The organism is Corallococcus sp. AB038B (assembly GCF_003668955.1).
GTDB classification, from domain to species: Bacteria; Myxococcota; Myxococcia; order Myxococcales; family Myxococcaceae; genus Corallococcus; species Corallococcus exiguus.
The window spans coordinates 1,092,262-1,149,235 of sequence record NZ_RAWO01000001.1 but is presented as its reverse complement, the minus strand read 5'-3'; the positions used below and the strand labels follow the sequence as shown (position 1 = coordinate 1,149,235).

The following is a 56,974-nucleotide window of genomic DNA, read 5'->3' as shown; positions in this document are numbered from 1 at the left end:
GGATTCACCCACGCGGCGCACCTCGCCGTCCTGGAGCGTGCGCAGGAGCTTGGACTGGAAGGTGGGGCTCGTCTCCGTCACCTCGTCGATGAAGAGCGTGCCGTTGTCCGCCTCCTCGAAGAGGCCGCGGCGCGTCTTCACCGCGCCCGTGAAGGCGCCCTTGGCGTGGCCGAAGAGCTCGCTCTCCAGCAGCGTCTCGCTGATGGCCGCGCAGTTGACGGGCACGAAGGGCTGGCCGCTGCGGCGGCTGTGCGCGTGGAGTGCGCGGGCCACCAGCTCCTTGCCCGTGCCGCTCTCCCCCTGGATGAGGACGGTGGCGTCGCTCTGCGCCACGCGCAGCAGGCGCGTGGTGAGTTCGCGCATGGCCTGGCTGCGGCCCACCAGCGCGGACATGCCGTGGCGCTGGTAGAACTCCGTGGCCATGGTGTCCACCGCCGCCTGGAGCCTGGCTCGCTCCAGGGCGCGCTCCACGCGGTAGCGCAGCTCGCCTTCCTTGAAGGGCTTGGTGACGTAGTCGTACGCCCCCATGCGCATGGCCTCCACCGCGCTCTCAATGGAGCCGAAGGCCGTCATCATGATGACCTGGAGGCGCGGGGCCACCTCCACCGCGCGCTTGAGCAGCGTGAGCCCGTCCATGGGCTCCATCTTCAGGTCGGTGAGGAGCAGGTCCACGCGACCCTGCGAGAGCACGCCCAGGGCCTCCTCGCCGGTGGCGGCTTCGTTGACGGTGTAGCCCTCCGCTTTCAGGAGCAGGGCGGTGGTGGCGCGCATGTTGCGCTGGTCGTCCACCACGAGGATGCGGCCTCGGGGAACCAGAGTGGTCGCGTCGGTCATGAGAGGGACTGGGGCTGCGTGAGCGGCAGCCAGAAGGTGAAGGTGGTTCCGCGTCCGGGGGCGCTCTCCACGGCGATTTCGCCGCGGTGCTCCTCCAGGATGCGCTTCACCACCGCCAGCCCCAGGCCGGTGCCCTGGGCCTTGGTGGTGAAGAAGGGTTCGAAGACGCGGTGGAGCAGCTCCGCCGGGATGCCCGGCCCCTGGTCCATCACGTCGATGCGCAGCTGCTCGCGGCCTCCGTGCGTGTCCCGGCGCCCGCGCACCCGCACGTCGCCGCCCTGGGGCATGGACTGGATGGCGTTGACGGCCACGTTGAACAGGGCCTGGCGAATCTGCCGCCGGTCCATGGGCACCGCGGAGAGGCCGGGCTCCACCTCCACGGAGATGAACACCGGACGCTCCGTGGGGGCCTGCGCCCGCGCCGCCTCGAACGCGTCCTGGAGCACGCGCAAGAGGTCCTCCGGCTGGAGCACCGGATTGCGCGGGCGGGTGAAGTCCAGCAGGTCCGCCACCATGCGGTTGAGGCGGTCGCTCTCCTCCGCGACGATGTCCAACAGCATGGCCGTGTCCCCCCCGGGGTTCATGATGCGCCGGAGCGTGGCCACCGCGTTGAAGATGACGCCCAGCGGATTGCGCACCTCGTGGGCGACGATGGCGGACAGCTCGCCCAGCGCGGCGAAGCGCTCGCGCTTCACCATCTCCGCGCGGGTGGCGGCCAGCTCCGCGTAGCTGGCCCACAGCGATTCGTAGAGGCGCGCGTTGGCGATGGACAGCGCCAGCTGGCCGCACGTCGCCTCCGCCAGCTCAATCAGCTCCGGGCCGAAGGGGCGCGGGCCGCGCACGTCGTCCACCAGCACCACGCCGATGAGCTCCTCGCGCGAGGTCAGCGGCAGGCCCAGGAGCGCCTTCTCCCCCAGCCGGTCGACGAGCACCGCGCTCACGGAGGTGCTCGCGGACGTCAGGTCCTCCACGGCGATGGGCTTGCGCTCCTGCGCCACGCGCGCGGCCAGGTCGTCGCTGTCGAGCGGCACCGCCACCGTGCGGAACATGTCGCGGTGGGTCGCCGACGCCGCCGCGCCGCGCAGCACCTTGGCCTGCTCGTCGTAGAGCAGGATGAAGCAGTTGGACACGTCCAGCAGGTGCACCAGGAAGTCGGACGCGACGTCCAGGATGCTCGCCGTCTCCAGCACGCCGGACGTGGTGCGCGCCAGGTCCAGCAGAAGGCGCGTCTCCGTGAGCTGGCGCGCGGACTCGGCGCGGAGGCGGCGCTGCTCCAGGAGCGTCACCAGCAGCTCCGCGAGCGTGGACAACAGCCGCGCGTCTCGCTCGTCGAAGGGACGCTCCTTCGCGCGCAGCGCCTGCACCACGCCCACGCTCTCCCCGCCGCGGGTGAGCCGCGCCGCCGTCCCGCTGCCCAAGCGGCCCTGGGACAGCGTCTCCAGCGCGCGCCCCTGCGCCTCGGAGGACAACACGCCCCCGTCCTCCCGCAGCGACGCGGCCAGCAGGACGCCGGTGGCGCGCACGGCATCCGCGTCACTCCCCTCCTCCAGCCCCACGTGGGCGGAGAGCCGGGGGACCTCCCCCGGTTCGGGGACGACGTGCAGCGCCACCGCGCGGGCCTGGAGCAGCTCCGCCACTCGCGCGAGGAACGTCTCCGGCGGCGGGGGCACGGGCTGCGCCACGAAGCGCGCCATCTCCGCCACCGACTCCACCTCCCAGCGGCTGCGCGCGCCGTCCGCCTGGAGGTGGGCGTCCGCGAGCGCCGCGCCCACCACCTTCGCGAACAGCGTCAGCACCGAGCCGTGCCGGGGCGCCACCCACGGGCCCGCCACCCAGAGCACCTCCGACTGCGGCCCGCCCACCGGCAGGTACGCGTGCGTGGGCTGCGCATGGTCCGCGCCTCCGAACACCGGCCGCCCGTCCGACAGCGCCTCCAGCGCCAGGTGCGAATCCGCCGGGATGGACACGCCGTCGCGCACCATCCACCGCGTGCCGTCCCAGCGCAGGAGCCGCGCCCGGAAGCCCGCGGCCTCCAAGCCCGCCAGCGCCACGCGCCGCACGCCCTCCTCCGAGCGCGCGGACACCAGCCCCGCGGACGTGTCCACCAATCGCTCCGCCACCACCAGCTCCCGGGGGCGCTCCGCCACCACCATGCAGCTGAGCAGCAGGGCGAAACGCCCGTTGTCCAGCCGCAGGGGGTTGGCCTGCACGTAGACCTCGCCCGTCACCCCGTGGACGCTGAATATCTTGTAGAGCTGGGGACGCCCGTCCAGCGGCGCGCCCGTGGCCACCCGGTGGAAGCGGTCTCCCATCCGGCTGCGCTCCTCCGGCTGGACGAAGTCCAGGAAGGAACGCCCCTCCACCTGCTCCACGGGCAGTCCCAACAGCCGCGCGTACGCGGCATTGGCTACCCAGACGTGCCCCTCGCCCTCCACCACCAGCACGGGCTGGGTGAAGGCATCCACCAGGGCACGCAGTTCCGGCTCGCTGTAGGACTTGTCACTCATCCGCGACGCAGCACCCGTTTGTCCCCCACCCTCAGCGTCACCTTCTCCCGGTCGAAGTATTCCGACAGGGGGATGGTGAACTTGCGGCTCTGGCCCACCAGTTCCTTGAAGCCCTGCGTGGAAATCTCCTTCTGGTCCTTCAGGTACGTCACCAGCCGTCCGCGCAGGTCCTCCAGCGCGCCCGTGTCGAAGCACAGCTCCTCGCTCACCCGCACGCCGGTGCCTGACGCCACCAGCACCTTCAACAACTCCTGCAGCTTCGCGGGCGGAAGCCCCAGCTTCTGCGACAGCTCCGTGACGGTGGGCGGCGCGAGCCCCGCCGCGGACAGCTCCGCGGACAGGCGCGTGCGCGCGGCCTCGTCGCCCAGCGTGAGCGTACGACCCCGGCCCTTGAGGCGCACCAGGTCCTTCTCCGCCTCCACGCCGCTGGAGTCCACCAGCGCCTGCACCACGCGTTGGAACAAGCGCGCGTCCAGTTGGGCGGAGAGCCGCTGACGGAGCTCCTCGCGGGACAGACCCTCGCGCATGGGCTCGCGTTCATGGAACGCGGCGAGCAGCGCGAGCGAGCGCTGGCGCAGTCCCTCGAACACGTCCTGCGCCACGTAGAGCCGCCGGTCGCGGTCCACCAGCAGCACCTGCCCCTTCGCGCCCAGCAGCTCCAGCGTGCGCGTGAGCACCTTGGGCGAAAGCCCCGAGCGGCCGAACAGCTCCGTCTGCGTGAGCCCCGCGTAGCCCGCCTGCCGGAGGAGCCACCCCACCTGCCCGGCCGCGTCCGCCTCCAGGAGCGGCCGCACCACCGAGGACGCACCCTTGCGCCGGCGCGGCGGCGTGATGGAGAGCACGCGTCCCCCGGCCACCGTGGCGCCCCGTCCCGGCAGCGCGCGCGAGCCGCGCAGGATGAAGCGCTGGCCCACGAGCGCGCCCACCGGCGACTCCAGCCGCAGCTGCGCGAGCCCCGTCTCCCCGGGCGAAAGCGACTCCAGGTCCAGCAGCGCCACCGTGGCCTCCACCTGCGCGGTGCCCAGGTGCAGCAGCAGCTTGCGGCGCTTGGGCAACGGGACCTCCGCGGCGGGCAGCAGCGTCAGCTCCACGTCCAGCATGGACGTCTCCGGCAGCTCGCCCGCGCGCGTGAGCACCATGCCCCGGTGCACGTCCTCCGTCTGCACGTCCGCCACGTTCACCGCCGCGCGCTGCCCTGCCTCCACGCGCGCCACCGATTGGCCGTGCACCTGCACGCCGCGGACGCGGAAGGGGCCCGGACGCGCACCGGCCACCGAGGGGAGCAGCGCCACCGCGTCATCCACCGCCAGCGCGCCGGACAACAGCGTGCCCGTCACCACCGTGCCGAAGCCCTTGATGGTGAAGGCCCGGTCCACCGGGAGGAAGACGGGGCCTTCCGAGGGACGCCGTGGCAGTGAAGCGCCCGCGCTCGCGAGCGCCGCCTTCAGCTCCGGCAGGCCCTGCCCCGTGCGCGAGGACACCGGCACCACGGGCGCGGTCTCCAGGAAGGTGCCGACGGTGAGCGCGGCGAGGTCCGCCTCCACCAGCGCGCGCCAGTCGTCGCCCAGGCCCTCCAGCAGGTCCGCCTTGGTGAGCGCGACGACGCCCGCCTTCACGCCGAGCAGGCGGCAGATGTCCAGGTGCTCGCGCGTCTGGGGCATGACGCCTTCGTCCGCCGCGACCACCAGCACGGCCAGGTCCACGCCGCCCGCGCCCGCGGCCATGGCCTTCACGAAGCGCTCGTGGCCGGGCACGTCCACCACGCCCGCCACCTGCCCGTCCGGCAGCGGCAGGTGGGCGAAGCCCAGCTCCAGGGTGATGCCCCGCCGCTTCTCCTCCGGGAGCCGGTCGGTGTCGGTGCCCGTCAGCGCCTTCACGAGGGACGTCTTGCCGTGGTCGATGTGCCCCGCCGTCCCGATGATCATCGCCGCGTCAACGCCCTTCGGCTGGACTCAGGCCCCGGCCTTGTCCGGGTCGTCGTCCAGGTGCGCGTCGCCCATCACCGGCTGGTAGTCCCACGGGAAGACGAAGAGCGAGTCCGTGGACAGCCCCACATGGTCCGGCGTGAAGCCCTCCGGCCGCGCGATGAGACACGCGGTGCGGATCTCCTTCGCGCCCATCTTCTTCGCGAGCGCCGTAGCCAACCCCAGGGTGTCCCCGCTGGACGCGATGTCGTCCACGATGAGCACGCGGCGGCCCTTGAGTTCCGGAGGCATCTCCTCGCTCACCTGCGGCTGACCGCGCTCCTGGGTGCGCTCGGCCTTGTCGCGGCTGCGGCGGCTGATGCGCACGGGGAAGAACTCGCAGCCGAGCGCGCCCGCGAGCGCCCCGCCCACGAACACGCCGCCGTGGGCCACACCCACCACCGCCTGGGGCTCCCACGCTTGCCGGATGGTGCGCGCCAACTGCTGCACCTTCCGGTCGAACTCCGCCCACGACAGCTCCACCACGCCCGTGGACTTGTGCCGGGACTGGTCGCGGCCGGTGGGTTGGCGAGGGGCCTCCACCTGGGGCGCCAGGATCATGTCATTGGGAATGGAGACGAGCTTCTCCGCCCCGTCCTTCTGGGCGGCGGAGGGCACGGCAGACTTCGAGGAAGGGTTGCGCTGGTCCTGGGACTTCGGCGGCGCTGCCCGCTTGATGGCCACGGCGAAAGCTCCGGGTGAGGTGCGGCCCTGTCATATCCCGAGCACCGCGACCCCGCCACAACCGCCGCGCGTGCCTCCCCTGGGGATGTGAGCCGCTGAAAAGTCCCCGGAACGAAGGATGTCTGTCTTCATGACAGACGCCTTGTCCACGGGGACAGGTTCAGGCGCTGCCCTCGGTGAGCATCTGCTGGATCTCCGCGCCGGGGATGACATAGCGCGTCGTGCAGAACTGGCAGGTGGCCTCCGCCTGGCCTTCCTTCTCCAGCAGGTCCGTCAGCTCCTCGCGGCCCATGGCGAGCAGCGCGAGCTTCACGCGGTCCCGGCTGCACGAACAAGTGAAGCGCAGCGGGTAGCGCGACATGACCTCCAGGTCCGCCTCCGGGACGAGCGACCGCAGGAGCGTCTCCGCCCCGTCCTGCGCGTGCGCCTGCACGGCCGTCTGGAACTGCGCCTTGAGCCGGGTGCCCAGCGCCTTGAAGGCGTCCTTGTCCCCGTCGGGCAGGGGCTGCACGAGCAGGCCCACCACCGTGGCGAGCGGATCCTCCTGGCCATCCACCAGGCCGGGCAGCTGCGCCACCAGCAGGTGCGAGGGCACCTGATCCGACTGGTGGAAGTAGCGTTCCAGGTCCGCCACCAGGTCGAAGTGCTCCAGCTCCACGGACGAGCGGTAGTACTCGCCGCCGCCCTGGTCGCGCAGCACGGACAGGAAGCCCTGGTTCCCCAGCACCGGGCGCCAGTGATAGCGCCCCTCCGAGCCGGAGTACTCCACCAGGGTGTTCTTCACGTAGCCGCGCACGACGCCGTTCGCGTCGCCGTCCACGAAGAGGCCGCGCAGGGGGCCGTCGCACTCCAGTTGCACGTTGATCCGGGAGTCCGTGCCCTTGCGGAGCGACCCCATGAGGGCGGCGACGGTGAGGCCCTGGGACAGGAGCGCGGCGGAGGCCGGCATGCTCTGGTGCGTGGCGCGGGCCTGGCGGGACAGGTCTCCGGTGGTGGCCAGAACCAGGCGCAGGTCTGACGCCTTCAACAATCCACTGACAAGCTCATCAGGCATAGGGCTGGTTAGCGTGCCCCACCCGTTCGCGCCCGCCAACGGAAGAGGGACGGAGACGGGCCGCCTGCCCGGCGGCCAGCAGTCAGGGCGGGGGGCTGGCATCGCCAGGGCTTATGAGTCGGTGTTCCCCGGCTGGCACGGGCGGATGCGGAAGAAATCCAGCCGGCGTGACGGAACGGCTATAAACCGGCGGAAGGCCGTATCACCCAGGCCCTGACTTGGGCTCGCGGGGGTCTTCACCCCACCCATCCGCGCGCCCCGCTGGAGACTCGATGAGCACCCAAGCCACCGCCGAAGCCCTCACCGACCGGAACCCCCTCTTGAAGTCGCGGCTGGGGTCGTTCCTCGCCGTGGTGCCCCTGAGCTTCTGGGTCATCAACCATCTGTGGGACAACCTGTCCGCCTTCTACGGCGCGACGGCCTGGGAAAAGTCGGTGACGGAGTACGCGAACCCGTTCGCCCAGGCGTTCACGTTCATCATCGTCATACTGCCCCTGCTCATCCACTCCGCGTGGGGCGTGGTGCGCATGTTCAGCTTCAAGCCGAACCTGGGCGCTTACACCAACTACGGCAACCTCAAGTTCATCGTGCAGCGCGTGGCGGGCCTGGGCGTGCTCGCGTTCCTCGGCGCCCACATCTGGCTGGCCTTCCTGCACCCGCGCCTGGTGGAGGGCCACGCGGAGCCCTTCATGGATATCGCGCGGGAGATGCACTACCACGGCCCCACGCTGATGGTTTACCTGCTGGGCACGCTGGGCACCGCGTACCACCTGGCCAACGGCCTCCAGACCTTCGCCATGGGCTGGGGCATCTTCGCGAGCGACCGCTCCATGCGCCGCTTCGAGCCCTTCTCCATCCTCATCTTCCTCATCCTGCTGGCCATGTCCTGGGGCGCCATCTACGCCCTCTACACGGCGGGCGCGGCGTACGGCCCTGGCGGCCTGGACGTCGGCTGAAGCAGGCCTGATGAATCGCCGGGGCCTTGAAGCCCCGGCGCCCGAAAACACGACCGGCCGCCCCTGACATCCAGGAGCGGCCGGTTCGCTTTTCAGGGGGAAGGCCCCAGGGCGCTAGAACGGGATGTCGTCGTCCGTGCCGCCGTGGTTGCCACCGCCCATGCCGCCACCGTCATCCATGGGAGGCGGCGGCTGCTGGCCGTAGTCGTCACGCCCCTGCCCGTAGCCGCCATTGCCCTGCGGCTGCTGCCGGCGCCCACCGCCGCTGCCGCCGCTGCCGCCGCTGTAGCCCTCACCGGCGTCACGGCCGCCGAGGAAGGTGACGGAGGTGGCGACGACCTCGGTGGTGTAGTTCTTCTTGTTTTCCTTATCCATCCACTCGCGCGTCTGCAGACGGCCTTCGACGAAGCACTGCCGTCCCTTCTTGAGGTACTCGCCGCACAGCTCCGCGAGCTTTCCCCAGACGACGATGCGGTGCCACTCGGTGCGCTCCTGCTTCTGGCCGTTCTTGTCGTTCCAGCTCTCGCTCGTCGCGATGCGGAAGTTCGCCACGGCCTGACCGCCCGGGGTGAAGCGCACTTCGGGGTCCGCCCCGAGGTTGCCGATGAGAATGACCTTGTTCACGCCTCCAGCCATGTTTCCTCCCGATACCTGACCCCTCTAGGGCCAGGTGCAACCTGCGGGGCCACACGCCCCGACAGGTCCTTCAGCCCATAGCATCCACCACTGACATTCCCCGGGCCACTAAACGACCAGGGGTGCCGGGGACGCACGTCCGCCTGCTCCCCTGGCGCAAGGCCTCAAGGATTCCGGGACGTTAGGTGCTGGAGGAGGAAGGGCCGCCCGGACGGCTGCTGTCCGGGCGGAACGGCTCGGCGGAGAAGCCCTACCCGCCCGGGCGGAGGACCCCGGAGGCAGGGACTACGTTGGGCGTGGCGGAAGCCGGGGCGACCACCTGGACGGGCTGGGCGCGCTGGGAGGTCCGGGCCTCGGCCGTCTTGGTGGTGAGGGTGGAGTCCAGCCCCTTGGCGAAGGCGACGAGCTGGGCATCCGTCCCGCCAGAGCCCAGCTTGCGCAGGGACTTCCAGAACGGGTGGGTGGTGTCCCCGGTCTTCACCAGCCCCTGGGCCAGGAGCGGCACGGTCGCGTCGCGCTCCACGGTGCTGGCGGTGCGCAGGGCAACAATGAGCTCCTCGGGGGCCGTGCGGGCCACCTCGCCCAGGCCGTCCGCGAGTTCGTCCTGCGCCTCGACATCACGGGCGGTGCCGGCCGCGCGGCACAGCTCCAGCACACGGGCCAGGGCCTCCGTGTTTCCGCCGGAGGCCAGCTCCACCATGCTGCTCACGCCGGGCACGCCCACGGACAGGGCGTGGGCCACCTGGCGCAGGCGGCCGTAGACGTCGTCCGTGGCGGAGTAGCTGTCCAGCAGCGTGCGGGTGCCCAGGTAGTCGTGCGGGTTGGACTGGTAGAGGCTCTCCGCCAGCACGGCGCGCACGGCGGGGTCGCGCTCGCTGCGCCACGCGGTGCGCAGGAAGCCGATGTTGCGTTGATCGCGCTGCTTGCCCAGCTCCAGGTAGGTCTTCACGCGGTTGGCGATGTCCGGCAGGCCGCCCTGCGGCTTCTGTCCCTCATTGAGGTTGGCCAGCGCGTTGCCCGGCCCCAGCGTGGAGCCGGTGGCGGCCACGGCGGCGCCCAGCGCGTCCATGCCCGCGACGACGGGACCGGCGCGGCCCGCGTAGTCGTTGACCATGATGGAGAAGGAGAACTTCTCACCGCCCGCGGACTGCACGTAGCCGCTGAGCGCGGAGACGCCCTCCAGGGTGCCCGTCTTGGCGCGCAGCCGGCCCACGGCGTCCGTGCCGTCGAAGCGGTACTTGAGCGTGCCGTCCTTGCCGGCGATGCCCAGCGAGGACAGGTACTCCGGGGCCAGCGGGAAGCGCTCGTACATGTGGCGCAGCAGGCGGTCCACCTGCGCGGTGGAGAAGCGGTTGGCGTCGTTGAGACCGCTGCCGTTCTTCATCACGTAGGTGCCGCGCGGGATGCCCACGTCGCGGTCCAGGAACTCCTCCACCACGTCGATGCCCTTGGCGAACGAGCCCGGCGAGCCGCGCAGCTCCGCGCCCATCGTCTTGAGGAGCGTCTCCGCGACGAAGTTGCTGGAGAGCTTGTTGAGGCGCTTGAGGACGATGTCGAATGTGTCCGACTGGGCCACGTACACGACCTTCGCGCGGGACGGGGCCAGGCCCTGCTTCACCTTGCCCTTCACCTTCACGCCGCGCGACACGAGCAACTGCTTGAGCGTCCCGCCGAAGTACAGGGGCGGGCTGTCGATCTTCTTCCAGACGCTGACGGCGCCGCGCTCGTCGGGGACCTGGCCCTTGACGACGATCTTCTGCTTGTCTCCGTACGAATCGGACTTCACGGACACGCGCCGCGCGCGGCCGGGGCCGCTGGTGACGGTGTTCTCCACGAGGAAGAAGTCGCTGGGCGGCTCCATGTCCACCACGGCCTTGCCGCCGGGAGCGGCGCGCACGTAGACGGCGACCGCGTTCCAGTTGAGGCTCACCGCGCCGGTGGGCGCCATGTACGCGCGGTCGGAGTCCTCCTGGTCGTAGCCCGGCGGGGTGCGCTCGGGGTCGAACCAGGAATCGTCCACGACGATGTCCTGCACCTCCTTGAGGCCCGCGTGGAGCAGCTCGGAGGTCATGCCGTAGAGGCGCTCGGTGGTGATGGTGGGGTCGCCCTTGCCGCGCACGTAGAGCGTCTTGACCTTGCCGTCGGCGGGCATCTCCGCCTCGACGAGGAACTCCGTCTCGTAGCGGAACTCCGGCCCCAGGGCGACGAGCGCCGCGGAGGACGTGACGAGCTTCACGTTGGAGGCGGGGTTGAGCAGTTCGTCCGCGTTGTGGCTGAACACCACGGTGCCGTCGTCCAGGCTCTGCATGTGGACGCCGACGCGGCTGCTCTTGAGCGCGGTGCGCTGCATGACCTGCACGAGCGCGTTCTTCAGCGCCTCGCGTTCAGCCTTTTTGTCGGCGGACGGCGACGCGGCCAGGGTGGCGGAAGGAAGCCACAGGGCAATGACGGTCGCTGCCCAGAAGGGTCTGGTTCGAAAAACCTGCACGCACGCTCCAGGGAAGTCGCGATCCATTATGAAGAAGGGACGAAAGGGGCGGCAAGGGTGGGGGACGGATCCACGGTCGCTGTTACCCTGCCCGCCTGCCTGCTTCCTGGAAACAAGAAGAAGGCTGTCGCAGCATGGACGTCCCGCCTGACATCCACCTCGTGACAGACGCCATGCCCCCCCTGCCCTCCCGCGCCACCCGGGTGTTCTTCATCGCGCTGGCGCTGGTGCTTGACTCCGGCTGCCGCGACCCGGCGCCTCCGGCGGGCATCACGGTGCTGTTGGAGGCCCCACCGGACAGCCTGGACGATCGCTTCGCCCTCACGGCCCATGGACAGCGGCTGGCGCAGCTCGTCAGTCCGGGGCTCCTCACCTTCGATGACGCGAGCCGGCCCGTGCCCCAGCTGGCGGAGTCCTTCCGGGAGGTCTCTCCCACGGTGGTGGAGTTCGTCCTCCGTCCGAATCTGACCTTCCATGACGGGAGCGCCCTCACCTCCGAGGACGTGCAGGCCACGTTCGATGCACTGAGGGACCCGAAGCTGGGCAGCCCCAAGCGCGAACGGTATGAGCCGGTGGAGCGCGTGGAGGTGGTGGACGCCCGCACGGTGCGCTTCCACTTGAAGCGACCCTATGCGCCGCTGCTCGCGGAGCTGTCCGCAGCCATCCTGCCCTCGGAGCGCGTGGGGCCCGGAGGCATCGAGGCGCAGGGAACGCACCCGGTGGGCGCGGGCCCGTTCCGGTTCGAGTCATGGCCGGACGAGGAGCACCTGACGCTGGTCCCCTTCGAGGGCTGGCATGGAGGGAAGCCCGCCGTATCGAGGCTGACGTTCCGGGTGGTGCGGGACGAGACGACGCGGGTGCTGGAGCTGCTCAAGGGCCGTGCGGACCTGGTGGTGAACAACATGTCCCCGGCGGTGCTGCCCGTACTGCGCAAGTCGCCCCACCTGCGAGTGGTGACGAAGCCAGGCACGGGCTTCACGTACCTGGGCATCAACCTGCGCGAGGGACCGCTCGCGGACGTGCGCGTGCGCCAGGCACTGTGTCACCTCATCGACGTGCGCCCGTTGGTGGAGCACAAGCTGCACGGGCTGGCGGAGCCCGCGTCCAGCATGCTGCCTCGCGAGCACTGGGCCTTCACGGAGACACCGGGATGCGGCTACGCGCCGGAGGAGGCGGCCCGGCTGCTGGACGCTGCGGGGTACCCGGATCCGGACGGGCCCGGGGGACAGCCGCGCCTGTCCTTCACCTTCAAGACGAGCACGGACCGCTTCCGGCGCGCGGTGGCGCTGGTGCTCAAGGAGCAACTGGCGAAGGGCGGCATCGCGGTGGAGGTGCGGGCGCTGGAGTTCGGGACGTTCTTCGAGGACGTGCGCCGGGGACGCTTCGAGCTGTTCACGTTGAAGTGGGCCGCAGTGATGGAGCCGGACCTGCTCCGGGGCGCGTTCCATTCCGCGAACATCCCCGGCCCTGAGAACCACTGGGGCGGGTTCAACCGCGGAGCACTGAAAGACCCGAAGCTGGACCACGTGCTGGACGCGGCGACGCAGGCATCTCGGGAGGAGCGGAAGACGCTGTACGCGGAGGCGCAGCGGGATCTGGACGCGGACATGCCCGTCATCCCGCTGTGGCATGAGGCCAGTGTCGCGGTGGTGTCCTCGCGGCTCGCGGACTTCGAACCCAGCGCGCATGGATTGCTGCTGCCGCTGGCGAAGGCGCGGGAAGTGACGCCCGAGCGTGGGGGCACGCCGTGACCCGGAGGCTCGTGTCCGCGCTCATCGCGATGGTGGGGGCGCTGCTGCTGGTGTCGCTGTTCCTGCACCTCGTGCCTGGGGATCCGGTGGACGTGATGCTGGGGGAGCAGGCGACGCAGGTGGACCGCGCGGCGCTGCGGCAGGCCGTGGGGTTGGACCTGCCGTGGTACGCGCAGCTCTGGACGTTCGCTCGGGACCTGGCCACTGGAGAGCTGCGCACGTCGTTGCCTCCGTTCCAGCGAAAGGTGCTTCCGGCCCTGGGCGCGGCGCTGCCGTACACGCTGCTGCTCACGGTGTCGGCCATGGCCGTGTCGCTGGTGCTGGCGCTGCCCCTGGGCGTGATGGCGGCGGCACGGCGAGGGACGCCCGTGGACGCGGCGGCGATGGGCGTGTCCGTCGCGGGTGTCGCCCTGCCCCGCTTCTGGTTGGGGCCGGTGCTGATCATCCTGTTCGCGCTGAAGCTGGACTGGCTGCCCGTGTCGGGCGCGGAGTCATGGCGGCACCTGGTGCTGCCCGCGTTCACGCTGGGCACCGCGCTGGCCGCGTTCCTGGCGCGGATGACGCGCGCGACGATGCTCGAAGCGCTGCGTGAGGACTACGTCACGGTGGCCCGGGCCAAGGGCCTGTCGCCTCGCGTGGTGCTGTGGAAGCACGCGTTCCGCAACGCGCTGCTGCCACTGGTGACCGTGCTGGGCCTGGAGTTCGGCGCGCTGCTGGGCGGCGCCATCGTGACGGAGAAGGTGTTCGCGTGGCCGGGCATGGGCACGCTGCTGCTCACCGCCATCGAGAAGCGCGACTACAACACCGTGCGCGCCACGGTGCTCCTCTTCACCTTCTGCTACGTCGTGGTCAACACGCTCACCGACCTCGCGTATTCGTGGGTCGACCCGCGCGTGCGGAGACGCTCATGAGCTCGGCCCACCGCTTCCCGCTGCACTCGTGGGGCGCCCGGTTCGGGCTCGCCGTGGCGTGTGTCTGGGTGTTCACCGCGTTGTTCGCGCCGTGGCTCAGCCCCCACGCGCCGGACGCCATCGACCTCACGCGCGAGCTGTCGCCCCCGACGCCCGGTCACCTGCTGGGCACGGGGGAGAACGGCATCGACGTGCTCACGCACGTGCTGTACGGCGCGCGCGTGTCGCTGGAGGTGTCCTTCTTCGCCGTGGTGCTGTCCGCCGCAGTGGGCATCACGCTGGGCGGCATCGCGGGCTATGCGGGCGGGCTCGTGGACGAAGCGCTGATGCGGCTGGTGGACGTGCTGCTCGCGTTCCCTGGCATCTTGCTGGCGTTGTTCATCACGGCCGTGCTGGGCCCCAGCCTCGCCAACGTGGTGTTCGCCCTGTCCTTCACTGGATGGACGGGCTACGCGCGGCTGACGCGCGGCCAGGTGCTCACCCTTCGCGAGCGCGACTACGTGCAGGCTGCTCGGGCGCTGGGCAGTGGGCCGGGCCGCATCCTCGTGCGGCACATTCTTCCCAACGCGGCGGGGCCACTGCTCGTGCTGGCGACGTTCGCGCTTCCGGGCGCCATCGTCGCGGAGGCGTCCTTGAGCTTCCTGGGGCTGGGCGTCCCGCCGGGCACGCCGTCATGGGGCGCGCTGGTGGACCAGGGGACGCAGTACCTGCTGGTGGCGCCGCACGTGGCCCTCTTCCCCGGCATCGCACTGGCGGTCACCGTGCTGGGCTTCAACCTGCTGGGCGATGCGCTGCGCGACGCGATGGATCCGCGTCACGAAGGACGCTGACTTGAAGGCCTCGCGCGTCCCTGGCAGGAAGCAGGGACGCAAGGGAGTCAATCCATGAAGGCCGTGGTGCAGCGGGTCCTGGAAGCGTCGGTGACGGTGGACGGACAGCGCGTGAGCGAGATGGGCCCGGGCCTGCTCGTGCTGCTGGGCGTGGGCAAGGGCGACACCGACGCGGACATGGCGTGGATGGTGGAGAAGCTGGCCATGCTGCGCATCTTCGAGGACGCCGACGGCAAGATGAACCTGTCGCTCGAGGACACCTCCAAGCACCTCATCGTCGTGAGCCAGTTCACGCTTTACGGCGACGCGCGCAAGGGCCGCCGGCCCAGCTTCATCGACGCGATGGAGCCCGTCGCGGCCAAGGCCCTCTACGAGCGCACCTGCGAAGCGCTGCGCCAGCGCGGCCTCACCGTGGGCACCGGCATCTTCGCCGCGGACATGAAGGTCGCGCTCGTCAACGACGGGCCCGTCACCATCCTCCTGGAGAGCCCACCGAAGGCCGCGGCTCCGGCCTGAGCCTCTTGGAAAGGTGATGCATCATGGAATCCTTCGAGTGGCTTGCAAACGTGCTCGCGCGAATCGACGCCTATCCGGTTCGGGGGCATGCGCTCTATGTCCGAGACAATCATCCGCTCGGATTGCGGACACCCACGCTGGTTCTGCAACGGGACGTCTACTCGGACGAACTGCCAGAGCTGGCATGCAAGCACGGCTTGCACAAAACGCTCTCGGTTGCTGACACACGGGGGATTGTCGCGAATGCGAGGCTCCAGAAAGAGGATGCCTCCCCGGCGGAGCTTGTTGAGGCATTCAACTTCTATTGGAAGCACGATGCGTTCATCGACTTGAGTCCTGGTGCCGATAGGACTCCGGGCCGAGGAACAGTTTGACGAGCCTCTGGCGACCGATTCAGCGCACGTCCAGCGTGCGGCGGAAGAACTCCACGCCCTCCGCGTTCGTGCGCGAGTGCGAGGCCGGGCGCGTCCCCGTCACCGGGTCGCGGCACAGCATGGCGATGACGTCGAAGCCCTTCGGGTAGCACTCGGGCAGGAAGGTGAAGTGCCCCGCGTCGTCCAGGACCACCGTCGTCGTGGTCGCGGCCGGTAGCAGCCCCGCCAGGTGCATGCCGTGCCCCTCGTGCGGCATCAGCTCGTCACCCTTCGCGAGCACCAGCTCTACCGGCTTCTGGACGTCGGCGGTGTCACGCGCCTCGAAGGAGGCCGCCATGCCCGGCGCCATCGCGAACGCGGCCTTCACTCGCGGGTCCAGGTACGACGCTCGCGCGTGCTTCATGTCGATGCGGCTGTAGTCCACGTCGCGCAGGCCCTCGCAGCCAATCTCCTCGCGGGTGCCCGGCGTCTTGCAGCGCTTTTCAATCCACTCCAGGTTCAGGTTCAGCCCCACCAGCGCCAGCGCCGTGTAGCCGCCCATCGAGTGCCCCGACGCACCGATGCGCTCCGGATCCACTCGCGGGCCCCACTTCGGATCCTTCAGCAGGTGGTCCAGGATGACCGTGAAGTCCTGCGGACGCTCGTAGGCTCGCGCGAAGCCCTCCGGGCTCGTGTCTCCGAAGGTGTTGCCCGGATGGTTCACCGCCACCACGACGAAGCCGTGCGCCGCCAGGTTCGAACCGAACCAGGACAGGTCCATCAACGAGCCCCCACTCCCGTGCGACAGCAACACCACCGGCCAGCGCTCCCGCGCGTCCGAGAGTGGTGCGTCCTTCGCTCCGTAGAAGGGCTTGAACAGGTCCGACGGTGCACGGTTGTCCATCGGCGTGCCGGAAGCCACCGGGTACCAGACCAGTGGCTTCAGCGTGCGGCGGCGGACCGCGTCCTCGTACGTCAGCGACTGCGTGACGCCCACCGCGTAGGCCGCGTCCGCCCCGTAGAGCGACGCATGGTCAGTGCGCGGCGCCTCCGCCTTCTTCGAGGAGGAACAGCCGCCCGTCAGCACCGCGGCGACGAGGAGCATGGAACCCACGGGCAACTGAAAGCGGCGCATGCCCCGCAGCATGACCGGGAACGACAGGACAAGGAAACCCGGAAATCGCCGTCAGCTCACAGCCGCACGGTGGTCCCGCGCGTCACCAGCGCGGCCAGACCCTGCTTCGTCTGCGCGGCGCTGCGCAGGTGCAGCGTGAGCGCGCCCAGTTCGCGGATCCACGTGGCCGCGTTCGGGCCCAGTCCGGAGAACAGCACGGACAGGGGCGGCGGCTGGGGCAGACGGCCCGTCCAGTAGCCCAGCACCTCGTCGCGCTCCGGCAGCACTGGCAGCTTCAGTCGCTCCTGCTCCCGCGTCAGCAGCCGCTCCAGCTTGCGCGGCAGGTTCACCTGCCAGTGCAACACCGTCTTCGCCGGCCGCCAGGCCCAGTCCGCGAAGGCGAACCGCTCACGGACCGCGTACTCCCCACGGCCCTGCGTGACGAAGACGCGATCCGGCGGGAACTCCGGGAAGGGGTCCCACTGCCCGGCCAGGAGCGACGCCAGCCCCTGCTCGCCCGGAGGACGGCGGCGGAAGTTGTCCCGCACCACGCGCGCCGCCTTCGTGTCCCAGTAGGGATAGGCCGCGTCCTCCACCATCAGCGCCAGGTTCAGCGCCTCGTCCCACTCGTCCGCGTAGCCGCCGGGGGACCCGCCTACCTCCCAGCCGCCGGGCGCCTCGCGCCAGGGCTGGAACACCAGCCGGTCCACCAGGTCCATCCACCCGTCCGAGTCCACCGACCCCACGCCCCCAGGCAAAGCCGACGAGGCCAGCCGCTGGCAGAGCGTGAACGCCTGCGCGTCACCCAGGTGGTTGGAGAGGGCTTCCAGCGCGCCGGAGGCATCCCCCATGGCGCGCGTAAAGAAGGGCAGCACCTGCTCGTGGAAGAAACGGTCGTTGATGGGACGCAGGACGACGTCCATGCGGGGCGTCTCCTGTCAGGCCCTCAGGGCCGCGCGTCTTCCTGGACGATGAGGGCGTGGATGTCCGCGGCCGAGGGCGCTTCCAGGATGGCCGCCCGGAAGCGCGGGTTCTTGAACAGCCGCGAGATGCGCGCCAGCGCCTTCAAGTGCACCCCCGCGCTGTTCTCCGGCGCCACCAGCGCGAAGAACAGGTGCGTGGGCTTGCCGTCGATGGATTCGAAGTCCACCCCGCCGCGCGACACGCAGAAGGCCGCCTGGAGACTGTCCATGCCCGCCAGCTTGCCGTGGGGGATGGCCACGCCTTCGCCAATGCCCGTGCTGCCCAGTTTCTCGCGTTCCTGGAGCACCGCCACCAGCCGGTCCTCGCGCAGATTCGGATGCGCCCGGGCCAACGTGGCACTCAGCTCGCGCAGCACCTCCGGTTTCGTCCGGGCCTGCATGTCCGCGACGACCGCCTGGGGGCTGAGGAAATCGGCGATTCTCAATGGCGCTCCCGCACTGGCGCTCCGGGCCGGCAATGATTCCTCGGCCGGCAATTACTCCTCACACTGGATTCGCGCAAGGGTCGCCTGGGCGGTGGCAGGCGCTTCGCTCACTGCGCGTCAGCCCGGGCCGTTCCCCCCCACCCCGGACCCGGGCCCGGGGATGTCCCGGACCCGGTTCCCCGGCACGGATACAACTGCCTGTCAGGTGCCGGTGGCGGCCACCGGCGCGTCGGGCAGGTGCGGCTCGATGAGCCCGAACCCTCCCTCCTTGCGCCGGTAGACGATGGACAGCGCCTGGGACTGCTGGTTCTGGAACACGTAGAAGTCGTTGTTCATCAGGTTCATCTGCATCACGGCGTCGTCCACGGACAGCGACTGGATGGCCAGATGCGTGGTGCGCACCAGGCGGGCGACGCCCGACTCGGCCACCTGCGCCTGGGCGGCGGGCGAGGCCTGGGCGGCGGGCGCGGAAGCCTCCGCTGCCACCTCCGGCTCGTGGACCTCGAAGACGTCGTGGCGGACCCTCACCAGGTCCTGGCGGTGGTGGACCTTCTCCTTGCCGTGGTGCGACTTGAGCTTGTCGCGGTAGCGGCGCAGCTGCCGTTCGATCTTGTCCATCGCCAGGTCGATGGACGCGTACATGTCATCGCTCTTCTCGCGCCCTCGGAGGACCCAGGCGCCGGAGTGGATGGTGATGTCCGCGTGATGCAGGTGCCGCTCCAACGACAGCACCACGTGGGCTTCACCAGCCCGGTCCAGCAGTCGGTTCACCCGATCGACCTTTTCACGGGCGTACTCCTTCAGGGAATCCGACGCTCCGAACTGACGGAAGGTGATGTTGAGCTGCATGCGTGGCCGCCTCCTAGGGAGAGAGGTAAGCTCCGTGACAGATCAGAAACGGAGCCCACGCCGAAAGCAACCCGGCCCCCCAGGTTGGAAATCCCGTTCACGGATCGCGCTCGCGAAAGCGACCGCAATAGGACACGTCTGGTGTCCGCTGCATGGCACGGTGAGGGGATTCCGACCCGGGCCTCATTTTCCGGTCAGCATTCCCCCACACCGCGTGCGTGGCGATCACGCCAGCAACATGCCTGCGGATCGCCCCGCAGCCCGGCGGAATCAGGGCACCACGGAGAGCACGAAGTCCTGCGAGTGGTAGATGGCGCCCGAGCACGACGCCACGCCCGTGCACTCGCTCACGACGCCCTCCAGGTCCGCGCCCAGCGTCAGGATGTGATTCGCCTGCGGGGTGCCCACGGGGATGGCGACGGTGGACGTGTTGCCGTTCTGCGTGACGGAGAGCACGCCGGGCGCGCGGCCCCCTTCGCGCAGGAGCAGCGCCTCCACCGGCCCGGGCGCCTCCGTGGAGGGCTCCCAGAGGAAGTCGTAGGACTGCCCCACGCGCAGCTTGTCCGGGGTGCCCTCGCCCTGGAACGTGAACTTGCGCTTGGCCTTGGCGTTCTTCACCACCAGGCGCACGGTGCTGGAGGCGTCCTGCAGCTGCACGACGATGTCCTCCACCGGCTCGCGGCCCCAGGCGGCAGGGTCGAAGTTGAAGTAGACGCGGCTGTTCTCACACGCCTCCGAGCGCCCGCCCACGTCCGACGCGCCACCCGGCACCAGCGTCATGGGCTGGCCGTTGAAGGTGGCCGTCACGTCGTCGGCGAAGCGCGAGCACGGGCCGTCCGGCGACACCGTGTAGCTGGCGGTGAAGCGGTGCGCGCCCTGCGCGTCCGGCGTCTCCGCGTCATCCACGTCCGCCAGCGCGAAGATGAGCGAGCGGTCCGACAGCTCCGCCAGCGACATCACCTTCGTCTCGCCGCCGCTACAGCCGGTGAGCGCCACGAGCGCCCCCAGGACGGTGAAGCAGGACACGGTTCGACGCGGGCTCGATGCAGGGAAGGTCATGGCGGCCGGCACCCTATCACTCCCGCGCCAGCAGTCCTTCGAGCCGCGCCTTCACGCCAGGCCACTCGGTGTCGATGAACCCGAAGTACGCGCTGTCCCGCACCACGCCGCCGCGCACCAGCATGTGGTTGCGCAGGATGCCCTCGAAGGAAGCACCCAAGCGCAAGATTGCCGCCCTGGAGCGCGCGTTGCGGCTGTCCGTCTTGAGCTGCACGCGCATCACGCCCAGCGTCTCGAAGGCGTGCGTGAGGAGCAGGTACTTGCACTCGGTGTTCACCCGCGAGCGCCACGCCCGCCGCGCCAGCCACGTGGAGCCGATTTCGAGCGTGCGGAACTCGCGGGAGATGTCCAGGTAGCGCGTGGTGCCCACCACGGCGCCGCTGGCCTGCTCGCGGATGGCGAAGGGCCGCTCCGTGCCCGCGGCGGATGCCTTCAGCGCGACGGTGATGTAGTCCGCGACGTCCGCTTCCGTGCGCAGCACGCGCGAGAAGTGGTCGAAGATTTCCGGTTCGCAGACCGCCGCGAGCGCGGGCACGTGCTCCAGTGACAACGGCTCCAGTCGCACCGCCCTCCCCTCCAGGGTGACGGGCGGGACGACGAGCGGCACGGGGTCACGGCGGGGAACGCCGACATCGGTGGGGAGCACGGGGTCCATGGACCGCTTCATGCCCCAAACCGGCCCTGGAGTGCAGGGCCGGTGATGGCGAGCGGCTCAGAAGTACTTCTTGCGCTTGCTGCTGGGGAGGATGCCCAGCACCTCGCGGTACTTGGCCACCGTGCGGCGGGCGATCTCCGTGCCCTGCGAGCGCAGCAGCTCGACGATCTTCTGGTCCGAGTACGGGTTGCGCGAGTCTTCCTGCGACACCAGCTGCTTGATGTGGTGCTTCACGGCCTCGCTGGCCGTGTCCTCGCCGGACACGCGCGCGATGGACGAGTTGAAGAAGTACTTCAGCTCGAAGATGCCCTGCGGCGTGTGCACGTACTTGCTGGTGGTGACGCGGCTGACGGTGGACTCGTGCATGCCGATGTCCTCCGCCACGTCGCGCAGGATGAGCGGCTTCAGGTGCGCGATGCCCTTGTCCAGGAAGTCCCGCTGGAACTTCACGATGCTCTCGGTGACCTTGTAGATGGTCCGCTGCCGCTGGTGGATGGAGCGGATGAGCCACATCGCGCTGCGCAGCTTGTCCTGGATGAACTCCTTCGTCTGCCCGGGGCTCACCGCGCCGTTCTTGAGCGCGTTCCGGTACATGCCGGAGATGCGCAGCTTGGACAGGCCGTCGTCGTTGAGGACCACGGTGTAGTCCTCGTCCCCCAGCTTGTAGACGAAGACATCGGGGGTGATGTACTGCGCGTCATCCCCGCTGAAGTTGCGGCCCGGCCGCGGGTCCAGCTTCGGGAGCAGCTTCGCCGCCGAGACCACCTCGTCCAGGGTGACCTTGAGGTCCTTGGCGATGGCCGGGAGGTTCTTGCTCTCCAGGTACTTCATGTGGCGCTTGATGATGAGGCCCAGGAGCGCCGCGTTCGGGTCCTTCATCGCCTGCAGCTGGATGAGCAGGCACTCCTGCAGGTCGCGCGCGCCGCAGCCCCGGGGCTCCAGGTTCTGGATGCGGCGCAGGGTGCGCTCGGCCACGTGCATGGGCACGTCCGCCTCGTTGGACAGGCGGATGAGCGGGTCGCCTTCAATCTCGGGGAGCTTGAGGTAACCGTCGTCGTCCAGGTTCCCCAGGATGAGCACCGCCACGCGGCGCTCGGCCTCGTTGAGCCGCAGCGTGCCCAGCTGCTCCTGGAGGTGGTCGACCAGGTCCTCCTTCTTCACCATGTTGGCTTCGAACGACGGCAGGTCGTCCGTGGCCACGTTGCCCTTGTTGGAGGCGGTGGTGGGCTCGTTGAACTGGTAGCTGTTGAGGTAGGACTCCCAGTCAATCTCCGGGGGGCCCTCGCCGTCCGCCTTGAACTCCTGGGCGTTCTCCGGCGTCGCCGACGGCAGATCCACGTCGCGCGCGATTTCCGCGTTGTCCGCTTCGAGCGAGGCCTCGCCAGGCTCCTTCTCGCTCACCTCCCCGGGCATGCCCTCTTCGGGCTGCTCCAGCAGGGGGTTCTGCTCCATCTCCTCGCGGACCTGGTCCAGGAGCTCCATGCGTGAGAGCTGGAGGAGCTTGATGGCCTGCTGCAGCTGGGGCGTCATCACCAGCTGCTGGGCGAGCTTCAGGCTCTGTTTGAGTTCCATCGCCATGTGGGGGCGTCTCCGGAAGGCTTGCGTGCCACCTGATTGGAGATTCCAATCAAGGACCGTGCCAACCTAACAAGGACCCCCGGCCACGTCCAGTGCCCCAGCGCGTGGTTTCTGATTTGCAGCGTCAAAAATCCGCTGGAAATCCGACAGGTTGTCGTAACCCCTGCTCGCTTGGCAGATGTTCAGACGTCGACGCAAAAGCGAGGCCAACTTCACCGCGAGCATCTGGAGACATACGGAGAGGGCGGCTTTTCACGGAGCCTGGAGACGGAACCGGTCTCCCAGGTAGACGGCCCTCGCACGGGCCGAGCCGGCGATCTGCGCGGGGGTTCCCTCTTCGAGAATCTGACCCTGTGCGATGATGTAGGCCCGGTCGCAGATGCCCAGGGTGTCCTGGACGTTGTGGTCGGTGATGAGGATGCCCAGGCCCCGCTCCCTCAGGAGGTGGATCTGCCGCTGGAGGTCACCCACGTTGATGGGGTCCACGCCGGCGAAGGGCTCGTCGAACAGGATGAACCGGGGGGCGGGGATGAGGCTGCGGGCGATTTCGGCGCGCCGCCGCTCGCCGCCGGAGAGCGTCTCCCCCCAGGACTCGGCGACGTGGGAGAGGCCGAACTCCTCCAGGAGGGTGGCCGCGCGCTGCTTGCGATCCTGGGCGGTGAGCCCCTTCTGGAGCTCCAGCACGGCCAGGAAGTTCTCGCGCACCGTGAGCTTGCGGAAGACGGAGGCCTCCTGTGGCAGGTAGCCCACGCCACGGCGCGCACGGCGGTGCATGGGCAGGTGCGTGAGGTCCTCGTCGCCCACGCGCACCCGGCCCGCGTCGGGCGTCACCAGGCCCACCACCATGTTGAAGCTCGTCGTCTTGCCGGCGCCGTTGGGGCCCAGCAGGCCGACAACTTCACCGGGGGCGACGTTGAAGGACACGTCGCGCACCACCTGGCGCTTGCGGAAGGACTTCTGGAGCCCTTCGGCGAAGAGCTTCGCGCCGCTCATGGCGTCGTGCCCGCCGGCTTCGGCGCGGGGGCCTTCTTGCGGGTGCCGGGGACGGCGGTGGTGGACGGGGAGTCCACGAGGATGCGGGCGTTCTCCACCTCCAGGCGCTCGCTGCCCAGGACGAGGCGCACCTTGGTGCCGGTGAGGTAGGTGTTGCCCTGGCGGGCCTCCGGGGAGCCCGTCACCACCAGCACGCCCGAGGGCACGTCGTAGTCGGCGCGCTCGCCCCGGGCCTGCCGGTCGCCGTCCACGGCGCGCACGTTGCCGGCGCACACCACGCGCGTCACCTGGCGGGTGGCGTTGTAGTAGCCGGTCATCTTCTCGCAGCGGATGTCCATGGTCTGGTGCTTCACCACCACGTTGCCGGTGAGCACCGCCTGGTTGCGGTCGCCGGTGACGTGGTCCGCGGACAGGTCCACCGGGTTGCGCAGGCCCGTGGGCGCCAGCGACGTGCCCGGCGCGGGCGGCGGAGTGGCCGGAGCGGCCGAGTCGGGAGCAGCGGGCTTCGCGGCGGGCGCGGCAGGGGCACCGGGCTTCGCGGTAGGAGTGGCCTGCGCGACGACCGGGGCGCCGGAAGTGGCGGCCTGGGAGGACGCGGGCTGGGCCAGGAACAGCGCCATCACGAGGAACTCAATCACTCCGTCGCTCCACCCAGCACGGCTTGGACCGTGCCCTCGAAGGTGAACGTCTGATCCGCGGAGGACAGCGTGAAGCGGTCCGCCCGCATCTGGTAGTCCGGGCCCCTCATCGTCACGCCCTCGTCGCCATGGGCCCGCCGCGCGTCCGCGTCGTAGGTCAGCCGGGGAGTGTTGGCCACCAGTCCCTCCGCCGTCTGCACGACGACCCCGCCCGACCCCACCCACCTCTTGGACGCGAGGCTGCCGTCCATATTCGGCGCGGTGATGATGGTGTCCGCCCGCGAGGCGCCAGGCGAGCCCTGCGCGCCCTTCCCGGGGGGCAGGCGAACGACGACCTCGGTGGCCTGCACCTCGCCGCCCGCGCGCCGGTAGAGGACGCGGGAAGCGGTGCCGGAGACCTGGAGCGTGTCGCCCTCGTAGGAGCGCAGGTGCGCGCCCTCCAGCACCACGTCCGGGCGCGGCTCGTTCGAGGCGCCCGGGGCCGGACGGCGCGGCGCGCAGGCGGTGGCGAGGAGTCCCAGGAAGCTCAAGGCAAGCAGGCGCGGCACAAGGCCCTCCTTATCACCGCGCCGGGGCGGACGGTGCGTCAGCAAGGGGCGGGGGAGCGTCCTCGGGAGGACGCGTCTTCCAGCGCTGATGCATCCACACCCACTGTTCGGGGGCGCGACGGATGGCCGCTTCGATGCGCTGCGACAGCGCGGCGGTGAGCGCCTGCACGGCCGCTTCACGCTCCGTCGCGTCCGGGTGCGGCACCTCTTCCATGGTGAGCCGGTAGCCCTGGCCGTCGCGTTGGCAGAAGCCCACCACCACCGCCGCGCCGGTGCGCAGCGCCAGGTCCGCCGCCGCGCGCGGAGTGGCCGCCAGCTCCCCGAAGAAGGGCACGAAGACGGACTGCACCTTGGTGTCCTGGTCGATGAGGATGCCCAGGATTTCGCCGCTCCTGAGCGCGCGGAGCATGGCCCGGGCCGCGCCCTCCTGGCCGCGCCAGATGCTGCGCACGCCGCCCTTCGCCCGGAAGTCCTCCACCAGCGCGGTGAGGCGCGGGTCGCTGGTCTCCTTCGCGATGCTCTGGCTGGGGTAGCCCGCCCTCGCCACGCGCCGGGCGAGCAGCTCCCAGTTGCCCACGTGGCCGGACACGAAGACGACGCCCTTCCCCTTCGCCAGCGCGGCCTCCAGCACCTGACGGTCCGAGTCCGGCCAGGACACCAGGGACTCCAGCCCGGCATCCAGCGCCCGCGCGGAGGCGACCTCCAGGGCCGCGGCGGCCAGGTGGCGGAAGGCGTCACGGGCGAGCGCGTCACGCTCCGCCCCGGTCCTCTCCGGGAAGGCGCGGGCCAGTGACTTGAGCGCCTTCCTGCGCTCTCCGCCCGCGAACGCGTAGGCCCAGCCGCCCAGGGTCATGCCCAGGGTGCGGGCCATGTCCAGCGAAAGGAACTGGAGCAGGCGCAACATCCCGGCGATGAGCAGGTAGCGCAGGTAACGCTTGAGGCGCTTTGTTAAAGGGGGACGCTCCACGACGCGTCTCCATATCCCATGCGCGAATACAACTTCGACGGCCTCATTGGTCCGACCCACAATTACGCCGGCCTCTCGCCGGGCAACCTGGCGTCACAACACCACGGCGGCCAGCCCAGCCACCCCCGGGAGGCGGCGCTCCAGGGGCTGGAGAAGATGCGCTTCGTGTCGGAGCTGGGCGTAGGCCAGGCGGTGCTGCCGCCCCAGCCGCGCCCTTCCCTGCGCACGCTGCGGGCCCTGGGCTTCACGGGCTCCGACGAGGAGGTCATCACCCGCGCCGCGCGCGACGGGGAGCACCTGCTGCGCCTCACCTCCAGCGCCTCCGCCATGTGGACGGCGAACGCGGCCACCGTGGCGCCTTCGGCGGACACCGCGGACGGCCGGTTGCACCTGACGCCTGCGAACCTCACGCAGATGTTCCACCGCGCCATCGAGGCGGACACCACGCACGCGGTACTGCGCGCCATCTTCGCGGACGCGAAGCACTTCCAGGTGCACGCGCCGCTGCCGGGCGCCGCTCACTTCGCGGACGAGGGCGCGGCCAACCACACGCGCCTCTTCACGCCGGGGCACAAGGCCGTGCACGTGCTCGCCTGGGGACGCAGCGCGTGGCAGGACGTGAAGGGGCCGCAGCGCTTCCCCGCGCGCCAGACGCTGGAGTCCAGCCAGGCCCTGGCGCGGCTGCACCAGCTGGCGCCGGAGCAGGTGGTGCTGCCGCAGCAGCATCCGGACGGCATCGACGCGGGCGCGTTCCACACGGACGTGCTCGCGGTGGGCAACGAGCGCTTCCTCATGCTGCACGCGCTGGCCTTCGTGGAGCACCCGAAGCTCCTCCAGACGCTGCGCGAGAAGCTGGGCGACGCCTTCCGCTTCGAGGTCGCGACGGACGCCGAGCTGCCGGTGAAGGACGCCGTGCGCGCCTACCCGTTCAACTCGCAGGTGCTGTCGCTGCCGGACGGCACCATGGCCATCATCGCGCCCATCGAGAGCCGCGAGACGCCCACCGCCCACGCCTTCCTGGAGCGAGTGGTCGCCGGGGACAACCCGGTGAAGGCGGTGCACTACCTGGACGTCCGGCAGTCCATGAACAACGGCGGCGGCCCGGCGTGCCTGCGTCAGCGCATCTCGCTCACGGACGCGGAGCGCGCCGCCATCACCGCAGACGTCTTCTACTCGCCGGCCCTGCACGAGGGGCTCGCGGCGTGGGTGCGCAAGCACTACCGCGACGTGCTCAAGCCGGAGGACGTGCGCGATCCGCAGCTCGCCAGAGAGACGATGACCGCGCTCGACGAGCTGACGCGCCTGCTCAAGCTGGGAAGCGTCTACGACTTCCAGCAGTGACGTGAGGTGGCCTGCCCGCCTGCCCTCCGGCGCACCCGACGAGGGCAGGCAGCCACGGCCGCCTCGTTCCGGTGGCGAATGGCCGCCCGCGTCGTCCGGACACACCTTGTAAGCCAAGGAGGTGATGTCCCCCATGATTCCGAGTGCCATTCAAAGCTATCTGCGGCGCCATCGCGTCCCCTTCGAGCGGTATGCCCACGCTCGGGCCGTGACCGCGATGGAGCTCGTGGACGCCCTCAACGTGCCCGCTTGGCGCGTGGCCAAATCCATCATCGTGCTGGCCGACCGGCAGCCGTGGATCGTCGTCGTGCCCGCGATGGCGACCGTGGACCTGCGGCAGGTCCGCCACACGCTGGGCGTCCGCACCGCGCGGCTCGCCGCCGAGTCCGAGTTCGCTGACCACTTCCCCAACTGCGAGACGGGCGCGGAACCTCCCTTTGGCGAGCTGTACGGCCTGCCCGTCGCGGTGGACGAGTCCCTGAGCGTCAACGAGCGGCTGCTGTTCCGCGCCGGTTCGCACGAGGAGGCCCTGGAGATGCGCTTCCAGGACTTCGCGCGCCTGGAGTGGCCGCTGGTCGCGTCCTTCATCCAGCCGCTCGCGCGTGAAGAAGAGAAGGCGTCGTCGTACGGAGCGCCCGTGGAGGACTCAGGCGCTTCGGCCTGATGTCCTCATGGAGCGGGAGCGTCGCTGACCGCCGGTGAACCCGGCGGTTCCACTTCCCGCCCCTTCGCGTCCTCCAGCAGCCCGCCCTTGTGTGCGTCCTGCAGCGCACGCTCGCGTTCTTCCAGCCGCGCCGCCCAGGCTTCACCCTCCGCGCGCCGTGCATCGTTAAGTGGCATGAGCCGCAGGCCCTCGTGCACCGAGCGCGCCGCCGCGTCGTAGCGCGACAGCAACTCCTGCAGCCGGGCCACCTCGAAGTGGCTCTCCGGACCGGGCAGCAGCCCCACGACCGAGCGGCGCTGCTCCAGTGCGCGGGCCAGCAGGCCTTCCTGTTCGAAGCTGTCCGCCTCCAGCGACAGCAGGCGTGCGCGCTGCCGCAGGTCGGTCAGGTACGGCGCCATGGCGGCCAGCGTGTCCCGGGACCTGCGCGTGAGCCCGGCCTCTTGCTGCCGCGTGGACAGCGTGAAGGCCAGCTCCACGTCGTGAGGGAAGCGCTTCACGAGCGCCTCCAGCGACTGGAGTGCCTCCGCGCGCTTTCCCTGCGCAAGCCACACGTCCGCGCGCAGCAGGTGCGTGGCCAGTGCGTCCGGGGCGCGCCGCTCCACCTCCGCGCAGGCCACCTCCGCTGCAGGGAGTTCTCCCTGGGCCAGCCGTCCCCGCGCTTCCTGCATCCACAGCGCGGTGGCTTCGGGCCGGCCCTCGAAGTGCTCACGAGCCCAGGCGAGCCATTCGAGGCCCAGTGCTCGGCGCGAGGGTCCGGCGAGCAGCGCTTCCGCGAGCTCCACCACCTGTCCGGGCGCTTCGGACGTGAGGGTCTTCAGCTCCTCGACCGTGCGGGCACGGGGCATCGCCTCGCTGATCAACACGCGCGTGTCCCCGGCCTCGTGCGCGAGCCGGTACTCCAGGAAGGCCTGTTCGCGCCGGCCCAGGTGCAGCAGGGCCCGTGCGGCCACGCGGTGCGCGGGTGCATCCAGGGGCCGCAGGTACAGCGTGTGATTGACGAAGCTCAGCGCGTCCTTCGCGCCCTCGGCGCCATTCGACACGGAGGCCATCGCCATCAGCCGGTACAGCAGGTAGTCCGCCGGGTGCACGTCGATGAGCTGGAGCCCCAGGGCTCGCACCTCCGCGACCGGTGCACGCGCAGCCACGCGCTCCGCCAGCAGCGCTTCCGCGTCCGCCATCCTCCGCCGTCCGGGCACGAGCGCGACGAGCATCACGACGGTGAGCCCCGCCGCCAGCGCCAGTGCGCGACCGGCGGGCAGTGTGCCCGTCTTCGTGCGGCGCGCGGCCATGCGTTCGGCCTCACGGGGCCGGGCCACCGAGCCCAGCACCACCGCGACCGCCACCGCGCACGCGGGCAGTTCCAGACTGAAGTCGAAGAGGTTGTGCAGTGCCAGCGCCGCCACGCCGGACAGCACCGCCAGTTCCACGGGCCCGTGGTCCTCGCGTCGCACGCGCTTCACGAAGGCCCAGACGCCCAGCCCGAGCAGCAGCAGTCCCGGCACGCCCCACTCCGCCGCCACCTGCAACACCGCGTTCTCCGGGTGCGTGAAGGTGTTGGGGTTGGGCTCGGTCTGGTAGCGAGGGAAGGCGGCTTCGAACGCGCCGCGCCCCATGCCCAGCACCGGGAAGGCGCGGGCCGCGCGAGCCATCATCGGCCAGGGCTCCATCTTGCCGCGGCGCAGGGACTCCACGCCGTCCACGGTGCGAGCCTCCGCCCACAGCTGATCCGCCGCCAGGTAAGCGCCAACGGACAGCGTCGCCAGCAGCCCCAACAGCACCGCCGCGCCCCGACCCCACGCGGGCCTGGCGGGAGTGCGCGCCTCGCGACGCTGCTTCATCAACCACGCGGCGAGCAGCACCTGCCCGAAGACGAAGAACACGATGCCCGCGCGAGACAGAGACAGCAGCACGCCCGCGCCGGAGACGAGCGCCGCCATCGCGAAGGGCCACGCGCGCGAACGCGGCTGCTTGGACAGCGCGAGCCCCACCGCCACCGTCGCGCACAGACCCAGGAAGCCCGCCAGGTGGTTGGGATTTCCGAACGGCGTCACCAGCGGCGGCCGCGCATGCACGTACGCCCGCAGCCCGAACAGTGTGTCCACGCCGAACAGCGCGTGGCCCAAGCCCACCATCGCCACCGCCGCGCCCGTGAACGCCAGGACCGCGAGCAGCCGCTGCCGAGACGCGCGAGCGCGGCACACCTGCACCGCCGAGACGAACGTGAGGAGATAGGCCACGTGCTTCGCCAGCTCACGCCAGGTGGCGGAAGGCTCCAGCGACACCGGCCGCCAGCCCGTGAGCCCCAGCGGAACGAGCACGTCCTCGCGCAGCGCCGCGGCCTCCGGACTCACAAGTGCGAGCAGCCCGGGTGGCAGCGGCACGAGTTGCAACACACACAGCACCACGGCGCCCACCAGCGGCGCGGAGAGGAGCGGCACACGCGGGGTCTCTCCCTGACGCCGGGCCCCCACGAAGGCCAGCACCGCCGCGGCTCCGGACAGCACGCTCAGCGGCCAGGGCACCCAGTGCGCGGCGCCTCCGAGCGCCACCGAGCCCAGCACCACCAGCGCCGCGAGCGCTGCTTCCGCGTAGACGGTGTACCGGGAGACGCGGTGGGAGCCAGGAGCCATGCGCGGCGCGGGAGTATGTCACGCTCCTCACGAAGCTCCGGGCCTCGTCCCCTCGGCCAGCGGACTTGGCGCCTGGACGCCTCCTCCCCGGGCGCGGCCTTCCGGGGCCTGCGAATGAACGCCCCGCCCGGGACACCGCTTGCATCCGGGGAACCATCTGGCATCTTCCCCCGACCCCATGCGTCGCTTCCTGCTCACTGCCGCCGTCCTCTGCGCTTCCTTCTCTGGACTCACCGCATGCAAGGGCGCGTGCCGCGAGCTGTCCGAGAAGCTCTGCGAGTGCGCCTTGAACTCGGTGGAGAAGCAGGCCTGCCAGCAGCGCGCCGCCGACGAGGAGGGCCGAGTTGAGCCCGTCGCCGAGGACGAGGCCGTCTGCGAGGCGAAGCTCGAAGGCTGCGACTGCCGCACCATCGAGACCGAAGAGGGCAAGAAGGCCTGCGGCCTCGCCCGCTAAGGACGCGCTGTCGCGAGGCTCGACCTTCGCGGCCACGTAGGCCCCAAGGATTCATCCGCTGAGGACCCGCTCTCGCGAGGCTCAGGTGCCCGGCACCACGGGAGCCGGAGCCGGCCGCGCAGGCGAGCCATCCACCCACGGCTGAAGCCCTCGCCGCACCCGCGTGCGCCACGGCGCCTCCACCCACCGGTGCACCGCCACCGACGCGGGCACCAGCAACACCAACAACACTCCCAGGAAGCGCGTGGGCGACAACGGGCCCACGAACCGCTCCATCCAGTGCACCAGCTCGCTGACGGGGTACTGCAGCAGGTACAGCGCGTAGCTGGCCCCGCCCAGGTGCACCAGCCACGGCCTCGCCAGCACCTGCCCCAGCGGACCGCCGCCGCGCGCCAGCCCGTACACCAGCAGCGCCGACGCGGGCGCCAGCAGCGCGTTGTGCATCAGCGGATACGGAATCCATGCGCCCTGCGAGAAGCCCGCGACCAGCAGCGCCGCGCCCGCCAGCGCCATCACCGCGCCAGAGCGCCGGGACTCCGCCGTCGCCGCCGCCCGCTCCCGCACGAAGACCAGCCCCAGCAGCACGCCCAGCAGGAACTCCGGCAGGCGCATCAGCGGGTTGAGCTTCACCACCGCCAGCCACATGCCGCCGGACGCCGCGTTCAGCGTGCCCGGCCCGTCCGGCCGCAGCACCAGGTAGAGCACTGGCGGCACGAGCCCCAACAACCACACGCCCACCAGGGCCGCCTTCATGCGCGCGCCCCGGAAGCGCTCCAACCTCCCAGCCAGCGCCGGGAACACCGCGTAGAAGAACGCCTCCACCGACACGGACCAGGACGGCGGGTTCCAGTACAGCGCCAGCTGCGGCACCCACGACTGGAGCAGCATCAGCGTGGTGAGCCCCGCCGTGGTCAGCTTCGCCGCGGCCACCGGCACGGAGTTCGCCGCCAGCGAGCCCTGCGCCGTGGGCACCGCCGACAGCAGGAACATCAGGAGGAACACCGGGTAGACGCGCGCCACCCGCGCGCTCCAGAAGGCCCGGGGCGGGGTCTGCATCCCACCGGCCGTGTCCACGTAGTTGTACGCGAGCACGAAGCCGGACAAGAGGAAGAAGACCCCCACGGAGGCATAGCCGGAGGCCACCACCTGCACCATCCACTCCGGCGCCACGCCCTGGATGCACGGGGTGCCGAAGTGGAACAAGACGACGTGCAGGGCCGCCAGGAAACGCAGCCCTGTCAGTGCATCCAGCGAGCCTCCGGACTGCTGCTTCATCTACTTGCGACCGATGCCGAAGTAGGTGAAGCCCTGCTCACGCATGCGCGCGGGCTGGAAGATGTTGCGGCCGTCGAAGATCACCGGCGACTTCATCAGCGACTTCATGCGCGCGAAGTCCGGGTGGCGGAACTCGTTCCACTCCGTCACCACGAACAGGCCGTCCACGCCCTCCAGCGCGTCGTACGGCAGGTCCGCGTAGCGGATGCGGTCGCCGAAGACGCGCTTGGACGCGTGCGCCGCCACCGGGTCGTGCGCGATGACCGTCGCGCCCTTGCCGATGAGGCCCTCGATGACCTCGATGGACGGCGCCTCGCGCATGTCGTCCGTCTTCGGCTTGAACGCCAGGCCCCAGACGCCGAACTTCTTGCCCTCCAGCGTCCCGTAGTGCTTCACGGCCTTGTTCACGAGCAGCTTCTTCTGCCGCTCGTTGGTGCGCTCCACCGCGCGCAGCAGGTCCAGCTCCAGGCCGTACTCACGCGCCGTGGTGACGAGCGCCTTCACGTCCTTGGGGAAGCAGGAGCCGCCGTAGCCCACGCCGGGGAAGAGGAACGGGTAGCCGATGCGCTTGTCCGCGCCCAGGCCCTTGCGCACGAAGTCCACGTCCGCGCCCACCTTCTCGCAGAGCGCGGCCACGTCGTTCATGAACGAGATGCGCGTCGCGAGCATCGCGTTGGCCGCGTACTTCGTCAGCTCCGCGGAGCGCGTGTCCATGAACAGGATGGGGTTCTCCGTGCGCACGAACGGCGCGTACAGCTCCCCCATGAGAGTCCGGGCGCGCTCGGTGTCCGCGCCAATGACGACGCGGTCCGGCTTGAAGAAGTCGTCCAGCGCGGCGCCCTCCTTCAGGAACTCCGGGTTGGAGACGACGTCGAACTCCACGTCCGTCACCTTGGCGATGGCCTCGCGAACCTTGTCCGCGGTGCCCACCGGCACGGTGCTCTTGTCCACCACCACCGTGTACTGCTTCATCGCGCGGCCCACCGCCTGCGCCGCCGCGAGCACGTACTGGAGATCCGCCTCGCCGCTCTCCCCTTCAGGGGTGCCCACGGCGATGAACACGGCCTGCGCGTTCGCCACGCCCTCCGCCAGGTTGGTGGTGAACGTGAGGCGCTTCTCCTTCACGTTCTTGCGGATGAGCTCCTCCAGACCCGGCTCGTAGATGGGGACCTGTCCATCCTGGAGCATGCGGATCTTCCGCTCGTCGATGTCCACGCACGCGACGTCGTTGCCCGAGTCCGCGAAGCAGGTGCCCGCGACGAGTCCGACGTAACCCGATCCGATAATGGCAATGCGCATTCTTTGAGTGTCCTGGTTTCGACAGGTGGCGTCATGAACTCATACGCCGACCGGAGCACTGAAAGAAAGCCCGGGCACGAAGGACCGCCGAGCGACCAGACAGCCTTATCGCCCCGTGAGGAGGCGACGCAGTCTGTCCACACCCCGTAGGGCGGAGGACCGTCCGGGGGTGCTCACCGGACCCACCACGCCCCGGTCCAGAAGTTCACGGGTCGCGCGGCGCAGCGGCGGGAACGCGGCGGTGGCCTGCGCCTCCGCCTCCGGGAACAGACGCGCCACGATGGCCAGCGACGTGTAGAGGGCGCGCTCCAGGCCGAACGCCTCCGCGCGAGCGAGCAGCGCCGGGACATCCATCGGGCGCGAATACACGCCGCCCATCCACGTAGCGCCGGTGATGAGCTCGCGCAGGTCCACGAACGACAGCCACGGCACGTCATACCCGTGGTGGGCCTGGTCCAGCGCGGTGAGCAACAGCGCGTCCTCCAGCTCCGGGCGGAAGATGGACTGTCCGTAGACCTTCATGGGTCGGGCGCGCTCGAAGATGCCAGCCAACTGCTCACGTCGGTTCGCGCCCAGCACGTCCGCGTAGATGTGGATGGGGGTGCGGCCGTCGGACACGACGCGCGCGGCGCCGCTGTTCGTCGTGTCCTCCTCCGGGACGAACTCGTGGTTGGACAGGTAGCCGGCGAAGCCGTCCACGTCCATGCGGCGCACCAGCACCTGGATGTCCAGCACGGGCCGGAAGCCCACATGCGGATAGAGCGCCTCCGCGAAGGCCGCGCCACCCAGGAGCAGGATCTTGCGGCCCTCCAGCTGATCCACGATGCGCTTGAAGTGGACCAGCTTCATGACGTTGTCGTTCACGGAGCCGGTGTAGATGGACATCATCCGGTCGCGGGCCCACTCCGGCGCATCGCCCCCGCCCATCCGGTACTCCAGGTTGTACGCCGCCAGCGGCGCCAGTCCCTGCGCGATGGCCCAGTCGACGTACGCCTCCCAGGGCGCGCCCCGGAGCTTTCCGCGCGGGGGCTCGAAGGAGGACAGGACCCGGAAGGTATCGAGGAGGCTGGGCGCCATGGTGCGGCACCTTTAATGGGCCGGGCCTGCCCGCCGCAATCACCGTCTTCCAGCGGGCGACCGGACGGGCCGTGGTGCCCCTGGCTCCGCTCCCGTTCCGGGAGGAGGCCGGGCGCCGCGCAGCCGCCGCAGCGCATACCGCACCATGGGCCGGGCCCGGGGGGCCAGGGCCAGCTTCGCGGCGACCCACGCCGGCTTGTTGCGCGCCAGCTCCGCGTCCACCAGCCGGGGGCCGGAGAACAGCCGCGTCGCCAGCGCGCGCTGCCACCGGGGAGGGGCCAGCGCCTTGAGCACCCAGGCGGGCACGGGCGCGTCCAGCAGCCGGTGCGCCGCGTCCCACGCGTACCAGACCAGGTGGGGCAGCTCCGTGCGCCGCGCGCGCGTCACCACCCGGTCCCAGTCGAGCCGGGGGTTCGCCCGAGCCAGCAGCTTCAGGTCGAACAGCCAGGCCAGCCGCTGAAGCAGGTGGTTGCTCGCGTGCAGGGCTAGGTAGACGGCCTCGTCCTCCGGGCACAGGTAGCGCACGGGGTGGCCGTCCAGCGTCGCGTCCAGCGCTCGCGACACCATGGCGTCGCCCTCCAGCGACAGGCCGTAGCCCGTGAGCGCGCGGTAGTGCAGCTCCACCAGTCCGTCCGGTCCGGTGAGCTCCACGTGGTGCGCGTCGTCCCGGTCCACGTCGCCGGCCTGGGTGGTGAGCCCCATCCCCTCCAGCGCGTGCACGGCGCACAGCACCCGGGCGCGCGGCACCAGCAGGTCCACGTCGTTCGTCGCGCGCTGGAGCGGCTCCGGGTAGAGCCTGCGCGCCAGCCCGTAGCCCTTGAGCAGCACCGGCGTCAGCCCCAGCGCCGCCAGCGCCGTCAGGCTCCGCGACAAGAGCGACCGCACGCGCATGCCCCGCGCCGCGCTCAGCCGGGCCTCGCGGGTGAGCAGTGCGGCGGCGTCCGGGGTCAGCGTCCAGTCCGCCTTCGCGAGCGCGTGTTCGACGAAGCCCGCCAGTCCGTGGCGCACGGCGGCCTTCACCAGCACTTCACCATCGCCTTCGTTCGAAGGCCCGGGAGCGTCCGGCACTTCCGGCCACGCATGGAGCAGGGTCAGCAGGGCCGGAGAGGAGTCCATGGGCTCACCGTCGGAGCGCGATGATGCGCTCGGGCTCCGCGGCCTCCAGCGCCACCAGCTGCCCCACGCGTTCGGCCACCGCGTCCGCGACCACCTCCAGCGCCAGCTCCTCGTCCCGGTCGATGGCGGCCCGGCCGTCACGCCAGACCAGGCGCAGCGCGCCGAGCAGGGACTCCTCCTCCTTCACGTCCAGGCGGACCTCCAGCGCGGCCTCGGCGCCAGCGTCCGGGTGCTGGGACTCGAAGACGACGCCCGCGTTCACGCCCTCGTGCGGGCGGCGCAGGCGCAGCTCCAGCGAGGACAGGCTCAGCCCCTGGGACAGCGGACGGACGGCGTTCCACACCTCCTGGAACGAACCGGCCGCGCGCACCGCCGCGGTGACGGAGCGCACCAGCGAGCGCAGCTCCAGGTTGCGCTGGCGCGTCTGATGGACGGCGTCCATGTGGCGCACGTCCAGGTAACCCAGCTTGCGCATCAACACCATGATGACCACGCCGATGCCGCTGAGCAGCAGCGCGCTCTGGATGCTGTTGGCGAAGCTGAGCCCCAGGGCGGTGAGCATGAACAGCGTGCACAACGCGTAGAGCACCAGCACGGTGGTGCGGTGGGACAACAGCAGGCGGCTCATCAGCCGGTGGTGGATGTGCTCCTTGTCCGCGCTGAACATGGGTCTGCCCAGCAGCGAGCGGCGCACCATGGCCAGCAGCGTGTCCATGATGGGCAGGCCCAGCGCCATCACCGGCACGAGCAGCGCCACCGCGGTGCCGCTCTTCGACGACGTCTTGATGGACACCGCCGCGAGCACGAAGCCCAGGAACATGCTGCCCGTGTCCCCCATGAAGATGGAGGCCGGGTTGAAGTTGAACACCAGGAACCCGAGGATGGCGCCCGCGAGCGAAACCATCAGCAGGCACAGCAGCACGTCCCCGCGCATCAGCGCGAGCAGGAAGTGGGTGCCCACGCCGAAGAACGCGACACCGCCCGCCAGCCCATCCAACCCGTCGATGAGGTTGAGCGCGTTGATGACGCCCACCACCCACAGCACCGTCAGCGGCAGGCTCAAGAGCCCCAGCGTCAGCTCCGCGCCGAAGGGGTTGGCCAGCACCTCGATGCGGAAGCCCAGCGCGTAAAGGCCCAGCGCCACCGCGAACTGCACGGAGAACTTCAGCTTCGCGCCCGCGCCCTTGAGGTCGTCGTAGAAGCCCAGCGCCGCGATGATGGCGCCGCCCACGAAGAGCCCGATGATGAGCGACGTCTGCGAGACGAACTGGTCCCCCACGCCCGAGTCCACGATGAACAGCGCGCACAGCGGCGCGAAGAAGCCCCCCACGATGCCAATGCCGCCCAGCCGAGGGACGGGCCGCACGTGCACCTTGCGGCTGGAGTTCGCCTGATCCAACCAGCCCCACGCCAGCGCACGCTCACGCACGCGCCACGTGAGCACCAACGCCACGAGGAGCGACACGAGGAAGGCGACGAAGAAGGTGACCATGCGAGAGGAGAGTCCACCCGCATCGTGACGGCCACCGAAGCAGCGCGTCAACGTCCTGGCGTCGCAGGGGTGTCACGACTCGCCTGCCTACCTGCTGTCAGCCCTGATTCGCAGGACTTCTGTGTCAAACGCATCGGGAGAGGACGGGTGGTGATGTCGGGCCAGGTGAGTCCTCACATCCGCGGGCCCGCGAGCAGCGCCGCGCCGATGGCGCCGGACAGGTCCCCCAGTTCGGCGATGCGCATCACGGGCTTGCGCTCCGTGATGAACAGGTGCGGGTGCATCGCGTCCTGGATGTGGCCCATGTACATGGGGCCCAACCGGGACCCCAGCCCGCCTCCGATGACGACGGCCTCCAGGTCCAGCAGGTTGATGACAGAGGCGATGGCCACGCCCAGCATGTCGATGGCCCGCTCGATGAGCCGCGTCGCCAGCGGATCCTTCTGCTTCAGCGCGCTCGCCCAGACACTGCTGGACAGGCGCGTGCGATTCTTGTCGCGCATGATGTCGAAGAGGATGGTTTTTTCCCCCTTCCTCGCCGCCGAGCGCGCCTTGCTCTCCATGCACGCGCGCCCCGCGTAGGCCTCCAGGCAGCCGCGCCGGCCGCAGCCACAGCGCGCGCCGTTGGGCTTCACCACCATGTGGCCAATCTCGCCGGCGGAGCCCTGCCCGCGCCACGGCACGCCGTTGAGCACCAGGCCCCCGCCCACGCCCGTGCCCCACCACACGCCCAGCACGGAGCGGTGGCCGCGGCCCGCGCCCAGCTTGTACTCGGCCGCGACCGCCACCTGGACGTCATTGCCCAGCATCACCTTGCGGCCGCCCACCAGGTCGCCCAGGTCCGACGCCAGCGGATACGGCGCGTCCCAGCCGCCCGCCACGTTGGCCGTGTGCGAGAGCGTGCCGTTGTTCGCGTCCACCGAGCCCGGCACGCCCACGCCCACGCCCACGAGCTTCGCGGGCTCGACGCCCACGGCATGCGCGGCCTCGCCCAGGGTGCTGTAGATCTCCTTCACCACCTCGCCCGGGCCGCCCGTCGCGGGGGTCACGTGGCGGGCCCGGCCCAGCACGTCGCCGCGCGCGTCCACGATGACGGCCTCGATTTTCGTGCCACCCAGGTCGATGCCTCCCCAGACGCGGGCCTTGCCGTTGCGCGCCCCGTTCCCCGTGCGGTGCCCGTTCTTCGCTGACGCGTCGGCCATGTGATGCCCCCGTGACTCGCGGCACCGTCGGCCGCTCGCGGCACAATCTGCGCAGCGCGGTCGCGGCCAGGGCCGCCGTGCCGGGCACGCCCGTGTCCGCCCGCCCGCTCCACGGGGCTGCATGCGGGCCCTCCCTCCGGGGCACGGGAACGCCCAGCCTCCTCGTGCCCCTGTTCGCCGGAGGCGGGGGCGCATATAGGCTCCGTCGGAGTTCCTTTCGTGGAGCGCCCCGTTTCCCCCATGAGCAGCCGTTCCCCTTCCGCGCCGGACGCCCCTGACGCTCCGCCCCTGGGCATGTCGGACGTGAAGGTCCGCGCGCAGCGCTCCATCATCGCCCTGCTCCTGCGGACGGTCGGCTCGCTGGGCTTGCGCGTGGTGAGCTCGCTCACCCTGTCGCGTCTGCTGTTCCCCGGGGACTATGGCGTGTTCGCCATCGTCGCCTTCACCTCCGCGATGGGCGCGTTCCTGGGGGACCTGGGGCTCAGCGCCTCGCTGGTGCGCCAGCAGCACGAACCCACGCAGGACGAAATCACCTCCGCCTTCTGGAGCCACCAGGCGTTCACCATCTGCATCGTGGGCGCCATCGTGGTGCTCGCGCCGTGGCTGTCGAGCACCTACGAGCTGGGGCCTTCGGGCGCAGCCATGGTGGGCACGATGGCGATTGGCCTGTTCTTCCACTCGCTGCGCGTCGTCCCCGTCATGATGCTGGAGCGGCAGCTGCGCTTCCCGACGCTCGCGCGCATCGAACTCATCGAGAGCGTGGCGCAGACGGCGGGCAGCATCCTGCTGGCCTCGATGCACTTCGGGGCGTGGTCGCTCATTGGCGGCGGGCTGGTGCGGGGCGCGGTGGGCATGGTGCTGTTCTGGGCAGCGGCGGGATGGAGGCCCCAGGGCACGTTCCGCTGGGACATCGTCAAGCGGCTCTTGTCCTTCGGCATCTGGTTCCAGCTCACGGGCATCATCCCCGCGGCGCTCCAGGGATGGATTCCGCTCGTGGTGGGGCGCATGGAGGGCAAGGACGGAGTGGGCCTGGTGAACTGGGCGACCGCGCTGGCCTCCGTGCCGCTGGCGGTGAGCAGCGTCCTCACGCGCGTCGCGTATCCGGCGTACAGCCGCATGCAGGAGGACTCGGCCGCGCTGGCGGACTACCTGCGCACGTCCATCCGGCGCGTGAGCGCGGTCCTGTGCCTGGCCATCCCGTTCGGCGTCATCGCGCTGCCGCCCTTCATCCCGGTGGTCTTCGGTGAGCGCTGGAGCCTCGCGTCCACGCTGGTGCAGTGGTTCACCATCGAGGCGTCGATGCTGGCGGTGCAGGGCCTGCTGGCCTCTCAGCAGAACGCCAGCGGTCACGCGCGGGAGCGGATGTACGTGGCCATCACCGGGAGCCTGCTGCGCTTCGGCCTGGGAGTGCTGGCGGTGATGCACTGGGGCATCGTGGGTGTCGGCGTGAGCGCGACGGCCGTGACGCTCACGGAGCTGTGGTTCACGGCGAGGCTGGTGTCCCGCCGCAACCCGCACCTGTCGCGGCTCGAGTTCGAGGTCATGGAGCCGTTCCTCACGGTGGGCGCACTGCTCGCGCTCGCGGTGGGCTGTTCGCGGCTCGCGATGGGACAGGACGGGCTGCTGGTGCAGGCGCTGGTGGCGGCGGGGCTGCTGACCGCGCTGGTGCTCGCGCGTGAAGCCACGCGGCGCGGCCTGTCGTTGCTGGGAGAGCTGCGCGCCCTGGTCCAGCACCTGCGCGCGAGGCGGGCGCCTCCGTGAGCCGCGCGTGGCATCTGTTGACGGGGGAGTATCCGCCGGCCCCCGGTGGCGTCTCCGACCATTCGCGGAGCATCGCCCACGCGCTCTTGAAGGCGGGGGAGACGGTGCACGTCTGGACGCCTGGGGCCGAGAGCGTCACGGATGATCAGGGCGTGACCGTGCACCGGTGGCCCGGCCTCTTCACGCCGCCGGGTCTGGTGCGCCTGACGCGAGAGCTGGATGCGCTGCCAGGGCCCCGGCGGCTGTTCCTCCAGTACGTGCCGCACGCGTTCGGATTGAAGGCGATGAACGTGCCGTTCTGCGCCTGGTTCGCGGCGAGGCGGCGGGACGAACGCGAGCTGTTCCTCCATGAGGCGGTGTACCCGTGGAGTCGGGGCGCACCGTGGAAGCATCAGGTGCTCGCGGGAGTCACGCGGGTGATGCTGCGCACGCTGGCGTTCGGCGTGGAGCGCGCCTACGTGTCCATCCCCACCTGGGCGGAGCACCTGCCGGAGCCACTGCGGTCCCAGGCCCGGTGGTGTCCCATTCCCAGTCCCCTGCCCCTGGACGTGCCCGCGGACGAAGTGCGCGCGGTGCGGGATGCGCTCGGCGGCCCCACGGTGGCGCACTTCGGGACGTATGGCGGAGCCATCGCGGGCCCGCTGGAGGCCGTGCTCGTGCCGTTGTTGCAGCGGGACGAGCGGCGGCAGGCGCTGCTGCTGGGCCGGGGCAGTCAGGGCTGGTGCGAGGCCCTGGGACGGAAGCATCCCGCGCTGGCCCGCCGACTTCATGCGAGGGACGGACTGGCACCGGAGGCCGTGGCCGTGCACCTGCGCGCGTCGGAGCTGCTGGTGCAGCCGTATCCCGACGGCGTCAGCGCCCGGCGAAGCAGCGCGATGGGCGGCCTGGGACTGGGCCTGCCCATCGTCACCAACACCGGGCACCTGAGCGAACCGCTGTGGCGCGAACTGCGGCCGGTGGCGCTCGCGGATGATGCGTCACCCGCCGCGCTGCTGGCGCTCGCGGAGCACCTGTTGGAGCACGAGGAGGAGCGCCGGGCCGTGGGTGAGCGCGCGGCGCGCGTATACCGTGAGCACTTCGCGCTGGAGCACACGGTGGCGCACCTGCTGCGTCGCGGAGTCACCGCGTGAGCACCTTGAAGTTGAAGGTCTTGATGGATCCACGCGAGGAGGGCTGGCCCAGCATGGACCTGGTGGGCGAAGCCCTCGTGGAGGGACTGGCTGCGTTCCCCGCCGAGGTCGACGTCACCCGCGTGCGCCCATCCATTCCCCACGCCGTGCGCGCCCTGCCCCGCGTGGGCAGCCGCAAGGCCGCCTTCAACGCGGACCGGCTGCTCACCCGCTTCGGCCTCTATCCCGCGCGATTGCTGCGTGAGCGAGTCGGCCACGATGCGTTCCACGTCGTGGACCACACCTACGCGCAGCTCGTCCACGCGCTGCCCGCGGAGCGCACCGGCGTCTTCTGCCATGACCTGGACGCGTTCCGCTCCGTCCTGGAGCCCCACCGCGAACCGCGCCCCACGTGGTTCCGCCTGATGGCGAGGGCCACGCTCAAAGGCATGGAGCGCGCGGCCATCGTCTTCCACAGCACGCAACAGGTCCGCGACGAACTGCTCGCGCACGGCGTGGTGCCTCCCGAGCGATTGGTGTGGGCGCCCTACGGAGTCTCCCCGGAGTACCGGCTGGACCCCGTTCCCGGAGACGCCAGCGAGGCCGTGCTCGCACAGCTGAAGGGCCGGCCGTACCTGCTGCACGTGGGCAGCGCCATCCGCCGCAAGCGGCTGGACGTGCTGTTCGACACCTTCGCGGCGCTGCGAGCCCGGCATCCGGACCTCATGCTGGTGCAGCAGGGCGGCGAACTGGACGCGGCTCAACAGGCACAGGTGGCGCGGCTCGGCTTGAAGGACGCGCTGCTGCAACCTCCCCGGCAGGAGCGGGCCACGCTCGCGGGACTGTACCGGCGTGCCCGCGCGGTGCTGGTGCCCAGCGACGCGGAAGGCTTCGGCCTGCCCGTCATCGAAGCGCTGGCGTGTGGTGTGCCCGTGGTGACCAGCGACCTGCCGGTGCTGCGCGAAGTGGGCGCCGACGCCTGCACGTACTGCCCGGTGGGCGACGTGGCCGCATGGTCGGAGACGGTGGATGCCCTGCTCACGGGCCGTGTGCCCGCGCCATCAGCGGAGACGCGGCGTGCACGGGCCGCGCGCTTCACGTGGAGCGCCCATGCGCGCACCGTGTTGGACGCGTATCTGCATCGCCTTGACCGCCCCGGGCGGGTCTGATTCGGTCGCGTCCGCGTGCGGATCCTGTTCCTCAATCCCGTGGGAATCCTGGGCGGTGCCGAGCGCGCGCTCGTGGATCTCCTCGCGTGCCTGCGCACCCAGGACCCTTCCCTGTCGCTGCACCTCATCGCGGGCACGGACGGGCCTCTCGTGGAAACAGCCCGAGGGCTCGGCGTGGAGACCCAGGTGCTCGCCCTGCCCGACCGTCTGTCCGCGCTCGGGGACAGCGGTCTGCGGGAACAGGGTCGCGCGGGTCTCTTTCGCTTCGCGCGTGAGATTGCCCCGACGCCCCTGCTGCTGACCCGCTACGGCCTCGACCTGCGGCGCGCGGTGCGTGACGCGGCGCCGGACCTGCTGCACTCCAATGGCATCAAGACCCACCTGCTGAGCACGGCCACCACCGGACTGCCGGTTCCGCGCGTGTGGCACGTGCACGACTTCCTCGGTGAGCGACCGCTCGTGCGGCGCGCGCTCTCCGGACTGCATCCGCTGGCCTCGGCCGCCATCGCGAACTCGCAGGCCGTGGGCGACGACGCGCGTACGGTGCTCGGGAAGGTGCCCGTGCATGTCGTGCCCAACGGCGTGGACGTGGAGCGGTTCTCTCCGGCCGCGGGTGACGGCGCGCACCTGGATGCACTGGCCGGTCTGCCGCCCGCGCCTCCGGGCACGCTGCGCGTGGGGCTCGTGGCCACGTACGCGCGTTGGAAGGGACACGACATCTTCCTGGAGGCCGCGGCCCTGCTGACGCGTCAGGCACCGGCCCTGCCCGTGCGCTTCTACCTCGTGGGCGCGCCGCTCTACCGCACGGCCGGCTCGCAGTTCACCGACGCGGAGCTGCGCGAACAGGTGGAGCGACACGGCCTCACGGGCCGCGTGGGCTTCGTGCCCTTCCAGCCCGAGCCCGCCCGCGTCTACCGGGCCCTGGACGTCTTCGTGCACGCGAGCACCCGCCGCGAACCCTTCGGCCTCACCATCGCGGAGGCGCTCGCCTGCGGCCGGGCCGCCGTCATCTCGAAGTCGAGCGGCGCGGCCGAAGCGCTGCGGGATGGCGAGGACGTGCTGGCCATCGAACCCGGCGACGCGAACACACTCGCGGCGGCCCTGCGCCGGCTGCTGGAGGATGAAGCCTTGCGAGACACCCTGGCCCGCGCGGCCCGCGACACCGCCGTGCGCCGCTTCTCCCGTGAGCGTTACGCCCGGGACATCCTCGCCGTGTACCGGAGCCTCGTCCCCGCGCGAGGGCATTCATGATGCGTCCCCGGAAGCTCGTCACCGTCTCGCACTCCTACGTCGTCACCCTCAACCGGCGGCTGGCCAACGAGATGGCCCGCGTGGGCGCCGGTCGCTGGGACGTCACCGCCGTGGCGCCGAAGTCCTTTCACGGGGACCTGAGCCCGCTGGTGCTCCAGCGCGACCCTCACGAGGCCGTGAACCTGGAGGGCGTGCCTGCGTACTTCAGCCGCTCGCTGCACGGCTTCGTCTACGGACCGGAGGTGCACGCGCACCTGTCGCGAGGCGCGGACCTGGTGCACTTGTGGGAGGAGCCCTACGTGCTCTCCTGCCTGGAGGTTGCGCTGATGACGCCCGCCCACGTGCCGCTCGTCTTCTGCACGTTCCAGAACCTGGCCAAGCGCTATCCCCCGCCCTTCGCGCAGGCCGAGCGCTTCGTCCTGCGCCGGGCCGCGGGGTGGATCGCCTGGGGCCAGACGGTGCACGACAACCTCCTCGCCCGGCCCGGCTATGAGCAGCGCCCCTCGCGCTTCATCCCCGTGGGCGTGGACGTGGAGCACTTCCGTCCGGATCCAGAGGCGGGCCGCGCCTTCCGCGAGCGCCTGGGCTGGACGTCCGAAGGGCCGCCCGTGGTGGGCTACCTGGGCCGCTTCGTGCCGGAGAAGGGCCTGCGGCTCCTGATGGATGCGCTCAACAGGACGACCACGCCCTGGCGAGCCCTCTTCGTCGGCGGAGGCCCCATGGAGGCGGACCTGCGCGCATGGGCCGCGCGCCACGGAGACCGCGTGCGTATCGTCACCGGTGTGAAGCACGCGGAGGTGCCTCGCGCGCTCAACGCCATGGATGTGCTCTGTGCGCCCAGCCAGACGACGCCCGCGTGGAAGGAGCAGTTCGGCCGCATGCTCGCGGAGGCCTTCGCGTGTGGCGTGCCCGTGTTCGCCAGCGACTCCGGAGAGATTCCGCACACCGTGGGCGATGCCGGGCGCATCCTGCCGGAGTCGTACGGCGGTGCCTGGATCACCGCGCTAGAGGAACTGCTGGAGAGTCCCGCGCAACGCCAGGAGTTGTCCGCGCGAGGCCGCGAGCGGGCCGTGTCCCGCTTCGCCTGGCCGGTGGTCGCGAAGGCGCACCTCGACTTCTTCGAGCAGGTGCTCGAGCGCAAAGCCTGAAGCTTCACGCCTCCAGCCGAGCCACCACCGCCGCCGCCATCGCGTCCCACGTCCAGGCCCGCAGCTCCGACGACAGCGCGGCCACTGCGGGCATCCAGTCCCCGCCCCGGGCCCGCCACTCCTCCAGGCGCCGCACCAGCTCGCCCGAGTCCTCGGGGTCATCCAGCAGAAGTCCCTGAAGCAACGACGGGAAGCGCTCCGCCACGCCCGCCGAGCGGCTCACCAGCGCGGGGATGCCCACGCACAGCGCTTCGTGCACGCCCAGGCCATAGGACTCGTAGCGCGTGGGGGACACCAGCAGGTCGGCGGCGGCCAGCAGCTTGGGCACGTCGTCGCGGAAGCCCAGGAAGCGGATCCGCTCGCCCAGGCCCTGTTCACGCGCCGCGCGCTCCCATGATTCCCGCTGCGAGCCCGCCCCCACGACGCACAGGTCCACGTCCCACTCACGTCGCGCGCACAGCCGCGCCCACGCATGGAAGAGCGTGTCGAAGCCCTTGCGCCGATCCCCCAGCGCGCCCACGAACAGCGCCACCCGCCGCTCTTGAGGCCAGCCCAGCAACGCCCGCGCCTCACGACGGAGCACCGGCGTCGTGGACGGGAAGCGCGTCGGATCACCGCCCAGGTACACGACATGGACGCGGGATGCCTCCACGCCCGTGGCGGCCAGCAGGTCCTGCCGCGTGCGCTCCGAGTTCGCCAGGATGATCCGAGCCCGGCGCAACGCGCGTTGCTCGCTACGCAGGTGCATCCGGTGGCTCAGGTGGCCCTTCAGCGTGCGCAGCGGACTGCCGACGGTTTCGGGCGCGTGCGCGGCGTGGACGTAGTGGACCCAGTTGGCGGCGGGCACCTCGCAGTTGCCACCGTTGGCCACCACCTGGCCACCTTGAGCCAGCGTGCGCGCGGCCCAGTAGCGGCCCACGGCGTCGAGCAACGGCTCGCCCAGCAGGTACGCGTTCGCGGGCTTGGGCACGCGGACGAAGTGCACGTTGGGGTAGCGCAGGAGCGAATCCTCCACCCGGTGCGCCACCAGCCGCACGGGGCCACCCTGGCGCGCGAGCCAGTCCGCCAGCGCGAGGTTCGCGCGGTCCATGCCTCCGGTGGAGACGAAGTCACCGGCGATGAGGGTGTAGGGCCGCATTCCGGTTCCAGTACGCACTGAAGAAGGCCGCGTTGAGCAGCCAGAACTCCATGCCCATCTGGCTCATGAAGAACTGGTAGCTGAAGGTCTGCGCGAGCGCGCCCAGGTCATACGCGAAGAGCAGGCTGCCCCAGAGCCAGAACTCGCCCACCGAGTCATCGCGGCGCCGCGCCACCTGGAAGCCCCACCCCAACGTCACCAGCAGCGCGAGCGGATAGCAGACAAGCCCCAGCCATCCTCCGTCGTACGCCCACGCCGTCCACTGGATTTCGGCCCACAGCGGAGGACTCTCGCGGTCGAGGTTGTCGCCGAAGTAGGCGTTGGCCATGCCATAGCGGCCCAGGCCCGCGCCCAGGGGGAACTCCGGGAGCACCTGGTCGAAGGTCTCGTCGAGGAAGCGGCCGCGGTTGGATTGATACACCTGCGAGGGGTCGGAGGCCGTGAGCGTGCTCCAGCGCGAGAGCACCGCGTCGCCGCCGACCGCGACGGCCCAGCCGAAGGCCACCACGGCGAAGCCACCCACGACCGCGGCCAATGCCACGAGCCGCACCCACCGGCCGCTCACGGTGAGCACCAGCGCCATGGCCGCCATGCAGACGATCAGCGTCACCGCCGCGACGCGCACCTGCCCCAGGTAGAGACAGATGAGCCCGATGCCGATGCCCGCCGCGCCCAGCACCTTCCGGGACATGCCCTGACGGCTGAGCAGGAACGCGCCGCCCAGCAGCACGGAATAGAAGGCGCCAGTGGCGGCTCCGCCCGGGACGTCCGTCAGCCCCATGGGGCGGAACACGCGCGCGCCGCTCGCGGTCTCGAACTGGAGGCTGCGCACGTAGCCCTCGCCCTGGCTTTCAACCATGGCGGACAGGGCGGGCTGGAAGCGGCCGGGGAAGGTCACCTGCAGGATGCCCAACGAGGCGCTCGCCATGTTGAACAGGAAGAGCAGCAGGACGACGCGTCCGAACATCTTCGCGTCGATGCGCAGGCGGCTCGCCCAGAAGAGCGGCGCGAACACGGAGATCTGGATGCCCAGTTGCGCGGCCGCCGCCAGCGGGGTGTTGGTGCCGGGGTGGAAGAAGTTCAGCGCGGTGAGCCCCGCCGAGGCGAGCAGGAAGGGCATCGCCGGATGCTTGAGGCGCGGCCCCTTCACCAGCACCAGCAGCGCCAGGCTCGTGCCAAACGACAGGATGCGGAACACCACGCGCGCTGGCGCCAGCGCCTCCATCAGCAGCGCGAGCTGGCAGATGAAGAGCAGGACGATGAACGCCACCACCACGTGACCCGAACCGAGCAGCCCCGGAGACGCCGCCGCCGGAGTCGGCGCAGCCTGCGTTGTCGAGGGTTGGGGCGCGCGGCGCACGTAACGCCGATGCAGCACACCGGGCCCCTGGAGCTGGGGGCGCGAAGTGGATGCGGAGCGGGCCTCCTTCACGAAACACGCTCCCGGGCCACGGAGCGCACCGAGTCCTCCAGCGCCGACAAGAAGGCATCCGGCGCGCTCAGCGCCTTCGCGCGAGCGGGGCCGCCACTGCCCAGCTTCCGTCGGGCCGCTTCATCTTCGATGAGTCCGCGCAGCGCCTGGGCCAGGGCCTCCGGCTTCGGAGGCACGAGCACGCCGCAGGACGCATCGACGATCTCCAGCGGTCCACCCAACGCGGTGGTGACCACGGGAAGCCCGGCGTAGAGCGCCTCCACGAACGCCAGGCCAAACGGCTCCGGCCCGGTGTTGGGCTGACAGTGCACCTCCGCCGCGCGCAGCAAGCGAGGCACATCCGAGCGCTGTCCCAGGAACCGCACGCGGTCCCCCAGGCCCAGGGCCAAGGCCTGGGCCTTCAAGCCCGCTTCGTAGGCAATCTCTTCCGGGCGCTGCGCACCACCAGCGAACCACGCCTTCCAGCGAGGCACCTGGCGCAGCCGGCCCAGCGCTTCGAGGAGCAGCCGCTGCCCCTTCCACTCCTGCATGCGGCTGGCATGAACGATGACGACGTCCGCCGCGTCCGCGCCCAGCTCGCCGCGGAGCGACGTGCGCTCGGAAGCCATGAGGCCCGGGCCACCGTCTTGAACGGGAGGATGGAGCACTCGCCACTGCGTGCGCGGATACACGCTCGGAAGCGTGCTCGCGGTGTAGCGGCTGTTGCACAGCGCCAGGTCCGGAGAGGTGACGCGAGCCCACCGCTCCACCCAGTGCGAGCCCGACAGTGCGTCGTGCTGGAAGAAGATCAGCGGGACACCGGCCGTGCGCACCACCGGCCCGAAGATGGCTTGAGGCCACGCCGCGTGACACACCACCGCGTCGAACGCCTCCCGCTGGAGCAGCGCCATCAGCGAGCGTCGAGCCTCCCAGACCCGCCAGGGACGGCTCACCTTCGCCGGTCCCAGCAACGTCAGCGGCGCGCCCGCCGCGCGAAGCTCCTCCGCGATGCGTCCCTCGAAACAGAGCGCGAACGCATGCACCGCGCCGCCCGCCCGGTCCGCGCTCGCGAGCGCCAGCGTGCGCAGCAACGTCTCGACGCCGCCGTAGAGGTTGCCGCTGGAGACATGCAGCACGCGAAGCGGCGAGACACCCACACCATGCGGCTTGCGCGAGATAGAGCTGCCAGCATCCGCGTCATCGACCAGCGCGCCACCTGACGCATGCGTCTCGCGAGACGCCGTGCCGCTAGTCTGTGCGGCACCATCAAGGTCACCACTGGGCTCGCGCGGCACGCGCGAAGAGGAGTCTCCGCCCTCCGCACCAACCCCATGATTGCCACTGGACGCTCGCGACCCGTGCATGCGCGGACCTTCAGCGCCCGCCCGCGACATGCCGGACGGAGGCATCGCTCGTCTCCTCCGCCACCGGCTGCCGTCCGAGCGCCTCCGCGTACAACTCCAGGCTGCGCGACGCCATCACGTCATGGGCGAACTCCGCCCGCGCACGCTCCTGCGCCCCACGCGACAGCCGCTCGCGCAGGCCCGGCTCATCCACCAACCGGCGCGCCGCCGCCGCCAGCGCCCGCGCATCACCGACGGGCACCGTGAGCCCGGTGTGCTCATGCAGGCTCACCCACGCCACACCGGAGTCCGGCACGGCGGTGTTGAGCACGGGCAATCCACTCGCCAGCGCCTCCACCTGCGACAGGCCATACGCCTCGCTGCGCGCGTTGCTCGGGAACCACAGGGCCGTCGCGGCCCGGTACGCGCCCGTCAGCGCTTCCGGCGACAGGTACCCCGCCCACCTCACCCGGTCCTCGATGCCCAGCGCCTTCGCCCGCGCGCGGCCTTCCTGCGCCAGCGGCCCCTCGCCCACGATGACCAGCCGCCCCGGCGCGTGCACCAGCGCCTCCAGCGCCGTGAACAACCCCTTGTAGTAGACGAGCCGCCCCACCATCAGCCACAGCGGCCCGCCCGCCGCCTCCGCCGTCCATCGCGCCTGTGCCGCGCGCGCTTCCGCGGAAGGAGGCCGCAGGTACGACTCCAGCTCGATGCCCAGCGGCAGCACCCGCACCTTCGACTTGAACGTCGACAGCAACGACGAGCCCCGCACGTACGCGTCGCTCGTGGCCAGCAGCCGCGCCGCGCGCGAGTACAGCATCCACTCGAAGGGACGGAACAGCGCGCCCGCGACCTTCTGCCGGATGATGTCACTCTGGTGCGTCACCACCACCGCGGGCAGACGCGGCACCGCGTCCAGCGCCAGCACCATGCTCGGGTTGGGCACGTGCAGGTGCACCACGTCCACGCCCCGCGCCAGCGCGCGCCTGAGCACGAACGGCAGCGAAGGCATCACGTCCATGCGCGCCACCGACGCGAGCCGCCCCAGGCGAATCACGCGCACCGGCCCATCCCACTCTTCACGCGTGGGGCTGCGCCCGTGGAACTCGTGGCTCGTCCCGGTGCCGTCCACCGAGTGGTTCGCGCACAGCACCTCCACCTGCGCGCCCAGCGACGCCTGCGCGCGCGCCAGCGTTCGCAAGTGCGCCTCCATGCCGCCGGAGGCCGGAGGGTAGAACTTCCCCAGGTGCAGCACCCGCAGTCCGGCGCCCCTCACGACGGCGCCACCCCGCCCTTGGGCTCGTCCTGCGTCGGGCCATAGCCCTGGTAGCCCAGGTACGTGTCGCCGTAGCGCGGCTGCCGCAGGTCCACGTCATTGAGGATGGCGCCGAACATCCGCGCCTGCACGTCAGCCAACGAGCGCAGCGCGCGCTTCGCGGCGCTCCGGTCCGTCCGGCCCGCCTTGAGCACCATCACCACGCCGTCCGCCTGCGTGGCCAGCACCGCCGCGTCCACCACTGCGTTGAGCGGCGGGCTGTCCAGGATGATGCGGTCGAACTTCTCCCCCGCGGTGCGCAGCAGTTCCTTGAAGGCACGCGTGTGCAGAAGCTCCGCGGGGTTCGGCGGCAACGGGCCACACGGCAGCACGAAGAGGTTGGGCACCTCCGTGCTCTTCACCGCCTTGTCCAGCGAACCCTCGCCCACCACCAGCGAGCTGATGCCCAGGTCGTTGGGCACGCCGAACGCTCGGTGCAGCCGGGGCCGGCGCATGTCCGTGTCCAGCAGCAGCACGCGGTTGCCGCTCTGGGCCATGGCCACGCCCAGGTTGATGCACGTGGTGGACTTGCCCTCCTGCGGGCCGCTGGACGTCACCACCAGCGTCTTGCAGGGATGATCCGGTGACATGAACAGCAGATTGGTGCGCACCGCACGGCAGCACTCCGCCACCGCCGAGCGCGGCGCCCGGTGCACGTACAGGTCGCGGTCGCCCGGCGCCTTCGTGGCCTCCATGCGCGGCACCACGCCCAGGAACGCCAGGCCCAGCACGTCCTCCACGTCCGCCTGCGACGTGACGCTGTTCTCCAGCATCTCCAGGAACAGCGCCACGCCCAGCCCCAGGAGCAGCCCCATCACCCAGCCGACCATCAGGTTGCGCCGCGTGTGCGGACGCACCGGCACCATCGCCGGCTGCGCGGGGTCCAGCACGCGCACGTTGCTCGTGCGCAGCAAGCCCGACAGCTCGATGTCCTTCAGCCGCTTGAGCACCAGCTCATAGAGCCGCTGGTTGTTGTCCGACTCGCGCTGCAGCCGTCCGTACTCGATGGCCTTCTTGTTCACCTGGAAGGCCTCGGCCTTGGTCTCGTCCAGGAGCTTGTTGAGGTTCTTCTCCTCGCCCTGCGCCTCCGCCAGCTGCGTCTCCGCCGAGCGCACCACGTTGCTCAGGCTCTTGAGCAGGTCCGCACGCACGACGTCCAGCTTGCGGTTGCACTCCAGCAGCTTCGGGTGCTCCGGCAGGTAGCGCTCGGTCAGCTCCGCGCACGCGGCCTTCTGTTCGCCGTAGCGCGATTTGAGATCCTGGATGGGACCGTCCTTCGCGCCAGGCACGGCCTCCGCCCACGTCTCGTCGTTGCCCGCGTCCCTGCGCAGCCGGTGGATGGCGTCCACGCGCGCCTGCTGCGCCGCGATGCGCGTGCGCACCTCGGTGAGCTTCAGGTTGTAGGAGTTGATCCGCTCGCTGACGATGGACAGCCGCGACTCCAGCGACGTGGACAGCATGTCCGCGTCCTTCTTCAGGTCGTAGACGGCCATCTCGCCGGCCTTGGACTGACGGCCCAGCTCGTCCAGGCGCCCCTCCAGCCACGTGCGCGCCTCCTCCGTGGTGCGCAGCTTGAGCGCCAGGTTCTCCGCCATGTACGCGGCGGCCACCTCGTTGGAGAGCAGCGCCGCACGCGCGGGGTCCACGTCCTCCACGCCGATGTTCATCACCCGCGAGTCCTTGCCGGGCACCACCTGGATGCGCGAGCGCAACAACCCCACTGGGTCCGCGTCCTCCAGCGCCTTCGCGCGCTCCGCCGGATCCTGGTTCGCCGGCAGCCCCAGGAAGGAGGCGTCCTTCGCCAGCCCCAGCCGGTCCACCACACGGCTGGCCACCGCGCGCGAGGTGATGATCTCGCTCTGCGTGGCGTAGTACTCCTTGTTGAACCAGTAGTTGCTGCGCTCCTCCCCCATCACCTCCTTCACCTCGCCGTCGAGGATGCGCGGCGCGGTGACGTCGATGATGAGCGAAGTGCTGGCCGCGTAGATGCGCGGCTGCCGCAGCGTCCACGCCGCCGTGAGCGCGGTGACCCCCAACGCCACCCCGAGCATCACCCACCGCCGGCGCCACACGCCCCGCACCCGGTGCATCACGCTCGCGGACGTCGCGCCGGGCGATCCACCGGCCGGGTCCAACACCGTTCCTTCCACGTCGCGTCTCTCCGGAAGTGGCTGCCGCGGGCGGTCTCCACCGGCCCGAATTCGTCCGGACCCGACCTGCACCCACATCGCGCTGGGGGAATAACGCCCGGAGCGTGCAACGGGCGGGGCGGGTTGTCCATCCAACCGACGTCGCCTGGATGCTCCCCATCCATCCGCGCCGGTCCGCGAACGCGCACCCCGGAGGGTCCTGTGGTAGTGAGCGGCGCAATGGCTCCTGCGCTTTCCGTCGTCCTGCCCTTCAACCCCGCCACCGCCGCCGCCGCCGCCCGGTTCGCCCACGCGCTGGCCGGCCAGGCCCAGGTCGTGCTCGCGGGTGAAGGGCCGGTGGACGTCACGCCCGGCCCCAACGTCCACGTCCTCGAGGCCCAGGGCGGCAAGGGAGCGGCCATCCGCGCCGCGCTGCCCCACGTCACCGGCGCCCACACGGTGCTCCAGGATCCGGACGCCGCCTACTCGCCCGACACCTACGACGCCCTGGTGCAGCCCCTGCGTGACGACACCGCGGACGGCGTCTTCGGCCGGCGCCCCGGCATGTCGCCGGAGATGGTGGCCGAGCGCGCGCTGGGCGGCATCACCCGCTTCGTCACCGACGTGGCGCTGACGGATCCGCTCACCGGCCTGCGCGCCTTCCGCACGGAGGCGCTGCGCTCCATCCAGCTCACCAGCGACGACGACGCGGTGGACGCGGAGCTGGTGGTGAAGCTGGCCGCGCAGCTCTTCCGACTCACGGAAGTGTCCCTGCCGCCGCTGCAGGCCGTGCCGCGCCGCTCGGCCTCCGCGCACCTGGCCCGCCTGCGCACGCTGGTGCGCTACGCCACCGTGCGCGACGACGCGGACAACCAGCACGAGGGCTACTCCACCCTGGAGCGCATGGACGGCGCCACCCACTACAACCAGTGGCTGGGCCGCCGCTTCCGCGAGCACATGGGCCGGCGCGTGCTGGAGATTGGCGCCGGCATCGGCACCATCACCCGCGAGCTGGAGGCCGGCGCGGAGCACCTGGTCGCGCTGGAGGTGGAGCGCTTCTACGTGGACCGCCTGAAGAACCTCTTCCGCGGCAAGCCCCACGTGCGCCCCTACCTGTCCGACGTGGCGCTCGCGGACTGGGAGTCGCTGAAGGCGGAGAACCTGGACACCATCGTGCTGTCCAACGTGCTGGAGCACATCCCGGACGACGCGTCCGCGGTGCGCCGCTTCCGTCAGATTCTCCAGCCGGACGGCCGCGTGCTCATCCTCGTGCCGGCGCTGCCGCAGCTGTTCGGCGCCATCGACGAGGCCGTGGGCCACTACCGCCGCTACACGCCGGAGACCCTGCGCGCGGTGCTGCAGGAGAACGGCTTCCGCGTGGACACGCTGGAGTGGATGAACCTCGTCGGCCTGCCGGGCTGGTTCGTCAACAGCCGCCTCCTGCGCCGCCGCGCGGTGCCCAAGCTCCAGCTCAAGCTCTACGACGCGCTGGCGCCCCTGCTCGCCCAGGCCGAGCAACAGGTACGGCTGCCCGTGGGCATGAGCCTGTTCGCCGTCGCTCGCGCCGTCTGATGCCCGCGTGAGCGCCGACCCCCACCCCACCTCTCCGCCGCCCCCCGACGCGGCCCCGGCGTCTCCCACCGAGGCGCCCGCGCCCCGCGCCGAGGGACTGCCCAGAGCAGTGTGGGCCACGGTCGCTGCGCTCTACGTGGTCCTCTTCCCGTACCACCCGGGCCTGCGCTCGCCCAACGAGCTGTGCCGCCTGTGGCAGACGCGCGCCCTGGTGGAGGACGGGACGCTGGAGATCAACCGCGCCCTGCGCGACTACGGCCCGGTGGGCGACCTGTCCGTGATGGACGGGCGCTACTACCCGTCCAAGGCGCCGCTGCTGTCCTTCGCCGCGGTGCCCGTGTACGCGGGCCTGAGGGTGCTCGGCGGCAGCCACCGCTACGCCGTGCCAGAGGTGCCGCTCGTCTTCTTCAGCCGCCTCTTCCTCACGGTGCTGCCCACGCTGGGACTGCTGTGGCTGGTCCGCCGCTTCCTGCGCGCGTTCCTGTCGCCCGTCGTCGCGGACGGCATCACGGTGACGTACGCGCTGGGCTCGCTCGCGTTCAGCTACTCGCTGCTCTTCATGAGCCACCAGACGACGGCGGTGCTGCTCTTCGCGGGCTTCTACGCGCTCTGGAAGCTGTCGCGCGGCGAGTGGCGCGAGCGTGGCTACATCGTGGCCGGCGCGTGCGCGGGCGCCACCGTCGCCGCCGAGTACACCGGCGCGCTCGGTGTGCTGGGCCTCATCCTCTATGCAGTCCTCACCGTGCTGGGCACGCCGGAGCCGTGGGCCGCGCGGCTGAAGAAGCTGGGCCGGGCCACGGGGCTCGCCGTGCTGGGCGCGCTGCCCTTCATCGTGGCGCTGGGGCTCTACCACCAGGCCACCTTCGGGCACCCGCTGGAGACCGGCTACAAGCACCTCAACGACGCGGCCTACCAGCCGTGGCACCTGGGCGGCTTCCTGGGCATCCGCACGCCGGATCCGCGCGCCTTCGCGCTGTCGTTCTTCTCCCCGCTCCGGGGCCTCTTCACCCTGTCGCCGTTCCTGCTGCTCGCGCTGCCCGGGCTCGTGCTGCTCAAGCGCCTGGGCCGGACCTCCGCGGAGGCGCGCGCCCTCTTCTGGATGTCCGCGGCCACGCTCGCCGGCTACACGTACTTCACCTCGTCGTTCACCTACGACTCGTGGGGCTGGACGACAGGCCCCCGGCACCTCACGGGGCTGGTGCCCTTCCTGCTGCTACCCGCGGGTCTGGTGCTGGAGCGGCTGCGCGGCGCCGGCAGGCCGGTGCTGTCCGGCATCACGGCCATGCTGTGCGCGGCGTCCGTGCTCGTCACGGGCCTGGCCACCTTCGTCAACTACATCCCCGACGACGTCTCCACCCCCGTGCTCGCGCTGGCCCGGCCGCTCATGCTGGACGGCTACCACCCGCCCAACCTGCTCGCCTGGCTGGGCCTGCCCACGTCCCTGGCCGGCGCGTTGCTGTTCGCGGCGCTATTCACCGTGGCGGCGTCCGTCTTCGGGGCGCTGGTCCGGGACGCGGCTAGACGCGCGCCTCCGCCAGCGGCCTGGGTGGCGGGGCTCGCCACACTGGCGGTGCTCGCGAGCACGCAGGCGGTGTTCACCCGGAACGACCGGGCGGATCAGAACGCGGTCCGCTTCCTGGAGTCCGTCTGGCTCCAGCCCCCCGGCCGCCCCACCGCGCCCTTCTGGCCCCAAGCCGGCTCCTGAGCGCGTGGCTATACTGGCGTCCCCCTCCCTCGGAGACCGTGCATGACCTCGCGGTGGTGCCTGCTGTCCACCCTCCTGCTGCTGTGCGCCCCGGCCCTCGCCCACGCCGAGGACGCCGCCGCCCTCTGGGACAAGAGCTGCAAGAACTGCCATGGCCCGGACGGCCGCGCCCAGACGCGCATGGGCCAGAAGGAGTCCATCCCCGACATGAGCCGGGCCTCCTGGCAGAAGAGGGAGTCGGACGCCGAGCTGCGCAAGGTCATCGCCAACGGCTCGTCCCACAACCCCAAGATGAAGGCCTACAAGGACCGGCTCACCCCGGAGCAGATGGACGCCCTGGTGGGATACATCCGCACCTTCAAGGCCAAGGCGAAGGAATAGCGCTCGTGAATAACCCTTCGCGTCCGGGCGTCGTGGGGATTGGGAGAATTGGAGCCACCATGAAGACCCTCACCGTCGCCATCGTGTTCTGCCTGTCCATGGTCAGCCTCTTCACGTCGGTGCGCGCCGACGCCAATGCCTTCCCCCGCCTGGAGCCGGGCATCTCCCAGCCGGTCGCGCTGATGCCCAAGGGCGGAGACGGCAAGGGCGGTGGCAAGGGCGGCAGCGACGGCGGCAAGGGCGGCGAGGAGGATGAAGAGGAGTACCGCCGGCAGACCCGCGCCCTCTCCCAGAAGGCCGCCCTGGAGCTGGTGGATCCCGGCGTCCTGGACGACATGCTCCGCCTGCGCGCCGCCGTTCGCGGCGGCCACCGCTGACGCCGGGCTACCTCGCAAGAATGAGGGGGCTCGCAAAGTTTGCGCAGCCCCCTGACGTCACACGGCACCCCCCCGCATCGCGGACATCCCTTATTCCGGCGGGTTGAGTGCCGGAATTCCCGGCACGAGGCTTGCTGTTCAGAGGCTCCAAGTCGTACCTCCCCCAGGGGTACGTGAAGGAGCCCCCCGATGGTGCGTCGCCCACCCCCCCGCCGTCAGTCCCGTGGCTTCACGCTCCTGCTCGCGCTGGGCGTGGTCGCGGTCGTGACGATGGCGGTCCTGCTCAGTCTCAACGTGGTGGGCCGCGAGGCCGACACCCAGGCGGACTCCCGCCGCCAGAAGCAGGCGTTCTTCGCCGCCGAGGCGGGCCTCGCGGAAGGCCGCGAAGCGGTCCGGTTGCTCATGGACAAGGTCGGCCCCAACACCCTCGTGTTCCAGGACGAGTTGGGCGCGGCGGTGACCGACCCCGGCCTGGGCTCCGCAGCAGACCCCTGGTACGACATCCTGCCGACCCCAGGGGCGCCCAGCACCGACCGCTGGAACCTCTACCAGCTGACGACCTCGCAGCTGGAGGCCGAGGAGAAGCGCGCCGGTCCCCTCGCGGAAACGCCGAACCAAGTCTACACGAGCGACTACCCGGAGCAGACGCGGGTCCGCTACCGCGTTTTCGTGCACAACGACAAGGATGGCGCGGTCCCGGGCGCGGACTCCAACCACCAGGTGTGGCTCGTGTCGGTGGGCGAGGTCCTCAGCCCCAACGGCCGCCCCACCCGCGCCGTGGTCCAGACTCTCGTCGTCCATAGCCAGCCCACGACTGAGTTCACCGCGGGCTGCCCCGCCCGTGGCTGCACTGGCGGAATGACCTTCGAATCCAAGGGCATCAACGCGCCCGTCTTCGGGTCCCGGACCACCTACTAGCCCTTCCTCCTTCCTTAGCCTCTGCGAGTCCCCATGAAACGATTGCACCTGCTGTTCCTCCTGCTGGCTCCCGGCATCGCCAGTGCGCAGGCGAGCGGCGAAACCGCTTTCAAACGGGCGTGCGTGCGCTGTCACGTGGCGCAGGCGCCCTCCGTCCAGGCCAAGAAGCAGAGCAGGGGTCTGACGCGGTCCTATCCCGGCGCGGGCCCCAACCTGGGCGAAGTGATGAGTCGGCGCTCCGTGGATCAGGTGCGCACGTGGATCGACAACCCGACGAAGGTGAATCGCAAGACGGGCTGTGACACGCGGCGGCTGGCGGACTCCGAGAAGAACGCCCTCATCCAATTCCTGGCCACCCGGGCCCAACCGCCGCCCCCGCCCCGGGACGAGATGCTGGAGCAGGA

At 70.7% G+C, this 56,974-nt stretch carries 50 protein-coding genes (2 of these 50 running past the window's edge); 20 read left to right on the top strand and 30 right to left on the bottom strand.

The window, feature by feature from the left end; translation table 11 throughout:
- The 5 genes from D7Y04_RS04755 to D7Y04_RS04735 form a co-directional block, all read right to left on the bottom strand.
- Positions 1-834 carry the 5' portion of a sigma-54 dependent transcriptional regulator gene (locus tag D7Y04_RS04755; protein ID WP_120594066.1) on the bottom strand. The gene continues 621 nt to the left of window position 1, outside the view, so the window shows 834 of its 1,455 coding nt (coding positions 1-834); the start codon lies at positions 832-834; the stop codon falls past the left edge of the window.
- Positions 831-3,341 carry an ATP-binding protein gene (locus D7Y04_RS04750; RefSeq protein WP_120594067.1) on the bottom strand — a complete coding sequence of 837 codons (2,511 nt, stop codon included), beginning with the start codon at positions 3,339-3,341 and terminating at the stop codon, positions 831-833. Before D7Y04_RS04750 ends, D7Y04_RS04755 begins: the two co-directional genes overlap by 4 nt.
- A complete protein-coding gene (gene selB, locus D7Y04_RS04745) occupies positions 3,338-5,266 on the bottom strand; it encodes a selenocysteine-specific translation elongation factor (protein WP_120594068.1) in 1,929 nt (642 codons plus the stop codon). The genes D7Y04_RS04750 and selB overlap by 4 nt, the downstream gene beginning before the upstream one ends.
- Before the next feature lie 27 nt (positions 5,267-5,293).
- Entirely contained in the window at positions 5,294-5,989 is a 696-nt protein-coding gene (locus tag D7Y04_RS04740) for a phosphoribosyltransferase (RefSeq protein WP_121758464.1), read from the bottom strand.
- Between the two features lie 160 nt (positions 5,990-6,149).
- Positions 6,150-7,043, bottom strand: a complete 894-nt coding sequence (locus D7Y04_RS04735; RefSeq protein ID WP_121758463.1) for an Hsp33 family molecular chaperone HslO — start codon at positions 7,041-7,043, stop codon at positions 6,150-6,152.
- Positions 7,044-7,315: 272 nt separating this feature from the next.
- Here D7Y04_RS04735 and D7Y04_RS04730 point away from each other — a divergent pair, with 272 nt between their 5' ends.
- Positions 7,316-7,999 (top strand): succinate dehydrogenase, encoded by a 684-nt coding sequence (locus tag D7Y04_RS04730; RefSeq protein WP_120594071.1) that lies wholly within the window; start codon positions 7,316-7,318, stop codon positions 7,997-7,999.
- 114 nt (positions 8,000-8,113) lie between these two features.
- On the opposite strand, the gene D7Y04_RS04725 is transcribed toward D7Y04_RS04730, so the two are convergent.
- The gene (locus D7Y04_RS04725; protein ID WP_121758462.1) at positions 8,114-8,635 is read right to left on the bottom strand and encodes a single-stranded DNA-binding protein; all 522 of its coding nucleotides are present in this window, start codon (positions 8,633-8,635) and stop codon (positions 8,114-8,116) included.
- A 250-nt stretch (positions 8,636-8,885) separates the two neighbouring features.
- Complete coding sequence (gene dacB / locus D7Y04_RS04720; protein WP_370457083.1) at positions 8,886-11,123, bottom strand: D-alanyl-D-alanine carboxypeptidase/D-alanyl-D-alanine-endopeptidase; 2,238 nt, start codon at positions 11,121-11,123, stop codon at positions 8,886-8,888.
- A gap of 134 nt (positions 11,124-11,257) precedes the next feature.
- Here dacB and D7Y04_RS04715 point away from each other — a divergent pair, with 134 nt between their 5' ends.
- Genes D7Y04_RS04715 through D7Y04_RS43960 form a run of 5 tightly spaced genes read left to right on the top strand, consistent with a single transcriptional unit; the run spans position 11,258 to position 15,505 of the window.
- Complete coding sequence (locus tag D7Y04_RS04715; protein WP_120594074.1) at positions 11,258-12,874, top strand: ABC transporter substrate-binding protein; 1,617 nt, start codon at positions 11,258-11,260, stop codon at positions 12,872-12,874.
- The gene (locus tag D7Y04_RS04710) at positions 12,871-13,785 is read left to right on the top strand and encodes an ABC transporter permease (RefSeq protein ID WP_199749616.1); all 915 of its coding nucleotides are present in this window, start codon (positions 12,871-12,873) and stop codon (positions 13,783-13,785) included. Before D7Y04_RS04715 ends, D7Y04_RS04710 begins: the two co-directional genes overlap by 4 nt.
- Positions 13,782-14,615, top strand: coding sequence for an ABC transporter permease (locus D7Y04_RS04705; RefSeq protein WP_121758460.1), 834 nt, complete (start codon positions 13,782-13,784; stop codon positions 14,613-14,615). The genes D7Y04_RS04710 and D7Y04_RS04705 overlap by 4 nt, the downstream gene beginning before the upstream one ends.
- Positions 14,616-14,669: 54 nt before the next feature.
- Positions 14,670-15,131, top strand: a complete 462-nt coding sequence (gene dtd / locus D7Y04_RS04700; RefSeq protein WP_120594076.1) for a D-aminoacyl-tRNA deacylase — start codon at positions 14,670-14,672, stop codon at positions 15,129-15,131.
- Positions 15,132-15,154: 23 nt separating this feature from the next.
- Positions 15,155-15,505, top strand: a complete 351-nt coding sequence (locus D7Y04_RS43960; RefSeq protein ID WP_147477035.1) for a hypothetical protein — start codon at positions 15,155-15,157, stop codon at positions 15,503-15,505.
- Positions 15,506-15,524: 19 nt separating this feature from the next.
- Here the strand turns inward: D7Y04_RS43960 and D7Y04_RS04695 are convergent, their stop codons facing one another.
- From D7Y04_RS04695 to D7Y04_RS04645, 11 genes are all read right to left on the bottom strand, one after another.
- Positions 15,525-16,619 carry an alpha/beta fold hydrolase gene (locus D7Y04_RS04695; protein ID WP_233601271.1) on the bottom strand — a complete coding sequence of 365 codons (1,095 nt, stop codon included), beginning with the start codon at positions 16,617-16,619 and terminating at the stop codon, positions 15,525-15,527.
- A gap of 56 nt (positions 16,620-16,675) precedes the next feature.
- A complete protein-coding gene (locus D7Y04_RS04690) occupies positions 16,676-17,521 on the bottom strand; it encodes a hypothetical protein (RefSeq protein ID WP_121758458.1) in 846 nt (281 codons plus the stop codon).
- Between the two features lie 23 nt (positions 17,522-17,544).
- A complete protein-coding gene (locus D7Y04_RS04685) occupies positions 17,545-18,006 on the bottom strand; it encodes a PTS sugar transporter subunit IIA (RefSeq protein WP_121758457.1) in 462 nt (153 codons plus the stop codon).
- A 201-nt stretch (positions 18,007-18,207) separates the two neighbouring features.
- Complete coding sequence (gene hpf, locus D7Y04_RS04680; RefSeq protein WP_121758456.1) at positions 18,208-18,855, bottom strand: ribosome hibernation-promoting factor, HPF/YfiA family; 648 nt, start codon at positions 18,853-18,855, stop codon at positions 18,208-18,210.
- Positions 18,856-19,125: 270 nt separating this feature from the next.
- Positions 19,126-19,914, bottom strand: a complete 789-nt coding sequence (locus tag D7Y04_RS04675; protein WP_147454438.1) for a hypothetical protein — start codon at positions 19,912-19,914, stop codon at positions 19,126-19,128.
- Between the two features lie 16 nt (positions 19,915-19,930).
- On the bottom strand, positions 19,931-20,569 hold the full coding sequence (locus D7Y04_RS04670) for a GNAT family N-acetyltransferase (RefSeq protein ID WP_121758455.1): 639 nt from the start codon (positions 20,567-20,569) through the stop codon (positions 19,931-19,933).
- A gap of 57 nt (positions 20,570-20,626) precedes the next feature.
- Positions 20,627-22,147, bottom strand: a complete 1,521-nt coding sequence (gene rpoN, locus D7Y04_RS04665; protein ID WP_121758454.1) for an RNA polymerase factor sigma-54 — start codon at positions 22,145-22,147, stop codon at positions 20,627-20,629.
- Positions 22,148-22,399: 252 nt separating this feature from the next.
- Positions 22,400-23,140, bottom strand: a complete 741-nt coding sequence (gene lptB, locus D7Y04_RS04660) for an LPS export ABC transporter ATP-binding protein (protein ID WP_120594083.1) — start codon at positions 23,138-23,140, stop codon at positions 22,400-22,402.
- Positions 23,137-23,778 carry an LptA/OstA family protein gene (locus D7Y04_RS04655; RefSeq protein ID WP_121758453.1) on the bottom strand — a complete coding sequence of 214 codons (642 nt, stop codon included), beginning with the start codon at positions 23,776-23,778 and terminating at the stop codon, positions 23,137-23,139. The genes lptB and D7Y04_RS04655 overlap by 4 nt, the downstream gene beginning before the upstream one ends.
- Positions 23,775-24,326, bottom strand: coding sequence for an LPS export ABC transporter periplasmic protein LptC (locus tag D7Y04_RS04650; RefSeq protein WP_120594085.1), 552 nt, complete (start codon positions 24,324-24,326; stop codon positions 23,775-23,777). Before D7Y04_RS04650 ends, D7Y04_RS04655 begins: the two co-directional genes overlap by 4 nt.
- 13 nt (positions 24,327-24,339) lie before the next feature.
- Complete coding sequence (locus D7Y04_RS04645) at positions 24,340-25,293, bottom strand: lysophospholipid acyltransferase family protein (RefSeq protein WP_121758452.1); 954 nt, start codon at positions 25,291-25,293, stop codon at positions 24,340-24,342.
- 18 nt (positions 25,294-25,311) lie between these two features.
- Here D7Y04_RS04645 and astB point away from each other — a divergent pair, with 18 nt between their 5' ends.
- Positions 25,312-26,634 (top strand): N-succinylarginine dihydrolase, encoded by a 1,323-nt coding sequence (astB, locus tag D7Y04_RS04640; RefSeq protein WP_121758451.1) that lies wholly within the window; start codon positions 25,312-25,314, stop codon positions 26,632-26,634.
- A 133-nt stretch (positions 26,635-26,767) separates the two neighbouring features.
- Positions 26,768-27,298, top strand: a complete 531-nt coding sequence (locus tag D7Y04_RS04635) for an aminoacyl-tRNA deacylase (RefSeq protein WP_121758450.1) — start codon at positions 26,768-26,770, stop codon at positions 27,296-27,298.
- A gap of 5 nt (positions 27,299-27,303) precedes the next feature.
- On the opposite strand, the gene D7Y04_RS04630 is transcribed toward D7Y04_RS04635, so the two are convergent.
- Positions 27,304-29,928: an O-antigen ligase family protein gene (locus D7Y04_RS04630; RefSeq protein WP_121758449.1), complete on the bottom strand. Its 2,625-nt coding sequence runs from the start codon at positions 29,926-29,928 to the stop codon at positions 27,304-27,306.
- Positions 29,929-30,106: 178 nt separating this feature from the next.
- On the opposite strand from D7Y04_RS04630, the gene D7Y04_RS04625 reads away from it, so the two are divergent.
- A complete protein-coding gene (locus tag D7Y04_RS04625) occupies positions 30,107-30,382 on the top strand; it encodes a hypothetical protein (RefSeq protein WP_120594090.1) in 276 nt (91 codons plus the stop codon).
- 81 nt (positions 30,383-30,463) lie between these two features.
- Here the strand turns inward: D7Y04_RS04625 and D7Y04_RS04620 are convergent, their stop codons facing one another.
- The 6 genes from D7Y04_RS04620 to D7Y04_RS04595 form a co-directional block, all read right to left on the bottom strand.
- Positions 30,464-31,657 carry an acyltransferase gene (locus D7Y04_RS04620; RefSeq protein ID WP_121758448.1) on the bottom strand — a complete coding sequence of 398 codons (1,194 nt, stop codon included), beginning with the start codon at positions 31,655-31,657 and terminating at the stop codon, positions 30,464-30,466.
- Complete coding sequence (locus tag D7Y04_RS04615; protein WP_120594092.1) at positions 31,658-32,956, bottom strand: UDP-glucose/GDP-mannose dehydrogenase family protein; 1,299 nt, start codon at positions 32,954-32,956, stop codon at positions 31,658-31,660.
- 105 nt (positions 32,957-33,061) lie between these two features.
- The gene (locus tag D7Y04_RS04610) at positions 33,062-34,033 is read right to left on the bottom strand and encodes a nucleotidyltransferase family protein (RefSeq protein WP_121758447.1); all 972 of its coding nucleotides are present in this window, start codon (positions 34,031-34,033) and stop codon (positions 33,062-33,064) included.
- 39 nt (positions 34,034-34,072) lie between these two features.
- On the bottom strand, positions 34,073-35,149 hold the full coding sequence (locus D7Y04_RS04605) for a nucleotidyltransferase family protein (protein WP_171806851.1): 1,077 nt from the start codon (positions 35,147-35,149) through the stop codon (positions 34,073-34,075).
- A gap of 4 nt (positions 35,150-35,153) precedes the next feature.
- Positions 35,154-36,641, bottom strand: a complete 1,488-nt coding sequence (locus D7Y04_RS04600; RefSeq protein ID WP_121758446.1) for an MraY family glycosyltransferase — start codon at positions 36,639-36,641, stop codon at positions 35,154-35,156.
- Positions 36,642-36,814: 173 nt separating this feature from the next.
- Entirely contained in the window at positions 36,815-37,843 is a 1,029-nt protein-coding gene (locus D7Y04_RS04595; protein ID WP_121758445.1) for an ROK family protein, read from the bottom strand.
- Between the two features lie 240 nt (positions 37,844-38,083).
- On the opposite strand from D7Y04_RS04595, the gene D7Y04_RS04590 reads away from it, so the two are divergent.
- From D7Y04_RS04590 to D7Y04_RS04570, 5 genes are read left to right on the top strand one after another with little or no spacing between them, the layout of a single operon-like run.
- Positions 38,084-39,604, top strand: coding sequence for an oligosaccharide flippase family protein (locus tag D7Y04_RS04590; RefSeq protein ID WP_121758444.1), 1,521 nt, complete (start codon positions 38,084-38,086; stop codon positions 39,602-39,604).
- On the top strand, positions 39,601-40,734 hold the full coding sequence (locus D7Y04_RS04585) for a glycosyltransferase (protein ID WP_121758443.1): 1,134 nt from the start codon (positions 39,601-39,603) through the stop codon (positions 40,732-40,734). The genes D7Y04_RS04590 and D7Y04_RS04585 overlap by 4 nt, the downstream gene beginning before the upstream one ends.
- Positions 40,735-40,757: 23 nt before the next feature.
- The gene (locus D7Y04_RS04580) at positions 40,758-41,882 is read left to right on the top strand and encodes a glycosyltransferase (RefSeq protein ID WP_121759276.1); all 1,125 of its coding nucleotides are present in this window, start codon (positions 40,758-40,760) and stop codon (positions 41,880-41,882) included.
- 15 nt (positions 41,883-41,897) lie between these two features.
- Positions 41,898-43,133, top strand: coding sequence for a glycosyltransferase family 4 protein (locus D7Y04_RS04575; protein WP_121758442.1), 1,236 nt, complete (start codon positions 41,898-41,900; stop codon positions 43,131-43,133).
- Positions 43,130-44,281 carry a glycosyltransferase family 4 protein gene (locus D7Y04_RS04570; RefSeq protein WP_121758441.1) on the top strand — a complete coding sequence of 384 codons (1,152 nt, stop codon included), beginning with the start codon at positions 43,130-43,132 and terminating at the stop codon, positions 44,279-44,281. The genes D7Y04_RS04575 and D7Y04_RS04570 overlap by 4 nt, the downstream gene beginning before the upstream one ends.
- Before the next feature lie 4 nt (positions 44,282-44,285).
- Here D7Y04_RS04570 and D7Y04_RS04565 read toward each other — a convergent pair whose 3' ends face one another.
- The 5 genes from D7Y04_RS04565 to D7Y04_RS04545 form a co-directional block, all read right to left on the bottom strand.
- Positions 44,286-45,371, bottom strand: coding sequence for a glycosyltransferase (locus tag D7Y04_RS04565; RefSeq protein ID WP_121759275.1), 1,086 nt, complete (start codon positions 45,369-45,371; stop codon positions 44,286-44,288).
- A 19-nt stretch (positions 45,372-45,390) separates the two neighbouring features.
- On the bottom strand, positions 45,391-46,851 hold the full coding sequence (locus D7Y04_RS04560) for an O-antigen ligase (RefSeq protein WP_121758440.1): 1,461 nt from the start codon (positions 46,849-46,851) through the stop codon (positions 45,391-45,393).
- Complete coding sequence (locus tag D7Y04_RS04555) at positions 46,848-47,987, bottom strand: glycosyltransferase family 4 protein (protein WP_121758439.1); 1,140 nt, start codon at positions 47,985-47,987, stop codon at positions 46,848-46,850. Before D7Y04_RS04555 ends, D7Y04_RS04560 begins: the two co-directional genes overlap by 4 nt.
- Before the next feature lie 217 nt (positions 47,988-48,204).
- A complete protein-coding gene (locus D7Y04_RS04550; RefSeq protein ID WP_121758438.1) occupies positions 48,205-49,449 on the bottom strand; it encodes a glycosyltransferase in 1,245 nt (414 codons plus the stop codon).
- Positions 49,446-51,638 (bottom strand): polysaccharide biosynthesis tyrosine autokinase, encoded by a 2,193-nt coding sequence (locus tag D7Y04_RS04545; RefSeq protein WP_121758437.1) that lies wholly within the window; start codon positions 51,636-51,638, stop codon positions 49,446-49,448. The genes D7Y04_RS04550 and D7Y04_RS04545 overlap by 4 nt, the downstream gene beginning before the upstream one ends.
- A 219-nt stretch (positions 51,639-51,857) precedes the next feature.
- On the opposite strand from D7Y04_RS04545, the gene D7Y04_RS04540 reads away from it, so the two are divergent.
- The 6 genes from D7Y04_RS04540 to D7Y04_RS04515 form a co-directional block, all read left to right on the top strand.
- Positions 51,858-53,189, top strand: coding sequence for a bifunctional glycosyltransferase/class I SAM-dependent methyltransferase (locus D7Y04_RS04540; RefSeq protein WP_121758436.1), 1,332 nt, complete (start codon positions 51,858-51,860; stop codon positions 53,187-53,189).
- A 7-nt stretch (positions 53,190-53,196) separates the two neighbouring features.
- Positions 53,197-54,894, top strand: coding sequence for a hypothetical protein (locus D7Y04_RS04535; RefSeq protein ID WP_370457082.1), 1,698 nt, complete (start codon positions 53,197-53,199; stop codon positions 54,892-54,894).
- Positions 54,895-54,936: 42 nt separating this feature from the next.
- Entirely contained in the window at positions 54,937-55,275 is a 339-nt protein-coding gene (locus D7Y04_RS04530; RefSeq protein ID WP_121758434.1) for a cytochrome c, read from the top strand.
- A 59-nt stretch (positions 55,276-55,334) separates the two neighbouring features.
- The gene (locus D7Y04_RS04525) at positions 55,335-55,652 is read left to right on the top strand and encodes a hypothetical protein (RefSeq protein WP_121758433.1); all 318 of its coding nucleotides are present in this window, start codon (positions 55,335-55,337) and stop codon (positions 55,650-55,652) included.
- A 189-nt stretch (positions 55,653-55,841) separates the two neighbouring features.
- On the top strand, positions 55,842-56,570 hold the full coding sequence (locus tag D7Y04_RS04520; RefSeq protein WP_121758432.1) for a hypothetical protein: 729 nt from the start codon (positions 55,842-55,844) through the stop codon (positions 56,568-56,570).
- Between the two features lie 33 nt (positions 56,571-56,603).
- Positions 56,604-56,974: the 5' portion of a c-type cytochrome gene (locus D7Y04_RS04515; RefSeq protein WP_121758431.1), read on the top strand. It continues 85 nt past the right edge of the window; 371 of the gene's 456 nt are visible here — the first part of the coding sequence; its start codon is at positions 56,604-56,606; the stop codon falls past the right edge of the window.

What these genes read in the sequence shown, in the direction of transcription:
- D7Y04_RS04750 (WP_120594067.1), bottom strand. Translation starts at nt 3,341, where the DNA reads ATGAGTGACAAGTCCTACAGCGAGCCGGAACTGCGTGCCCTGGTGGAT.
- selB (WP_120594068.1), bottom strand. Translation starts at nt 5,266, where the DNA reads ATGATCATCGGGACGGCGGGGCACATCGACCACGGCAAGACGTCCCTC.
- D7Y04_RS04735 (WP_121758463.1), bottom strand. Translation starts at nt 7,043, where the DNA reads ATGCCTGATGAGCTTGTCAGTGGATTGTTGAAGGCGTCAGACCTGCGC.
- D7Y04_RS04730 (WP_120594071.1), top strand. Translation starts at nt 7,316, where the DNA reads ATGAGCACCCAAGCCACCGCCGAAGCCCTCACCGACCGGAACCCCCTC.
- D7Y04_RS04725 (WP_121758462.1), bottom strand. Translation starts at nt 8,635, where the DNA reads ATGGCTGGAGGCGTGAACAAGGTCATTCTCATCGGCAACCTCGGGGCG.
- D7Y04_RS04715 (WP_120594074.1), top strand. Translation starts at nt 11,258, where the DNA reads ATGGACGTCCCGCCTGACATCCACCTCGTGACAGACGCCATGCCCCCC.
- D7Y04_RS04705 (WP_121758460.1), top strand. Translation starts at nt 13,782, where the DNA reads ATGAGCTCGGCCCACCGCTTCCCGCTGCACTCGTGGGGCGCCCGGTTC.
- dtd (WP_120594076.1), top strand. Translation starts at nt 14,670, where the DNA reads ATGAAGGCCGTGGTGCAGCGGGTCCTGGAAGCGTCGGTGACGGTGGAC.
- D7Y04_RS43960 (WP_147477035.1), top strand. Translation starts at nt 15,155, where the DNA reads ATGGAATCCTTCGAGTGGCTTGCAAACGTGCTCGCGCGAATCGACGCC.
- D7Y04_RS04695 (WP_233601271.1), bottom strand. Translation starts at nt 16,619, where the DNA reads ATGCGCCGCTTTCAGTTGCCCGTGGGTTCCATGCTCCTCGTCGCCGCG.
- D7Y04_RS04690 (WP_121758458.1), bottom strand. Translation starts at nt 17,521, where the DNA reads ATGGACGTCGTCCTGCGTCCCATCAACGACCGTTTCTTCCACGAGCAG.
- hpf (WP_121758456.1), bottom strand. Translation starts at nt 18,855, where the DNA reads ATGCAGCTCAACATCACCTTCCGTCAGTTCGGAGCGTCGGATTCCCTG.
- D7Y04_RS04675 (WP_147454438.1), bottom strand. Translation starts at nt 19,914, where the DNA reads ATGACCTTCCCTGCATCGAGCCCGCGTCGAACCGTGTCCTGCTTCACC.
- D7Y04_RS04670 (WP_121758455.1), bottom strand. Translation starts at nt 20,569, where the DNA reads ATGGACCCCGTGCTCCCCACCGATGTCGGCGTTCCCCGCCGTGACCCC.
- rpoN (WP_121758454.1), bottom strand. Translation starts at nt 22,147, where the DNA reads ATGGCGATGGAACTCAAACAGAGCCTGAAGCTCGCCCAGCAGCTGGTG.
- lptB (WP_120594083.1), bottom strand. Translation starts at nt 23,140, where the DNA reads ATGAGCGGCGCGAAGCTCTTCGCCGAAGGGCTCCAGAAGTCCTTCCGC.
- astB (WP_121758451.1), top strand. Translation starts at nt 25,312, where the DNA reads ATGCGCGAATACAACTTCGACGGCCTCATTGGTCCGACCCACAATTAC.
- D7Y04_RS04635 (WP_121758450.1), top strand. Translation starts at nt 26,768, where the DNA reads ATGATTCCGAGTGCCATTCAAAGCTATCTGCGGCGCCATCGCGTCCCC.
- D7Y04_RS04630 (WP_121758449.1), bottom strand. Translation starts at nt 29,928, where the DNA reads ATGGCTCCTGGCTCCCACCGCGTCTCCCGGTACACCGTCTACGCGGAA.
- D7Y04_RS04625 (WP_120594090.1), top strand. Translation starts at nt 30,107, where the DNA reads ATGCGTCGCTTCCTGCTCACTGCCGCCGTCCTCTGCGCTTCCTTCTCT.
- D7Y04_RS04620 (WP_121758448.1), bottom strand. Translation starts at nt 31,657, where the DNA reads ATGAAGCAGCAGTCCGGAGGCTCGCTGGATGCACTGACAGGGCTGCGT.
- D7Y04_RS04615 (WP_120594092.1), bottom strand. Translation starts at nt 32,956, where the DNA reads ATGCGCATTGCCATTATCGGATCGGGTTACGTCGGACTCGTCGCGGGC.
- D7Y04_RS04610 (WP_121758447.1), bottom strand. Translation starts at nt 34,033, where the DNA reads ATGGCGCCCAGCCTCCTCGATACCTTCCGGGTCCTGTCCTCCTTCGAG.
- D7Y04_RS04605 (WP_171806851.1), bottom strand. Translation starts at nt 35,149, where the DNA reads ATGGACTCCTCTCCGGCCCTGCTGACCCTGCTCCATGCGTGGCCGGAA.
- D7Y04_RS04600 (WP_121758446.1), bottom strand. Translation starts at nt 36,641, where the DNA reads ATGGTCACCTTCTTCGTCGCCTTCCTCGTGTCGCTCCTCGTGGCGTTG.
- D7Y04_RS04595 (WP_121758445.1), bottom strand. Translation starts at nt 37,843, where the DNA reads ATGGCCGACGCGTCAGCGAAGAACGGGCACCGCACGGGGAACGGGGCG.
- D7Y04_RS04590 (WP_121758444.1), top strand. Translation starts at nt 38,084, where the DNA reads ATGAGCAGCCGTTCCCCTTCCGCGCCGGACGCCCCTGACGCTCCGCCC.
- D7Y04_RS04580 (WP_121759276.1), top strand. Translation starts at nt 40,758, where the DNA reads ATGGATCCACGCGAGGAGGGCTGGCCCAGCATGGACCTGGTGGGCGAA.
- D7Y04_RS04570 (WP_121758441.1), top strand. Translation starts at nt 43,130, where the DNA reads ATGATGCGTCCCCGGAAGCTCGTCACCGTCTCGCACTCCTACGTCGTC.
- D7Y04_RS04565 (WP_121759275.1), bottom strand. Translation starts at nt 45,371, where the DNA reads ATGGACCGCGCGAACCTCGCGCTGGCGGACTGGCTCGCGCGCCAGGGT.
- D7Y04_RS04540 (WP_121758436.1), top strand. Translation starts at nt 51,858, where the DNA reads ATGGCTCCTGCGCTTTCCGTCGTCCTGCCCTTCAACCCCGCCACCGCC.
- D7Y04_RS04530 (WP_121758434.1), top strand. Translation starts at nt 54,937, where the DNA reads ATGACCTCGCGGTGGTGCCTGCTGTCCACCCTCCTGCTGCTGTGCGCC.
- D7Y04_RS04525 (WP_121758433.1), top strand. Translation starts at nt 55,335, where the DNA reads ATGAAGACCCTCACCGTCGCCATCGTGTTCTGCCTGTCCATGGTCAGC.
- D7Y04_RS04520 (WP_121758432.1), top strand. Translation starts at nt 55,842, where the DNA reads ATGGTGCGTCGCCCACCCCCCCGCCGTCAGTCCCGTGGCTTCACGCTC.